Genomic DNA, 57,671 nt, shown 5'->3' with positions numbered 1-57,671 from the left:
ACCGTCGTGGCCACCCAGGCGATGCACGCGGCGGGGCGCTCTAGCCGCACGAGCCGAGACGTGATTGATCAGGCAGCTGCAGTGGAAATCTTGCAATCGTGGCTGGACGCGCGGAAGAACCGCCTCTGCCGCGAGGGCGAGGAGTAAAGAATCTGAGAGGCTCAAATAAGTTATGGCTCAACGTCCTCAAGCCCGGCGCGGTAGGCGCATGGAACCGGTGTATGTCAAAAGGCGCCAGCGCGGTGTGGCTATTTTGGTTGCCTCTCTGCTGCTTATCATCGGCTCCGTCATCTACATCGCCGTGATGCGCGCAAATCCACCGAGCCTCGCCGACTACTCCGGCGAGGGCAATGGCGAGATCGAGCTCGTGCAGATCAACGAGGGCGAGTCCGTCTCCGAGCTGGGAGGGGAGTTGGTCGAGCGCGGCATCGTGAAGTCCAATGGTGCCTTCCAGCGGGCGGCCGGTGCGAACCCCGATGCCGCCAGCATTCAGCCCGGCTTCTACCGTCTGCAGGGCGAGATGAGCGCCGAGGCGGCCGTGGCGGCGCTGGTGGATCCCGCCAATAAGGCCGAGGCGCTGCAGGTGCCCGGCGGCCAGACCCTGATGGATGTGCGCGCCGTCAGTGGCGAAATCCGGCCCGGTATTCTCTCCGAGATCTCCCGCATCAGCTGCGAGGACGCGGCAGGGGAGTGCATCCCGCTGCCCGAGCTGGAAAAGGCGGCCGCCAACGCGAACCTCGAAGAGCTCGGCGTGCCCGCATGGGCGCTCGAGCCGGTGCGCGCCCGCGGGGCGGATCCGAAGCGTCTCGAGGGGCTCATCGCCCCCGGTACCTATGTGATCGACCCCAAGGCCGATGCCACTGCCGTGTTGAAGGATCTGGTGGCCCGCTCCACCAAGATCTATAACGACACCGATATCGTCACTCGCGCCCAGGCCGTGGGGCTGAGCCCCTATGAGCTGCTCATCGCCGCATCCCTGGTCGAGCGAGAGGCGCCGGCCGGTGACTTCGACAAGGTAGCCCGAGTCATTCTCAACCGCCTCAATAAGCCGATGCGCCTCGAGTTCGACTCCACCGTGAACTACGGCCTGCCCGAGGTGGAGGTGGCCACCACCGATAAGGACCGCTCCCGCGTCACCCCGTGGAATACCTATGCCAAGGAGGGTCTGCCCGAGACTCCCATCGCGGCCCCCTCTGAGGAGGCGCTGCGCGCCATGGAGAACCCGGCCGAGGGCAACTGGCTGTTCTTCGTGACGGTGGATAAGGACGGCACCACCGTGTTCAACGACAACTTCGACCAGCACCAGGCCGATACTCAGCGCGCTATCCAAAACGGCGTGCTCGACAGCGCCCGGGAAGAACCCGAGCCCCCGGCAGCTCCGGAGCCGCCCGCGCCGGAGGCTCCCTAAGCCATAGGGTGCTGGGGCGCTAGCTCCGCTTCGGGGTGTACGCCCTAGGCACACACGACGCCCGCCTCCCATGTAGTGGGGGCGGGCGTTTGTGCATGTCTGCGTGTGCGTGGGCGCGCGCATGTCCGCGAAAAGGCGGGAGCGATGGGGCAGGAGGTGGGCTCAAGCGGCGGCGCGCATCCCCCGCGCCGCCCCCACCTCGCCGCGGTGTGTGGACAGCGCCCGAGTGAGGCGAGACAATGGCAGACATGCCACGCGCCGCAGTTTTAGGATCCCCGATCGCCCATTCCCTCTCCCCGGTCTTGCACAACGCCGGCTACCAAGCCGCCGGTCTGAGCCAGTGGAGCTATAGCCGCCGCGAGACCGTAGCCGAGGAGATGGCCACGGTCATGGCCGAGGCCGCCGCAGACCCAGAGATCGCCGGTTTTTCGGTGACGATGCCCTGCAAGTTCGAGGCCGCTGCTCACGCTGTGGAACGCAGCCCGCGCGCCCGGGCCATCGGCTCAGCCAATACGCTTGTGCGCTGCGAGAACGGCTGGCGCGCCGATAATACCGATGTGGAGGGTATCTACGGCGGGCTCGGGGTACTCGGCGTGGAGCTGGCCGCTCAGCCCGTGGTGGTTATCGGCGGTGGCGGTACCGCCCGTCCTGCCATCTACGCCGCAGGCCAGCTCGGTGCCGCGGAGATCACCGTGATTAACCGCAGCGATAAAACCGAGGAGCTGCGCTCGCTCTGCGAGGCGCCGCTGCGCTGGTTGTCCTGGGAGGACACGACGGCGATCGCCGAGGCCTGTCGCCGCAGTGCCGTGGTGATCTCCACGGTGCCCGCCGCCGTGGTCCAGGGCAAGGAAGAGCATATCGCCCACGCGCCGATCTTCGATGTCATCTACGATCCCTGGCCCACCCCGCTCGTCGCGGTGGGGAGACAACGCGGCCTGGCGTGCGTGGGCGGGCTGAGCATGCTCGCCTTTCAGGCCTTGAGCCAATTCGAACAATTCACCGGCGTCGCCGCACCCAAGGATTCCATGGTGGCCGCGCTCGCCGAAGCCACCGGGGTATCGGCCACCGAGATCGCCGGCGCCGGGTAAGTTTTTCCCTCCCCTGTGACAGCGCGGGGGAGCGGGCCGGATAGTTCAGCACATATCGAGGGGGAGTATGTGTTCACAATCGTCTACGCCGCGCTCGGCGGCAATCCGCAGCTGCTGCTGCTGAGTGCCATCTGCGTGCTGCTCATTCTTGCGGCCGGCTGGGATCGCGTTCACGCTCGCCTGCCCAATGCGCTCACCCTGCCGGCCATTCTCATGGCGCTCGTGCTCTTTCCCGCCGCGTGGTGGGGCGGTCTGCTCTGGGGCGCCAGCTACGCGCTCGCGTGGTGGCGGGGCTGGGGAATCGGCGGCGGAGACGTCAAACTCGCCGTCTCTCTAGGTATTATCGCCGCAGCTCAGGGGGCGCTCGTGCTGCCGTGGGTCATTGCCGGTGCGGCAGTACTCACGCTTATCGACGCCGCCCTCCAGCACCTGCAGCTTGTGCCCGCGGCAGCAGCGCGCGGCCGCGTCCCACACGGGCCGGGGATGGTCACGGCGACGCTCATGGCCGCGCTGCTGTGCGCCGCGGTTTAAGGGCGGCGAAATTAAACGGGGGTAGATGTGCGTGTATCCAGCCGCGGCGTGCAAGAATATGGGGCATGCTTCGATGGACTACAGCTGGGGAATCCCACGGTCAAGCCCTAATCGCCACCATGGAACACCTGCCTGCGGGCGTGCCGATCACCTTGGAGGAGATCTCGGCGCATCTCGCTCGGCGTCGCCTCGGTTATGGCCGCGGCGCCCGCATGAAGTTCGAAGCCGATGAGCTGTCCCTGCTCACTGGGGTGCGCCACGGCAGAACGATGGGTGCGCCGATCGCCATCATGATCGGCAATACCGAGTGGCCCAAGTGGACCACCATCATGTCCGCCTCGCCATTGGATGAAAACGACCCCGAGGTGCAGAAGGCGATGTCCTCCGGCCGCGGTGCCAAGCTCACCCGGCCCCGACCTGGGCATGCCGATTTTTCCGGCATGATCAAGTACGGATTCGACGAGGCCCGGCCGGTGCTGGAGCGTGCCTCCGCCCGCGAAACCGCGGCCCGGGTGGCGCTTGGCGTGCTAGCGCGTAATTTCCTGCGCGAGACCATCGGAGTGGAAGTGTTCTCCCATGTGATCTCGATTGGCGAATCCGAGCCCTATGACGGCCCCACCCCCAGCTTCGAGCAGCTTGAGGATATCGATGCCTCCCCGGTGCGCGCCGCCAATAAGGCCGCCGAGGAGTCCATGATCGCGCATATCGACAAGGCGAAAAAGTCCGGCGACACCCTCGGCGGCGTGGTGGAAGTCGTGGTCAATGGCCTGCCCATCGGTTTGGGCTCCTATACCTCCGGCGAGGATCGCCTCGACGCCCAATTGGCGGGGGCGATCATGGGCATCCAGGCCATCAAGGGCGTGGAGATCGGCGATGGCTTCCTCGAGGCCGTCCGCCCCGGCTCCCAGGCTCACGATGAAATGGTGCGCACCGCAGATGGTGTGGATCGACTGTCCAACCGGGCTGGTGGCCTAGAGGGCGGTATGACCAATGGCCAGCCGCTGATCGTGCGGGCCGCAATGAAGCCGATCTCCACGGTGCCGCGGGCCCTGCAGACGGTGGATATGGCTTCTGGCGATGCTGCCACCGCCATCCACCAGCGCTCCGATGTGTGTGCCGTCCCCGCCGCCGGAGTGGTGGCCGAAGCAATGGTTGCTCTCGTGCTCGCCCGCGCTGTGCTGGCGAAATTCGGCGGTGATTCGCTTGCCGAGACTAAGCGAAATGTCGATACTTATACCGAAAGCGTTGCTAAGCGATTGGAGTTCTAAAAACACATGGGAACCCCTCGAGTTGTTCTCGTTGGCCTGCCTGGTGCGGGGAAATCCACCATTGGTCGCCGCCTCTCGCGGGCGCTGAACATCCCCCTTGTGGATACTGATCAGATGATCGAGGAGCGCGAAGGCGAGCCCTGTGGCGAGGTATTCTCCCGCCTCGGTGAGCAGAAGTTCCGCGCCCTCGAGGCAGAAGTGGTGGCGGAAGCGCTCGATCAGGACGCCATTGTCTCCCTCGGCGGCGGGGCAGTGGTCACCGACTCCGTGCGCGCCGCACTCGATCATCACTCCGTGGTGTGGATCGATATCTCCGTCGAGGAGGGGCTGCGCCGCACCGCCCAGGATTCCTCGCGGCCCATCCTGCAGTCCGAGAATCCGCGCGAGCGCTATCAGCAGCTTTACGACGAGCGCATCGGCTATTACAAGGATGTCGCCACCTTCCGCGTTCGCTCCAATGAGCGCAGCCCACAGCGGGTGGTCGCCGACGTGCTCGCCTATCTCGAGACCGTCTGCGAACCCGAGCCCAGCGTCTAATACCCCGTAGCAAGGACAATCATGCGTTCCATCCCCGTCAACGGCGCCTCCCCCTATGAGGTCGTCATCGAACACGGTATCGCGCCGGCGCTGAGCGAGCTGGTGAGCAGCGCCGCAGACGCCCGCAAGGTGGCGATCATCCATCAGCATTCCGTGGAGCACATCGCGGCGCGGATCGGCGCCGCCCTCAGCTCCGCCGGCATGGAGGTGCATCCCCTGGAGCTGGCCGATGCGGAATCCGGCAAAACCCTCGCCGAGGCGGGGCGCATGTGGGACGAGCTGGGCAGGCTCGAATTTTCCCGCCGCGATGTGGTGGTCTCTGTGGGCGGTGGTGCCTGCACCGACGCCGCTGGTTTCATCGCCGCCTCCTGGATGCGTGGAATCAAGGTGATTCATTGCCCCACCACGCTGCTGGCGATGGTGGACGCCGCTGTCGGCGGCAAAACCGGCATCAATACCGCGGCCGGGAAAAACCTCGTGGGCGCCTTCCACGAGCCCTTCGGCGTCTTCATTGATCTCGACTGCCTCGCGACCCTGCCGCGGGAGGAGATCATCGCCGGGTCCGCAGAAATCATCAAAACTGGGTTCATCCGCGATCCGGAGATTCTCGCCCTCTACGAGTCCGACCCGGCCGCCTGCGTGGAGCCCACCGGACATCTGCCGGAGTTGATTGCTCGCTCCGTGGCGGTCAAAGCCGCGGTCGTCGCGGCCGATCTGAAGGAATCGAATCTGCGCGAAATCCTCAACTATGGCCACACCTTCGGCCACGCTGTGGAACTCAATGAGCAGTTCCGCTGGCGCCACGGCAATGCGGTGGCGGTGGGCATGATGTATGTTGCCGCGCTCTCGCAGATCCGCGGCGAGCTCTCCGCGGCCGAGGTGGAGCGCCACCGCGCGATCATCTCCAGCGTGGGCCTGCCCACCGGCTACAACGGCGCCAGCTTTGAGCAGCTGCTCGCCGGCATGCGCAAGGATAAAAAGAACCGCGGCGGCTCCATTCGCTTCGTTGGCCTCACCGGGGTGGGAGAGACCACCCGGTTAGAGGACACCACCGACGAGCAGCTGCGCCAGGCATATGAGCAGGTGGTGGCATGGACGTCCTAATTCTCAACGGCCCGAACCTCAACCGTCTCGGCAAGCGCCAGCCCGAGGTCTATGGCAGCACGACGCTTGACGACGTCGAGCAGCGGCTCGCCAACCGCGCCCAGCAGCTGGGCCTCGCGGTGGAGTGCCGCCAATCCAATCACGAGGGCCAGCTCATCGATTGGGTGCATGACGCCGCCGATCAGGGCGCCGCAGTCATCATCAACCCCGGCGGATTGACCCACACCTCGGTAGCGCTGCGCGATGCTCTCGCCGAGATCGCGGATGGCCAGGGCTTCGTCGAGGTGCACATCTCGAATGTGCACGCCCGCGAGCCTTTCCGCCACCATTCCTATCTCAGCCCTATCGCGCTCGGGGTGATCGCCGGCCTCGGGGTAAAAGGCTATGAACTCGCCCTCGAGTACCTCGCCGAGCGCATCACCTAGAGTTGAGCTAGATCCAGACCACACACGATTTGAGCCGAGAGGGGCCCTGAATAGATGTCTTTGAGCGATACCCGATTCCTCACCCGCCGCCGCGCGCTGTCTGCCGAGCTGAATAGCCAACGCGTCGATGTCATGCTGGTTACCCATCTCACCCACGTGCGCTATCTCTCCGGGTTCTCCGGATCCAATGCGGCACTGCTGGTGAATAAGGATCTCACCGCCAGCATCGCCACCGATGGCCGCTATACCACTCAGATCGCAGAAGAAGTCCCAGATATTGAGGCTGTGCTGGAGCGTCGCTGCGCCACCGGGCTGCTCAAGCGGGTCGAAGGGCATCGCCGCGTGGGCTATGAGGCCGACTATGTCACCGTCTCTGAGCTGGAGGCCCTCGAGAAGGCCTGCCCCGAGGATGTCACCCTGGTGCCGGTCAGCGGCATCATCGAGAAGCTGCGGCTGATTAAGGACGATGTGGAAAAGCAGCGGCTGCGCGACGTCGCGGCGCTGGCCTCCCAGGCCTATCTGGACATGCTCGCCGCCGGCGAGGTGGCCGCGGGCCGCACCGAGCGGCAGGTCGCCGCCGATCTGGAGTACCGGATGCGCATGCTCGGCTCCGAGCGGGTGTCCTTCGATACCATCGTGGCCTCCGGCCCGAACTCGGCGAAGCCGCACCACGGCGCCGGCGATAGGGTGCTCGAGCACGGCGATATCGTCACCATCGACTTCGGCGCCCACGACCGCGGCTTTAACTCGGATATGACCCGCACCATTATGATCGGCGAGGCCAGCGACTTCGCCCGCGAGATCTACGAGGTGGTGCTCAAGGCCCAGCTCGCCGGGGTGGAGGCCTCGCGACCTGGCGCGAAGCTGGTCGATATCGACCGCGCCTGCCGCGAGGTCATCGAGGAGGCCGGATATGGCGAGTACTTCGTGCACTCCACCGGCCACGGTGTTGGCCTCGACGTGCACGAGGCCCCCGCTGCCGCCCAGACCAGCACCCACGTGCTGGAGAAGGACATGACGCTGACCATCGAGCCGGGTATTTACGTTCCCGGCAAGGGTGGCGTGCGTATCGAGGACACCCTCATCATCACCGACGGCCAGCCCGAGATTATTACCAAGGTGAGCAAGCAGCTCACCGTGGTGTAGTCTGGTTTGGTCAAGTACACGCTTTCATATTGTTGAGTGCTCGCGCCGCGCGGCGGCGGGGAAACCTTTCCCGCAGCCGACGTCGTTGGGCGCGGGCCCGAAGGAGCTAAACACGTGGCAACTACCGCCGATTTCAAGAATGGTCTTGTGCTGAAGATTGATAACAAGCTGCAGCAGATTATCGAGTTCCAGCACGTCAAGCCGGGCAAGGGGCCCGCATTCGTGCGCACCAAGCTGAAGGACGTTGTCTCCGGCAAGACCGTAGACAAGACCTTCAACGCCGGCGTGAAGGTGGAGACCGCGCTGGTGGATCGCCGCGACATGACCTACCTGTACAACGACGGCACCGCCTACGTGTTCATGGACGATAAGACCTTCGAGCAGGTTGAGCTGGAGCCGCACCTGATCGGCGACTCCGCCCGCTTCCTGCTGGAGAACATGCCCGTGCAGGTCTCCTTCCACGAGGGCGAGGCCCTCTTCGCCGATCTGCCGGTGGCCGTGGAGCTGAAGGTGGAGCACACCGATCCGGGCCTGCAGGGCGACCGCTCCACCGGCGGCACCAAGCCCGCCACCCTCGAGACCGGCGCCGAGATCCAGGTGCCGCTGTTCCTCGAGACTGGCAACGTGGTGAAGGTCGATACCCGCACCGGCGAGTACCTGTCCCGCGTGAACAACTAAGCACCACACTGCACATGCACGTCTCGCGGACAAGTGCCGCGCGGCGTGCGCATTCTTTTTACTATCAGGAAGTTCTGAGGAGACTGTGACTGACTTCAAGCGGCGGGGAACTCGGTATAAGGCGCGTCGCCGCGCCGTCGATATCCTCTTCGAGGCAGAGGCCCGCGATATCGATCCCGTGGCCTTGGTGGATGAGCGCGCGACGCTCTCCCAGGACCAGAATGCCGGGGTGGCTCCCATCAAGCCCTATACCCGCGAGATCGTCGAGGGTGTGGCGGTCGAGCTCGACCGCATCGATGAGGTCATCGAGCGTTTCCTCGCCGCCGAGTGGGAACTCGATCGCCTGCCCGCCGTCGACCGCGCCATCCTGCGTGTCTCTGGCTGGGAGCTGCTCTTCAACCCGGATGTGCCGCGTCGCACCGCCGTGGTGGAGGGGGTAGAGCTCGGCAGCGAATACTCCACCCCCGTGGCCTCTCCCTATATCAATGCCGTGCTCGACGCAGTGGCGAAGAACCTCGAGGACATCAAGGCCGAGGAACTGCAGCCCGCGGAAGACGACGCAGACGAGGACACCCTCGACGAGGCTAACGAGACCCTCGAAGGCCCCGTGCCCGTTACGGTCGACGATGAGGATATTCCCGCCGACAGCGATGCTGCCGCAGTGGCGGAGCCGGAGCAGGAGCCCGAGCAGGATCAGGACCGCTAAGCACCCGCACTGGTCGCTGAGGTTCCTCCTCTTCCCACATACCGAATACCGCCGAGAACTCCGCTGCGTAGTAGCAGAGTTCCCGGCGGTTGTTGTCTGTGCTGGCCCGTTCTAGGCGCGTGTATCCGGCTCCGTCCACGGCCCGTTGAGAGTCAGGGGCAACCACTCGGGGTTGGGGGCAGGAACGATGGTGGGGGTATCGAGGGTGGTGCTCAGCCAGTGCAGCGCGTCGGCAATGTCGTAGCAGCAGCGTAGAACATGCCGCTCCAGGCGGGCGGTGGTGAGTGAGTCCACGAGGAAGGTCGATGCGGTGCCCATAGCAGTGAGCGCCTCGGACTGGCCGAACTGGGCTATCCCGAGCTTCGCGTGATGGCCTTCCTGGTGGTAGCCATTGGCGGCGAGGACGGCGTCGTGGCGCTGCTCGGCGGTATAGCACTCCCGCAAGGCTTCGCTCGCGGAAATGAACATCACCGCCGGGGCGCGCAGATGGGCGTGAAAAACCAAGGGATGATCGGGAAAGCAGAACCGTATTCCGCGGTGCCGATCGATGATGCGGGCGTGGGCGGAGATCGCCTCCACGAGATGGAGATAATGAACGCTCATCGGGGCGGGCTTTCGATAATCGGCATGGTGGGCAGCCGCAGCATGTAGGGGTGGTGATCCACGGTGGTACCACACACATCGGGCAAGAAGTGCTCCATTTCGATGAAGAAGATGTCCACCATCGCAAGGTAGTGATCCACGGCATCGCCCAATTCTTCCGCGCTGCACTGGGAGGCATCGGGAAGATGCACCACACAGCCCACGCCGAGGGAGGCGTCCTCGCCGGTGAGCATATAGCCGATGGGCTGGATGCGGTTGACGTTCCAAAAGTCCACGAAGTTCGTCAAGCGCTCGAGGGTATCGACGGTGGCCTCCTTGGGCCACATACCGTGCACCACCAGGGCATCGCGGTAGGGATCGTAGGTGATTTCCACCGCCGCGTGGTCGGTGGTGACGAGAAAGGACTCATGGCCGAACCTCACCGGCAGGCGCACACTACGCAACCAGGCATGAACAGCCTCGAAGATGCGTAGTGCTGCGGGATGGGAGCGGCGCGCCACGATAGTGAACTTACTTTTTCCCGAGATCCTGCAGGGCCTTCATGCCGGCAAGAACCAGGTCGATACGGATCTCCAGCGACTCCTGCAGCTGCGCATCGCTCATATAGGCAGAGACAGGAAACTCGGACTCGGTGCGCAGGCCGTGGGTATCGCCGGAGGTGGCGACTACCGCTTTGACCCCGTGCAGGCGGGCATTGAAGTGGTTGCAGGCGGCAAACCACGGGCCCTCGAGGGAATCGAGCGGATATTCGGCGCGCACGATCACGGACTGATTGTCCAGCACGGCGATGAAGGTATCGATGTTATTGAGGCGGGCATGGCCCACATCGGGGAAGTCGATGTCTTCCAGCTCCACATCGACACTGGCCAAGGCGTCCTTGACGCGGGCATAGGTGACTGCGTTGAGTTCAGGCACGGCGTGATCCTTTAAGCGTTGTCGTTCTCGGAGGTGGGGGCGGGCGCATCGGCCTCGGGGGCGGGCTCCGCCTCGGGGCGCTCCCAGGTGACCAGATCGGGGAAGGAATTGGCCAGATAGTCGCAGGCGGTAGCCGTGGCGGTGAAGAAGGACACCACGAACAGCCCCAGCTGATTATGGGTGTAGCCGCCGGCTTTATTCAGCGCCGGCAAGGCCCGCTGCAGGTGCACCTCCACGCCGTCCTCGCTGCCGGAGGCGGCCCCGACATACATGGTGGGTTTGATCTCCAGCACGTTCCATTCATGGGCGGCTTGGAGCAGATCATTGCCCTGATCGGGGCTCGGCTCGCCGCGCCAGCGGGCGTCGAGCAGCAGGGTGCCCTCGTGCACCACGATGCCGATGGCGGCGTCATAGAAGCCGGTGCGAATAGCGCCCTCGATGGCGTCGAACTCGAGGTCCTGTTCGCGTAGCACGGCGGCCACCCGCTCGATAGTGAGGGGCATAAGTAGCTGCTCGTCGGCAGCGGTGTCGGCTGAATCCACTGATTCACTCCTTAAAGCACAGATGACGGGGGGATAGGTTGAGATGCGGACAAGGGTTAGGAATCGTCGCCGGAGGTGGCGTCGAAAAGCGTCTCGCCGCCAAGCTCATGGGCGAAAGCCGCCGCGAGCGTGGCGTGGGTGAAACGGTGGCCCAGCTGCTCAAACTTGGTGGGCACCGCGTTCTGCGAGGTCATGAGCAGCTCCTCGGAGGCGATGGGGCCCATCATTAGCTTGGGGGCCACCGCCGGAATCGGCACCACGAACCTGCGGTGCATCGCGCCCTGGAGGGTCTCACCAAATTCCTCGGAACGCACCGGCTGCGGGCCGGTGGCATTGAAGGGACCGGACATCTGCGGATCAACGGCGGCGCGGTAATACATGGAGGTGAGATCATCGATACTCACCCAGGGCAGATAGCCGCCCTCGGTACCCACCTGCGGGGCCAGACCCGCGCCGAAGGCGGCGCGCAGCCCGGGCAACATGCCGCCGGCGGCGCCCATGACCAGCCCGGTACGGAGATTCACCACGCGCTTTCCGGCCTCGCGGGCGGGAGCGCAGGCCTCCTCCCATTCGGCGACCACATCGGCCAAAAAGCCGTCGCCGCGCTCGGCGGACTCATCCAAAAGCTCATCGCCACGGTCGGGGCCGTAGAAGCCCACCGCGGAGGCGACGATCATGGCCTGGCAGGTCTCAGACGCGGCCACCAATTCCGCGAGGCGGCGGGTGGGCGCGACGCGGGAGTGGCGGATCTTGTGGCGGTGGGATTCACTCATGCGGCCAGCGATGGACTCGCCAGCAAGGTGGATGAGCACATCCACACCATCGAGGAGGTCCTCATCGGGCAGGGTGGTGTGCCAGCGGCGCTGGCCGGGTTTCAGATCGGAGCCACGTTTGAGCTCGATCACGGTGTGCCCGGAGGTGCGCAGCTGCGCGGCGAGATGGGTGCCCACGAAGCCGCCGGCGCCGGTGAGCGCAATGGTGAGCGGCTCGGTGGGGGCACCGTCGAGGGCCTCGAACTCCGCTATACGGGTGAGATCCTCCAGCAGCTGGTGCTGCCGATAGGCGAAGGTGGCCTCGAGGAAACTACCGGGAAGTCGGGTATGCACGGTATCAGTGATACGGGTGCCAGCCGGGGCGTCGGTGAAGGCGTGTATGTGGCGCCACTGCGAGAGCGCTCGCATGGGGGCGTTGATACACACATCGGTAAATTGGCGTCCCTCGTGGTAGCCGGCAAGATCGTGCTTGGCCACCCATTTCAGGCCTGCTGGCAGGGAAAACTCGGTGGTTCCGGTGGCTAGCGAGCTAGCCTGCTTCACAGGGGTCATGGGTACGAAAGGCGGGGTCAGCCGCACTACCGCACCAGGGCGGGTGTGCCACTGCCAGACATCTGAGCGGGGGAAGGGAAGAATGTGCTCGGTTGAAATACCCACGTGGGTTGGTGACCTCCTCAAAGCGGCGGCAAGTGTATGAGTGTCGATTATACGGAGACAGCCGGACACTGCCATGAGATTCCGCTCTCGCCTGGTGTGGGACGCGGGGCAGGTGAGCGTCGATAAGCGATAGCCCCGCGGGTGGGGTGAGGGGTGGTGGTCATTTCCTAGTGGTGGGCGAAGGCGAGTGCTAAGCTAAGAAAACGATAAAGTTCATAGGATTCAGTGGCTGCATAGAGACTGCAGTCTCGGTGTCTGAGGGCATCCTTTAACGGACCGCACAGAGAGGCGGGGAAGGAGGTCACGATGGCAACGCAATTAATGAGCGCCGACGATGTCGGGCGCACAATTGCGCGCATCGCGCACCAGATTATTGAAAAAACAGCACTTGATGCTGAGAAGGAATCAGCGCACCCCGAGGTGTGTCTGATGGGTATTCCTTCGGGGGGAGTGCCGCTGGCCCAGCGCCTGGCGGCCAAGATTGAAGAATTCTCGGGTGTGGCTGTGAGCGTCGGCACCCTCGATATCACCTTGTACCGCGATGATTTGCGCCACCGTGCGCACCGCGCGCTCAAGCCCACCACCATTCCTGATACCGGCATCGATGACATCACGGTGGTGCTGGTCGATGATGTGCTCTATTCCGGTCGTACCATTCGCGCCGCCCTAGATGCGCTGCGCGATATCGGTCGCCCGCACTGCGTGCAGCTCGCGGTGCTGGTGGATCGCGGCCATCGTGAGCTGCCTATCCGCGCGGACTATGTGGGCAAAAACCTGCCCACGGCCGTCAGCGAGGGCGTGAGCGTATTGCTCGCAGAGATCGACGGCGAGGATGCCGTGGAGATCTCCCGTACGAATCATTCCGGCGAATCCGCCACCACCCGCGAGTAGCGCGCGCCAGCCGCGGCAGCTGCGAACGCCGCCACGGCCTGCACGTGCTGTCGAGAACCTAGTGAGCTAGAGGCTAATGAAACACCTGCTTTCCATCGAGGACCTCAGCAAAGACGAGATCCTGACCATCATGGATGAGGCGGATAAGTTCCTAGAACTGCTGTCTCACCGCGAGATCAAGAAGCTGCCGACACTCCGCGGCCGCACCATTTTCACCCTCTTTTACGAAAACTCCACCCGCACCCGCTCCTCCTTCGAGACCGCCGGCAAGTGGATGAGTGCGGACGTGATCAATATTTCCGCCTCCTCGTCCTCGGTGAAGAAGGGCGAATCGCTCAAGGACACCGGCTTGACCTTGAGCGCGGTGGGGGCGGATGCCATCATCATCCGGCACCCCGCCTCGGGCGCGGCCGAACAGCTGGCCCGCTGGGTGGCCCCGCAGGGGGAGGGGCCGAGCGTGATCAACGCCGGCGATGGCGCCCACCAGCACCCCACCCAAGCCCTGCTGGACGCGGTGACCATGCGCCAGCGCCTGGGCCGTATCGAAGGAAAAAAGATTGCGATTGTGGGCGACTGCCTGCACTCGCGGGTGGTGCGCTCCAATGTGGATCTGCTCACCACCTTGGGCGCCGAGGTCACCCTCGTCGCCCCGCCCACGCTGCTGCCCTTCGGCGTGGAGAACTGGCCGGTGACCGTCTCCTATGAGATGGACCCGGTGCTCGCCGACCAAGATGTGGTGATGATGCTGCGCGTGCAGCAAGAGCGTATGAACGGCGGATTCTTCCCCTCCCATCGCGAATACGCCACCCTGTACGGAATGAGCAAGGCCCGCCTGGCGCAGCTGAAGGACGAGGCCATCGTGATGCACCCCGGGCCGATGCTGCGTGGCATGGAAATTAACGACTATGTTGCCGACGCCCCGCAAACCGCTGTGCTGCAACAGGTATCCAATGGTGTGCACGTGCGCATGGCCGTGCTCTTTACCCTGCTCTGTGGCCAGGGCAGCCCGCGCGAGTAAGTCCCAAAGGAGAAAATAATGACGACTGAGACCACATATCCTGCCACTGGGGAACTCGCGCCTGTTGCCGAGGGCACCCTCCTCATTCTCAACGCCCGCCCCTATGGCGAGGGCGAGCCGCGTCACCTGCTGATCCGCGATGGCGTGATCGACAGCCTCGATGCCGCCGCCGATACTGCCGCCGATCGCACCATCGACGCCGCCGGGGCGGTGCTGCTGCCCGGGCTGGTGGATATTCACGTGCACCTGCGCGAGCCCGGCCGCGAGGATACGGAGACCATCGCCACCGGCTCCGCAGCGGCTGCCAAGGGCGGGTTTACCGCCGTATTCACCATGGCCAATACCCAGCCGGTGATGGATCAGCCGGTGATCGCCGAGTCCGTCTGGTTTAAAGGCCAGCAGGTGGGCCTCTGCGATGTTCACCCCGTGGGCTCCATTACCAAGGGGCTGAAGGGCGAGACGCTCACCGAGTTCGGCATGATGGCCAACTCCGCAGCCAAGGTGCGCATGTTCTCCGATGACGGCGTATGCGTGAATAATCCGCAGGTGATGCGCCGCGCCCTGGAATACGCCAAAGGCCAGAACGTGCTGCTCGCCCAGCACTGCGAGGATGCCCGCCTGACCGAAGGGGCAGTGGCCCACGAGGGCGAAATGGCTGCTCGGCTCGGCCTCCGCGGCTGGCCGCGCGTGGCGGAGGAGTCGATTGTGGCGCGTGATGCGATCATGACCCGCGATTATGGCGCCCGCATGCACATCTGCCACGCCTCCACCGCCGGCACGGTCACGCTCGTGCGCTGGGCCAAGGACTGCGGCATTCCGCTCACCGCCGAGGTCACACCCCACCATTTATTGCTTCACGACGCTCGCCTGCACAATTTCGATGGCCGCGACCGAGTGAATCCGCCGCTGCGCGAGAAGTCCGATACCGAGAAGCTGCGTGATGCGCTGCTCGACGGCACCATCGACTGCGTGGCCACCGACCACGCCCCGCACGGCTCCGAGGAGAAATGCTGCGAATTCTCTGAGGCCAAAAACGGCATGCTGGGCCTAGAGACCTCGCTGGCGATCGTGCACCAGATCTTCGTGGAATCCGGGCTCGCCGATTGGCGCTTCGTGGCCAAGGTGATGAGCGAAAAGCCCGCCGAGATCGTGCGCCTGCCCGGCCACGGCCGTCCCATTGCCGTCGGCGAGCCCGCCAATCTCACCGTGGTGGATCCGCACAGCCCGTGGACCGCCCGCGGCGAGGAGATGGACTCCAAGGCCGATAACACCCCCTATGAGGGTATGGACTTCAACGCCCAGGTCACCCACACCATCCTGCGCGGCACCGTGACCTATGAGCGTCGCTAAGCCACAGCACACCCCCACACCCCAGAAAAAACTTCATGGAAAGGCCCTCACACAGTGACTACTGAGACCACCCACTCGGCCACCACGCGGCCCGCAGTGCTCGTGCTCGCCGACGGCAACACCTACCGCGGGCTCGCTTTCGGCGCGGACGGCAACGCCTTCGGCGAGGCCGTCTTTACCACCGCCATGACCGGTTATCAGGAGACGATGACCGATCCCAGCTACCACAAGCAGATGGTGGTGATGACCGCCCCGCAGATCGGTAACACCGGCTGGAATGACGAAGATAATGAGTCCCGCGAGGACAAGATCTGGATCGCCGGTCTAATTATTCGCGATCTCTCCCACACCGTCTCTAATTGGCGGGCCCGCCGCAGCCTCGAGGAGGAAATGATCTCCCAAGGCCTGGTGGGCATTAAGCATGTAGATACCCGCGCCATCGTGCGCCACCTGCGCAACTACGGTTCCATCAAGGCGGGCGTGTTCACCGGCGAGGACGCCCTGCTCGATACCGAGGAGCTGGTGCGCCGCGTGCAGGCCCAAGAAGATATGGAAGGCGCGAATCTTTCGGCCGATGTCTCCATCACTGAGCCGCAGGTTCTCGAACCCGAGGGCGAGGTACGAGCCACCGTGGTGGCCTATGACATGGGCATTAAGTCCAATACCCCGCGCAACCTGCTTGCTCGCGGCATGCGCACCGTGCTGGTGCCGGCCAATTACCCCTGTGAGAAGGCCATGGAGTACCAGCCCGATGGCGTGTTCATCTCCAATGGCCCGGGCGATCCGGCCACCGCCGATGAGATGGTGAGCATCGTGCAGCAGTTCCTGGACAAGGATGTGCCGATCTTCGGCATCTGCTTCGGCAACCAGATCCTGGGCCGGGCCTTCGGCATGAACACCTACAAGCTCAAGTTCGGCCACCGCGGCGTGAATATCCCCGTGAAAAACCACGTGCAGGGCCACATCGAAATCACCGCCCAAAACCACGGCTTCGCCCTCGAAGGTGAACAAGGCCAGGAGTTTGCTACCCCCTATGGCCCCGCGCTGGTGACGCATACCTGTCTCAACGATGGCGTGGTCGAAGGCGTGGCGCTGAAGAATGGGCGGGCTTTCTCGGTGCAGTACCACCCCGAGGCTGCCGCCGGCCCGAATGATGCCAACCCGCTCTTCGATCAATTCGTGGAGCTGGTTCTCGCGGACATCGCGGCGAAAAAATCCGGCTCCGGCGACGGCCAGAACTAAGCACACCAGGAAGAGAAAGAGGAATACAGACAATGCCCAAGCGCACTGACATCAATCACGTCCTGGTTATTGGATCCGGCCCCATTGTGATCGGCCAGGCCTGCGAGTTCGACTACTCCGGCACCCAGGCGTGCCGCGTGCTCAAGCAGGAGGGGATGCGGGTGACCCTCATCAACTCCAACCCGGCGACGATCATGACCGATCCGGAGTTCGCCGATCACACCTATGTGGAGCCGATCCACCCCGATTACATCGAGAAGATCTTTGACAAAGAGATCGCCGAAGGCCATCCCATCGACGCCGTGCTGGCGACCCTCGGCGGCCAGACCGCCCTCAACGCCGCCATCGCTCTGGATCGACGCGGCAGCCTAGAGAAGTACAATGTGGAGCTCATCGGCGCCGATATTCCCGCCATTCAGCGCGGCGAGGATCGCCAGAAGTTCAAAGACATCGTGGCCAAGATCGGCGGCGAATCCGCGCGATCGCGCGTCTGCCACAACATGGACGAAGTCCACGAGACCGTCGCCGAGTTGGGGCTGCCCGTGGTGGTGCGCCCCTCCTTCACCATGGGTGGTCTCGGCTCCGGCTTGGCCTTCGATAACGATGACCTCGAACGCATCGCCGGCGGCGGTTTGGCCGCCTCGCCGGAGGCCAATGTGCTCATCGAGGAATCCATCCTCGGCTGGAAAGAATATGAGCTGGAGCTCATGCGCGATGGCGATGACAACGTGGTGGTCATTTGCTCCATCGAAAACGTCGACGCCCTCGGCGTGCACACCGGCGACTCCGTGACCGTGGCGCCGGCTCTGACGCTGACCGACCGCGAGTTCCAGAAGATGCGCGATCAGGGCATCGCCATTATCCGCGAGGTGGGCGTGGATACCGGCGGCTGTAATATCCAGTTCGCCATCAACCCCACCGATGGCCGCATCATCACCATCGAGATGAACCCGCGTGTGTCCCGCTCCTCGGCACTGGCCTCGAAGGCCACTGGCTTCCCAATCGCGAAGATCGCCGCCATGCTGGCCATCGGCTATACCTTGGACGAGATCACCAACGACATCACCGGTGAAACCCCGGCGGCCTTCGAGCCGACGCTGGACTATGTGGTGGTCAAGGCCCCGCGCTTTGCCTTTGAGAAGTTCCCCGGCGCCGATGACACGCTCACCACCACCATGAAGTCGGTGGGCGAGGCCATGAGCCTGGGCCGCAACTACGCCGCAGCCACCAATAAGGTGATGCGCTCGCTGGAGAATAAGGACACCGGTTTCTGGACCGCGCCCGATCGCTGCGCCGATGCCGACGCCGCCTTGGAGTCCCTCAAGCGCCCCGTGGCCGGCCGGATGTACGAGGTCGAGCAGGCCCTGCGCGGCGGCAAGACCATCGCTGAGGTCCACGAGGCCTCCGGCATCGATCCTTGGTTCCTCGCCGAGATCCAGCACCTAGTAGAGCTGCGCCAGCAGCTTATCGACGCCCCCGTGCTCACCGAGCAGCTGCTGCGCCTGGCGAAATACTATGGCCTTTCTGATAAGCAGATCGCGGCCCTGCGCCCAGAGTTCGCCGGCGAGACCGGCGTGCGCTCACTGCGCTGGTCGCTGGGTATCCGCCCGGTATTTAAGACCGTGGACACCTGTGCGGCCGAGTTCGAAGCCAAGACTCCGTATTACTACTCCTCCTATGAATTCGATGCTGGGGCGGAATCCGAGGTGAGCCCGCAGACCGAGAAGGAGAAGGTGATCATTCTCGGCTCGGGTCCGAACCGCATCGGCCAGGGCATCGAGTTCGACTACTCCTGCGTGCACGCCGCGCTGGAGCTCTCGCGGGTGGGCTACGAGACCATCATGGTCAACTGCAACCCCGAGACAGTCTCCACCGACTACGACACCGCCGATCGCCTCTACTTTGAGCCGCTGACCTTCGAAGACGTCATGGAGGTCTACCACGCCGAGTGCCAGTCCGGCACCGTGGCCGGGGTGATTGTGCAGCTCGGCGGCCAAACCCCGCTGGGCCTGGCCGAGCAGCTGCGCAACGCCGGGGTGCCCGTGGTGGGCACCACGCCCGAGGCCATCGATTTGGCGGAGGATCGCGGCGAGTTCGGTGAGGTGCTGGCCAAGGCCGGTTTGCCGGCGCCCGAGTTTGGTACCGCTACCTCCTTCGCCGAAGCCCGCGACGTCGCCGCCCGCATTGGCTACCCCGTGCTGGTGCGCCCCAGCTATGTGCTGGGCGGGCGCGGCATGGAGATCGTCTACGACGAGCAGACCCTCGAGGACTACATCAACCGCGCCACCGAGCTCTCCAATGAGCACCCGGTGCTGGTGGATCGCTTCTTGGACAACGCGATCGAGATCGATGTGGACGCCCTCTGCGATGGCGAGGAGGTCTACCTCGGCGGAGTGATGGAGCACATCGAGGAAGCCGGTATCCACTCCGGCGATAGCTCCTGCGCCTTGCCGCCGATGACGCTCGGCGCCGAGGACATCGAGAAGGTCCGCCAGTCCACCGTGGCTCTCGCCCACGGCATCGGAGTCAAGGGCCTGATGAACGTCCAGTACGCGCTGAAGGACGACACCCTCTACATCATCGAGGCCAATCCGCGTGCCTCGCGTACCGTGCCCTTCGTCTCGAAGGCCACCGGGGTGCCGCTGGCGAAGGCTGCCGCCCGCATCATGATGGGCGCCAGCATCGCCGAGCTGAAGGAAGAAAAGCTCATCCCGACCACCCACGACGGCGGCTCGCTGCCCATGGATGCACCTATCGCGGTGAAGGAAGCCGTGCTGCCGTTTACCCGCTTCCGCCGCCCCGACGGCTCCATGCTGGACTCGCTGCTTAGCCCAGAGATGAAGTCCACCGGTGAGGTGATGGGCCTGGCCGATAGCTTCGGCGCCGCCTATGCCAAGGCCGAGGATGCCGCCTTCGGCGCGCTGCCCACCTCCGGCACGGTGTTCGTCTCTGTCGCTAACCGCGATAAGCGCACCCTGAACTTCCCGATCCAGCAGCTGGCCAAGCTCGGCTTTAAGATGATGGCCACCAAGGGCACCGCCGATATGCTGCGCCGCAATGGCGTCGAATGCGAAGTGGTGGCCAAGGCCAGCCAGGTACGCGAAGGCAGCGAGGAGCTGTCCATCGTGGACAAGATCACCGCCGGCGAGGTGGATCTCATCCTCAACACCCCTGCCGGCTCCGCCGGTGCCCGCCACGATGGCTACGATATTCGCGCCGCCGCCGTGAGCGCCGGGGTGCCGCTGGTGACCACCGTGCAGGGCGTGACCGCCGCTGTGCAGGGCATCGAGGCGATGCGAGACAACGAGCTGAGCATCCTGCCCCTGCAGGAGCTCAATCATGAAAACATCGCAGCCAAGGCGGGGGAGTAAGTGAGCGACTTCGGATCCCAGCTCCACCAGGCCTCCCTCGAGCACGGCCGGCTCTGTGTGGGCATTGACCCCCACCCGGCGCTGCTCGACGCCTGGGGGCTGCCTCGCAGCATCGCCGGCCTGCGTGAATTTAGCGCCACCTGTGTGCGCGCCTTCGCGGGCTCTGTCGCCCTGGTAAAGCCGCAAGTGGCCTTCTTCGAAGCCTATGGTGCTGCCGGCTACACCGTGCTCGAGGAGACCATCAATTCGCTGCGGCAGGCCGGCACCCTCGTGGTAGCCGATGCCAAGCGCGGCGATATCGGCTCCACCATGGCCGCCTACGCGGATGCGTGGCTGCGCCCTGGCTCCCCGCTGGAGGTAGACGCCCTCACGGTCTCTCCCTACCTGGGCTTCGGTGCCCTCGCACCGGCCCTGGACTATGCGGAGCAGGGCAAAGGGCTATTCGTGCTCGCCGCCACCTCCAACCCGGAGGGGCAGAGCATCCAGCGGGCGGTGAAGCAGGGCGAGCTGACTGTCGCCCAGCACATCGTCGATGAGGCTGCCGCCTGCAATGCGGCGCGAGCAGCCGCTGGCAGCCCCGGCAACGTCGGCGTCGTCGTGGGGGCAACACTGCGCGACGCCCCCGCTCTCGCGGCGCTCAATGGCCCCATCCTGATGCCTGGGGTAGGCGCCCAAGGAGCCGGCGCGGAGGACGTCGATAAGCTCGCACAGGGAATGACACACATGGCATTTCCCAACGTCTCTCGTGGGGTATTGCAGGCCGGTGCAAGCGTGAAAGCCCTAGAAAAGGCCGTTTCGGACTTAGCCGGCCAATTTCCGGGAATCCCCAGCTAGAAGCGTTATCGAGAGAGAGCGCGCGACAAGCCCGCGGCCTGTCACCTTGGCTTTTGTCCAAGTAGTGCTAGACTGATGCGAGCTTCAAGGAATCCGCTCGGCGCACACGCTGTGTCGAGGCGGTTTCCACCAGATAGCCCAAGTAATTAATCGCCTACGAATCGGAGGAACCAACGTGGCCCTTCCCAAGTTGACTGACGAGCAGCGCAAGGAAGCCCTCGCGAAAGCTGCTGAGGCCCGCAAGGCCCGTGCTGAGCTGAAGGAAAAGCTGAAGCGCGGCGGCACCAACCTTAAGGAAGTTCTGGACCAGGCCCAGGACAACGAGATCATTGGCAAGACCAAGGTTTCCGCTCTCCTCGAGGCCATGCCGAAGGTGGGCAAGGTCAAGGCTAAGGAGATCATGGAGGACCTCGAGATTGCTCAGACCCGCCGTCTGCGCGGCTTGGGCGACCGTCAGCGTCGTGCTCTGCTCGAGCGCTTCGGTTTCTCTGAGGACTAATTCAGATGACCGGCGAGAACCCGACGCCCCGCCTCGTCGTCTTAGCTGGTCCCTCTGCGGTGGGTAAATCCACCGTGGTTCATCGTCTGCGCACAGACGTGCCCTCGCTGTATTTCAGCGTCTCCATGACCACCCGCGATCCTCGCCCCGGTGAGGTGGATGGTCAGGACTACTTCTTCGTGTCGATGGAGCAGTTCAACGACATGATTGAGGCAGGGGAGATGCTCGAATGGGCGGATATTCACGGCGGATTGCAGCGCTCTGGCACCCCCGCGCGACCGGTCACCGAAGCCCTTGCGGCTGGACGGCCCGTGCTCGTGGAGGTTGATCTACAGGGGGCGCGCAACATCGTGAAGTCCATGCCCGAGGCAACCACCGTGTTCCTCGCCCCGCCCTCCTGGGAGGTGCTGGTTGATCGCCTGACCGGTCGTGGTACCGAGTCTCAAGAGGTGATTGATCGTCGTCTCGCGACGGCGCGCAAGGAGCTCGATTCGCAAAGCGAATTCGACCACGTGGTGGTCAACGATGATGTGGACGCAGCAGTCGAGGCTATTCACCAGCTTCTCACCGGCCACTAGCCGTCGAGGGTGCCACTCGGGCCCGCGAGCGTAGTGGACCGCAGTGAGCAGTATGGTGCAGAGAGAACTTTTACAGATAGCAATCCAGAAAAAGGATGACAGTGAGTAACCAAACCACAGGCAATGAGTCTGTTTTCGATGATCCGGTAGGCATTACCGCACCGCCCATCGACAGCCTTATGAACCATGTGTCCTCCAAGTACGCTCTTGCCATTTTCGCGGCGAAGCGTGCCCGTCAGATCAACAGCTACTACCAGCAGGCGGACGAGGGCGTCTTTGAATTCATTGGCCCACTCGTTACCCCCGAAGCTGGCGAGAAGCCGCTGTCTATCGCCCTGCGCGAGATCGACGCTGGAATGCTGCACCACGAGGAAGGCTAATAGCCTTATCCCTTGATCGGCCTCCGTGTTCGCACGGTTACTACAAGGGGCCAGCTCGACGCTGCCCCGGTCGGCATCACCAACCCAGTACGCCCACACCAACGGTGCGTGCTGGGTTTTGTGCTGTGCGCATCCAGCGGCCGTAGGGGTATCGGCTACCCTTGACACTTATGAGCTCGAGCGAGAAACTCTCCATCGTCGTTGGTGTGACCGGCGGCATCGCCGCCTATAAGGCCTGCCATGTGATCCGTGCTTTCACCGAAGCGGGACACAGCGTGCGGGTGGTACCTACCCGCAATGCCCTCAAATTCGTCGGGGAAGCCACCTTCACCGCGCTATCCGGCAATCCGGTAGCCACCGATGTATTTGAGAACGTGGATAAGGTGCAGCACGTGATGGTGGGCCAGCAGGCCGATCTCGTGGTGGTGGTACCCGCGACCGCTGATTTCTTGGCCCGGCTGCGCTTGGGCATGGCGGATGATCAGCTCACCGCCACCTGTCTGGTGGCCACCTGCCCCGTGGTGGTGGCCCCGGCTATGCATACCGAGATGTGGAATAACCCCGCTACCCGGGAAAATGTCCAGGTGCTGCGGCAGCGCGGTATCGCGGTGATGGAGCCCGCCCATGGTCGGCTCACCGGCCACGATAGCGGGCCAGGCCGGCTGCCCGAACCGGAGCAGGTGGTGGACTATGCGCTCGGAGTACAGGAGGAGGGCCGCGCCCCGCAGCGCGATCTGGAGGGCGTGCAGGTCCTGATTTCTGCCGGCGGGACGCGCGAGGAGATTGACCCCGTGCGCTTTATTGGCAATCATTCCTCCGGCCGCCAAGGTTATGCCCTGGCCAATGCCGCCGCCCAGCGTGGTGCAGAGGTGGTGCTTGTTGTCGGGGCGGCGGACACGATGGTGGATCCCATCGGAGCGCGGATCATCCGCATTGATTCCGCCGCCGAGCTCCACGCAGCCATGGACCGCGAGGCGCCTGATGCCGATGTGGTGATTATGGCCGCCGCGGTGGCGGATTATCGCCCCGCCCACCGGGCGGAGTCCAAGATGAAAAAGGGCAAGGCTGAGGCGGATCTCTCGGTGATTGAGATGACCCAAAACCCCGATATTCTCGCCGGTTTGGTGCAGCAGCGCCGCGATGGCGTGGTGCCCGCGGAGACGATCATCGTCGGTTTCGCCGCCGAGACCGGCGATGAGCACACCAGCCCGCTGCAGCTCGGGCGAGAAAAGCTCCAGCGTAAAGGGGTAGATCTGCTCATGGTCAATCACGTCGGCGGTGGCCGCGTCTTCGGTCAAGACACCAACGAGGGCTGGCTGCTCGGCGCCGATAATACGGAGACAGCCGTGCCCGCGGGAACGAAGAACGCGGTGGCGCATCGGATTCTCGATGGGGTCAGCGCACTTCGGCGCTAGCGCGGCGCAGGAGCGCATATGGAAGCGCGTGCCCTGCATGTATTGCTAAATTAGACCGCTTAGTCTATGTTTGTTGTCTATGACCAGCGCAGCTAAAGATACTCGACTTTTCACCAGCGAGTCGGTGACGGAAGGTCACCCGGACAAGATCTGTGATGCTATCTCAGATACCATTCTCGACGCCATGCTCGAGGTGGACCCGCACTCTCGGGTGGCCGTGGAAACTGTGGTCACTACCGGTTTAGTGCACGTGGTGGGCGAGGTGCGCTGCGCCGGCTATGTGGAGATCCCGCAGCTGGTGCGCACCAAGCTGAAGGAGATCGGTTTCACCTCCTCCGAGGTGGGCTTCGATGGCACCACCTGTGGAGTAACCGTGGCCATTGGCGAGCAGAGTGCTGAGATCGGCTCGGGCGTGGACACCTCCCAGGAGGTGCGTAGCGGTACCTCCCAGCACGATGATGATCACGCGGGCGCGGGCGATCAGGGCCTGATGTTTGGCTATGCCACCAACGAGACGGATGAGTACATGCCGCTGCCGATTGCGTTGGCACATCGTCTTTCTCGGCGTCTCACCCAGGTGCGCAAGGAGGGCATCGTGCCCCATCTGCGCCCGGACGGCAAAACCCAGGTGACCTTCGCCTATGACGAGGCGGATAATCCCAGCCATATCGACACCATCGTGATCTCCACCCAGCACGATCCGGATATCACCCAGCAGTGGCTGGAGGAGCAGCTGCGGGAGCACGTGATTAACTGGGTGATCGCCGATGCCGGGCTGGAGAGCTTCCTCAGTGAGGATCTCACCGTGCTCATTAACCCCTCCGGCTCCTTCGTACTTGGCGGGCCGATGGGCGATGCTGGGCTGACCGGCCGCAAGATCATTGTGGACACCTATGGCGGCATGGCCCGCCACGGCGGTGGCGCCTTCTCTGGCAAGGATCCCTCGAAGGTGGATCGCTCCGGCGCCTACGCTATGCGCTGGGTGGCGAAAAACATCGTGGCCGCCGGCTTGGCCGATAAGGCCGAGGTGCAGGTGGCTTATGCCATTGGCCGCGCCGCTCCGGTGGGGCTGTATGTAGAAACCTTCGGCACCGCCAAGCATGGTCTGAGCGATGAGCAGATCCAGCACGCTGTGGCTGAGGTCTTTAATCTGCGCCCGGCGGCGATTATCCGCGAGCTGGATCTCTTGCGCCCGATTTACGCGGACACCTCCGCCTATGGCCACTTTGGCCGCACCGATGTGGACTTCCCGTGGGAGCACACCAACCGTGTGGAGGAGTTGCGCGCCGCAGCGGGGATCTAGACTAGAATCTCCCGCATGGCTACCCACCCGCGCACCCCAGCAGAATCCCTGCCGGTGGCGCGGGTATTGCCTTTGCTGGGGCTGATTCACCTCGACCGCTACTTCGACTACCGCCTCAGCGAGGCCGATTCTGCAAGCGCCCAACCTGGGGTGAAGGTGCGGGTGCGCTTCGGCGGGCGGCTGGTGGATGCCATCCTGATCTCCCGGCACGAGACCTCCGAACACCAGGGCTCCCTGCGCTATATCGAGCGGGTCATCTCGCCCGAGGTGGTCTATCCACCCAGCACCCAGGCGCTCGTGGAGAAACTAGCCGAACGCTATGCCGGCTGCCGTTCGGATATGATCCGCGCCGCGGTGCCGAATCGCCATGCCGCCGCCGAGAAAACAGACTTCACCACCTCCTGGGAGACGCTTGGCGACGCCGCCGAGCCGGACATGAGCGCCTGGGATAACTATGTGCGCGGCCAGGCGTTTCTTAAGGCCGTGGAGGAGGGCAAACCCGCCCGCATTGCCTGGCAGATCAACCCCGACGGCGACTGGGCCGCCGAGCTCGCCGCCGCCTTGGTGCACACCGTGCGAGCCGGCCATGGGGCTTTAGCGGTGGTGCCGCATCAACGCGCCTTGGATCGTCTCGAGGCCGCTCTGCGCGAGCTGGTGTCGGCGAAACAGATCACCACGCTCAGCGCCACGCTGGGCCCGCAGGCGCGCTACCGGCGTTTTTTGTCGATCCTGCATGGTCAGTCACGGCTGGTGATTGGCACCCGTTCTGCGGCCTTCGCCCCCGTGCAGGATCTGCGCCTAGCTGCGATCATGTTCGATGGCGATGATAATCTCGTCGATCCGCGCGCCCCCTATTGGCACGCCCGCGAGGTGTTGAGCACCCGTTCCGCGCAGGAAAAATGCGCGCTCATCATGGGCGGCTATGCCCGCACCGCCGAGGTGCAGCTCATGGTGGAGCGTGGCTGGGCTTTCGACTGCGCCGGCGAGCGCGGACACATCCGCCAAGCCGCGCCCTTGACCATGGCCACCGGCGCATCCGCCTATGGCGGCGGCGATCCGCTGGCGAAGAGCAGGCGCATTCCCAGCAGGGCCTATCAGGCGGTGCGCGCCGCCGTGGAGGCCGAGCGGCCGGTGCTGGTGCAGGTTCCCCGCAAGGGCTATGCGCCTACTCTTGCGTGTCGACGCTGTCGCGCTGCCGCCCGTTGCCGCCACTGCAATGGCCCCCTTGAGCTTCCTGCCTCCGGCGATCCCCACGTGCCGGTTTCTCCGCAGTGCCGGTGGTGTGGGCGTATCGACGCCCACCACGAGTGTCTTGAATGCGGCTCCACAGAGATTCGCGCCGTGGTGATCGGATCCGATCGCACCGCCGAGGAACTGGGCCGCGCCTTCAGCGGGGTACGGGTGGTGACCTCGAGTGGGGAGAAGATCGTCTCCGAGATCGACCCCGGCCCCACCATCGTGGTGGCGACCTCGGGCGCGGAGCCCCGCGTCGTCGGGGGTCGGTACGGTGCTGCGATTCTGCTCGATACCTGGGGGCTGCTGAGTAAGCAGGATCTCCGCGCCGGCGAGGAGGCGTTAGCGAGCTGGCTGCGTGTTGGCTCCTTGGTGGACTCTCGGGATAATGATGGCCAGTTGATCGTGGTGGCCGATCAGGATGTGCCCGTGGTGCAGGCGCTCCTGCGCTGGGATCCCATTGGCGCTGCCCACAGGGAGCTGGCCGAGCGCGCCGAGGTGGAGCTGCCACCGACGACCACCATGGCCGTGGTGGATGGCGGCCGCGCCAGCTTGGATCGTTTCGTGGAACTGCTCGAGCTACCCGAGCAGGTAGAGGTGTTGGGGCCAGTGGATCTTCCCCCAGGAGTGCATTTGCCAGGGGAGTGGGATGAGCGCGCCTTTGGCCCGCCCGAGCGGATGATTATTCGCGGTAGCCTCCCCGCCCAACAGTTGGGGCGGATCTTGAAGGCCGGACAGATCAAACGCGAGGTCCGCTCGGAGGACCCGCCCTTGCGCGTCCAGGTGGGACCGCTGCGTATCGGCTAGCGGATACGTGGAGTCGCGAGAGCAGGGTAAGTTATATCGAAGCGGCGGCAGCTGAGAAAGCACACCCTAGTTTATGATCTGGAGGACTAATAAGCGGCGTATTGTCAGTGATGGAAAGGCGATGCTGCTAGCTGGCTTGGCTTTAGCGGAAGGCTAATTATTCTCCAGCCGAATAGACGGGAAGGGTGTGTGTATTCAAAAGGGTCATGCTTTTCCAGCCTTTTTAAGATTCCGCGAATGCTCCATATTGAAGAGCTATTTCTATCAAGGACTCTAAAAAAGTCTGCTATCTGTGTTTCATCTCGCTGCTTTCCGCGTAAACGGTTCAATTTCGGATCGCCGAAAAATACCGGCTTGTATGTGAGCGATAAGCTTTCGCCGAGGCGGATTTTGCAAGAAACGACTATGCCATCCCCGGGGGAGCAGCGCATTTCACTAATATGTCCTCTAAATCCATCGTTTGGGCCGATTATTTCAGTTCCCTGCTCGAATGCGTAAGCCTCTCCAAATATTACCGTCCGTAGGCAATTGTTGACGAGAAAAGCTCGTTTGTTATCGATCATGAACAGCTCAAGAGGGGGTTTCGATTTCCGGGAGATGATCGCAAGGGTTGTAGATACCACCAAACCAGCAGCTACGCCCCCGACGGTTGCATTCTCCGAGAGGGTGAGTAGGTCTACCATGGAAAACCTCCCACGACTATCGATGTGTTTATCGAATGTGAGTTTACTGTAATCGTGGAAGCTAGGCTGAGTACCTGTGTCCAATCTTTAAGGAGTTATAGCAGAAGCGGTGGTTGAGCGGGCCCGCGCCACTATGGCACCGGACCCGCCGTGCAACCGTGGGATCCCCCTCGACTAGCTCGGGTATCTATCCCAGCGGGTTGGGGGTGAGATGACCGAAGCGGTGGGTGGTAATAGACACCGCCTGCTCCAGTAGCAGCGGCAGCAGCTCGCGGCGGCCATCGGAGAGTACCGGCGCCTCGAGGAGGGTGGCGCCCAAGCGCACGGCGTGCTCGCGCATCGCGTCACTCGGTTCACCAAGCACGCGGACCCGCAGCTGCGCTACCTGCTCGCTTTCTTGGGCGCTCAGCCCTGCGGCGCGGGCCACAGCTGTCGCCTCGGCATCGCCGGTGACGACCACAGTGGTGCCGGTGCGTAGTGCGCCGAGGTGAATACGCAGCAGATCCCGTAGCCTCCAGCCAGCGCCGAGGTGCACCTGCAGCGGCTCGAGTAGCGGCCGGTAGCGGAAGATATTGCTCTCGGATTGCAGCCCCGTGCGATCGTGGGTGCGACCAAACTCCCGCTCCCACCAGTACTGATCCGAGTGGGCGGCACGACGCAGCCACTCCAGATCGGCGGCGTTAAGATCCAGGCGTCCATCGTGGGCGCGTTCTGCGATATCGCGCAGTGCCCGGTTGATGCTCGGTTCGAGGGATACCGGCGGCACCTCCACTGCTTCGGTCTCGCTCCACACGCCCTGCTGGGCCACGTAGTTCGGGCCGCCGGCCTTGGCTCCGGCGCCGAGGGCGGATTTCTTCCACCCGCCGAAGGATTGGCGTTGCACGATCGCGCCGGTGATACCGCGATTGACATAGGCGTTGCCGACTTCCACATGCTCCACCCAGTGCCGGATTTCCTCCTCGTCGAGGGAGTGGAGCCCGCCGGTCAGGCCATAGCCGGTGGAGTTTTGCCACTCGATGGCCTCGTCGAGATCGCGGGCCCGCATGATGCCGAGCACCGGACCGAAGCATTCGTGGGTGTGATACCAGGAGCCGGGTTGGACGTTATCGCGGATACCGGGGCTCCACAGCGTGCCCTCCTCGTTGAGCTTGCGTGGCTTAATTAGCCAGCGCTCGCCCGGTTCGAGGGTGGTCAGCCCGCGCAGAAGTTTCTCATTGGGTGCTTCGATGAGCCCGTTCATGGTGGTGGAGATATTGGTGCCCACACCCACCTTGAGGGTAGAGACGGCATCAACTAGCTGGTTGATGATGCGCTCGGACTTGCCCGCGCTGCCCACCAGAATGGCAAGGGAGGCGGCGGAGCATTTCTGCCCGGCGTGGCCGAAGGCGGAGTGATAGAGATCCGATACTGCTAGATCAGGATCGGCGGCGGGGGTGATGATCAGCGCGTTCTTTCCTGAGGTCTCGGCGTTGATCACCATCTCCGGCTTCCACGAGCGGAAGAGCTCTGCGGTATCGGAGGCGCCGGTGAGAATCACCGACTCCACATCCTCGTGCGCGATCAGCCGCTTGCCGGCCTCGTCCTCATCGGCATTGACCAGTTGCAGAATGTCCTCGCCGATGCCGGCCTCGCGCAGGGCCTCGACCGCCACCTCAGCACAGCGCAAGGCCTGCGGCGCGGGCTTGATGATCACCGCGGAGCCTGCCGCCAGCGCGGCGAAGACCCCGCCCATGGGAATGGCGATGGGGAAGTTCCACGGTGGGGTCACCACTACTACTGAGTAGGGCGTGAACTGTGCACCGGAGTGCTCGTCGATCGCCCGGGCAGATTCTGCGTAGTAGCGGGCGAAGTCGATGGCCTCGGAGATCTCCGGATCGGCTTGGTCGACAGTTTTGCCGGCCTCGTGCGCTGCCACAGAAATCAGCTGTCCGCGGTAGCGTCCCAGAGCGTCAGCGGCGCGGTCGAGCACCTCGGCGCGCTCCGCCCCGGAACGCCCAGCCCATGCCTCATGCGCCTGTTGGGCACGGGCGACAGCCTGATCAATCACCGCAGGATCGGTGATCAATTCAGACACCGGCGCACCTGGATCCTGAGCGAGCGCCTCCAGGGCCCAGGCGCGGTTGGCCGCGAGGGCGGGATCTGTGTCGGGCTCGTTGTGGAAATGCCCGTCATGACCCAGCTGGGCTTCGGTGTTCTTGGCGCGGTTTTGGGTGCGCCGCGCGCTATCGCGCACCTCCCAGCGCTCCCGCACCGCGTCGAGATAGCGCTGCTCTTGCTGCTCTAACGGTGTGTGCTGGTCGGGTCCTTCGACATCGGGGGCGAACATCGCATAGATAAAGTTCTGCGGCTCGCCGTTTTCCTCCAACCGGCGCACCAGATAAGAGATGGCCACATCGAAGTCTTCCTTGTGCACCACCGGGGTGTAGAGGATGATGCGCCCAGCGTCGCGCTGCACCACGCGGCTTTGGGCCGGGGCCATGCCTTGGAGCATTTCGATATCGAGCTGCCGGCTCACCCCGCGCTTATCCGCTAGCTCGATGGCGGTGGCGAGGGTGTAGAGGTTGTGGCTGGCCACACCGATGCGAATGGCATCGGCGTTGTCCTCAGTCAGCACATAGTCCAGCAGGCGAAGATAGTTGGCGTCCACCTCGGCCTTGCTCATATACGGCGCCTGCGGCCAGTCGTGCAGCTCGGCCTCCACGCGTTCCATGGAGAGGTTTGCGCCCTTGACGATGCGCACCTTAATCGGCGCGCCGCCGTTGGCCACGCGCTCGCGGGCGAAGGTGACCAGTTGTTCCAGCGCGCCCACCGAGTCCGGCAGATAGGCCTGAATCACGATGCCGGTTTCGAGATCGTGGAACTCCTCTTCGGCCATGAGCTCGGTAAAGAGCCGCAGCGTGAGCTCGAGGTCCTTATATTCCTCCATGTCGAGGTTGATAAAGGGCCGATCGGCGCGTTCTTGCGCGGCGCGATAGAGCGGCCGGATTTTGTCTTTGAGCGCCTCGACCGAGCCCTCAAAGTCCCAGTGATTCAGCTGCGAGACCACCGCGGAGGCCTTAATGGAGACGTAGGTGACCTTCGGATTCTGCAGCAGCTCAAGGGTGCGCTCTAGGCGTCGATCCGCTTCCTTTTCACCCAGCACGGCCTCGCCAAGCAGGTTCACATTCAGCTGAAAGCCCTGCTCTGCGGCGCGATCGAGCAGCTTATCCAGCTTCGATCCTTGGGCATCAAATACCAGGTGGCCCACCATCTGGCGTAGCTTGGCGCGCGCGATCGGCATAGCAACATGCGGCATTGCCGGGGCGAGAAGAGAACCGGCGGTGATCAGCGACTTATTCACCACGCCCATAAAGTCCGGAATCGCGCTCTGCGTGCGCCGCTGCGCATCAAGCGGGCTCGCGAGCCGGTTGAGCTCCCGCGCCGACACCGCATTATCTTCCGGCCGTGCCACCCGGTCCACAAACCCCATGGTGAAGTCAATGCCGCCCTCAGAGCGCACCATCTCGGATAAAAGCTCGGTGTTTTTCGCTTCCTTGCTGCTCACCGACGCGCTCTCTGCTTCGCGCATCCACCGTTGCGCCCGCGCAATAGCGCTGTCGGTGATCTGCTCAAGGTCATCATTCAGGCGGATTGGCATGGTGTGCCCCACGTCCTCTCTGTGTGTCGGGTACAAAACACTTGACCGGCATTGGGTGGGCCGCGTCACGCGAGTGGATAGTGGGCCCCAGCGTAGCAGTACGCCCCGCTGTTCTGGGAGGGTTTTTTCGGCTTCGCTTATCGACGCCATCTAGCCGCCCACCAGCGCGTAGCCGAGCTGCAGCCGCGCTGCAGGTGGACACAGCTTTTGCTAAAAAGGTTTCCAAGGAGAAAGCGCCACAGGCCCACCCCTGTGGCGGATTCCCCGATATCACCGAATACATGTGAATGAGGAAGCGATAGGAATGATCTAAAAAAGAGCCTTTCTATCTGGCAGCTCATCGCCCTGATGCGCTTCGGCACCATCTGCGCGTTGAGAGAGGCGGGCCATCCCACTCTCACCATGGGCGGCTACACTGTCGGCATTCTCGGACTACCCACCGGCTTTCTTGGGCTGTTTGTTGTCACCTTCCGCATCCTGCTAGCCATGGGCCACGCTCAACTTTTGCCCAGTGCGCTCGCGCACGTCCACCCCGTACACAAAACCCCCACCAGCTTAGTCACCGCCCTACCGGGCGTTTCCCGCGCGCCGCGAGATCCTGCAGCAGGCATGCCTTGAAGGCTGCGAAACTAACCGCGTGGAGGAGATGTGCTGGATGAGTCCCAGCGAGGTGTACCGGACGCTCAACGCTCAGCCGGATGCTGGACTGAGCCGGCCGCTCAGTCCCACAGGCGAGGTATTGGCCTAACCCTGCGCAAGACCGACGGTCTAGGATCAGTGCACTAGCTAGTACACGGCTATGGTGTCTTCGAACGAAAACGACCTAGTGAAGTCAGAGGTGGCTACTACATATTCCTGTCGATCAATCCCTACCCGACGAAGTCTGAGGCATAGTAGACGAACTACGTAGCTAGTTACGCTTCAGCGTGGAACGTTCAATTAAGGAAGGGTTAATCAGAGACCAGACTCAAGGGCCTAACCTTCACGGTGCTGATCGTGACTTGGATGGACTACGTTTGTTTCGGTAAACGGCTGCCCCACAGCGAGCCACTAGGCTGCGACGTGACTGCAGACGAATACCAGCGGAGCTTCGAGGAGCTGCTCCGAGTATCGAATGGCGTGCGGCTCCGACAGTGGCTGTACCCAAGTGCGCTCGGACTCGCCGGGATTGGGTTTAAAGCATTCAAATCCCTGACCCGCTAAGCGGGTGCTCAGTGAATAGTCGGCACCGAATGCTTATACGCCTCGGCAAATCTCCGAGATCCCAGTGCTTCAACAGCAGCGGCTTGGACTCTGCCTATTAAATGTTGCCGTTGACCAAACATCAGCCGTCACTGACCAGAGAGCAGAATGGTCGAGAGTTGCCGAGGCGAGAACGTCGTCGAAGCCGGCCCCTAGCGTCTTCTTGGCGATGGCATATCTGTTCATTGGGCGCATGATGTCGTCGTACACCCGATCTCCTAGTGTGGGCGTGACTAACACTTACGAGGTGAAAGTATCTTGCCCCTATCGCGCGATTGCTGACAGACGTTGCTGAAAAGACAAATAATAGGACTCGGTCCTCATGGAGGATGGAAGACTTGTAATCTCGCATATTTTGGTCTTACGTGTACCTCAAAGCGCCGCCAGCCTGAGTCTATGAAGATGAAATAGGCTTCATCTCTTCCTCTATCAGCACAATGATGTTTACAAGTTCTTGTCGTGGTATGCGCAGCTCTAGCTGTGCTTTTAATCCTCTCGAGAGGAAAGTGTGCTAAGGAGTATAGATCTGTTTGACCTGCTGTTTCGTTGGATGTTGTTACTGAGACTATTGAGATCTCCAAGTCGACGACCACGAACAGCGAACCGTTTTATCTTGGAAGAAGTATGGTTAGACCATGTACCGTGAGCAGAAGCCGAGACTCGGCAGCCAGATCTTTACCTCCGAACCACAGCTCACCCGTGCAGTAGCAGCCGAAATACGCCATGCACCCGAAGCCGTCGAGCGTTTCATCGGCGCAGTACTGAAGAAAGATATCGGACGCTTAATCGAGGTGGGATGCGAGAAGGAAGAGCGCATCGATATTCTGCTCTCCTTCTCTGGGGAGACTCGAATTCGTAAGGTCGCTATTGAAGCGAAGGTTGATCATGTCGTTAGTTCCGAGCAAATCGAACGCCAAAGCACAGTTTGTGACGACGTAATTTTGCTTGTACTTGAAGCCGAAGATGCGGCCGCCTACCGGGATGAAGTGGCCGGAGTCGTGACGTGGAATGAACTCCTCAGCATATTTGATCAACCCCGTTTGCGGCTCGATGACGTTGAATCCCTCCCCGCACAGAAGGTTCAGGTAGAGCGGCTACTTCGGGATGCTCTTGCGCGGTATGTAGTGCCCGAGGGCTGGTCGCTGTATGTTGATCGTGGGGACTCAGCCATGCCGGGTATCACCATTATCAGTCCATCACATCCAATCAACGGGCAGCTTTGTGGGCAAATCCAGGTGACCGGACGAAAAATGCCTGATCGTCTGAACGACGTCATGATCGAGTTCTATGCAGGAACTCACGTCGAGGAGACAGAGGAGTGCTTCCCCTCACCGGAAACCACACCGCCGCCTCAATGGGTGAACAACGCTCGTATCCTCTACTCCGAAGTGCTCCGCGGAAATCCCGCGGCCTTCAACCTGAAGACCCGAGCACCAGGCATGTCTCGCAGGCCCCTAGGTAAACACCGTAAAGAACTCACCAAAAAATACCTCAGTGATTACCCATGGTTAGCGCAGGGATACATCGACTGGTCCATAGGAGTGCGCGCTTACGCTCAACCTCTCGGCTCGATTGATGGTGTGCTTGACACCGCGATGCGCCTATTTACTTCTTGGTTTGATGCTCTAGGTAACGAATAGTCCCAACCGCACGTAGATCGGTATAGCCGCCCTGATCTTGCAGTCACGGATGATGTGCTTGTAAGCGGCGATAGTGGCAACCACTGCGTCCAGCTTTTCTCGGATTTGAGCGCCGGTGGAGTGCTGCTGTCCCCTTGGGTGGTGTTACATGCATAAGTCGGCCACTCACGCCACTGCCGAGTGTCTGGTGTGGAAAAGTCACTAACTTCACCAGTTATTCGGATGGTTGCGGGATACCATTGACGCCCTGAACGTATGGAAATACGATGAAATCTGCGCTGCAGTAGGGGAGCGCGGTGCCCACTTCTTGGTCCATCCCAGTTTGTTTCCTAGATATTCAGGGGTATCCACCGCGCACAGTGCTTAGCCTGTCCATTAACCTCCAGATACCGGAAAGCATGCGCCCTCTCGAGCTTCTGGCTTCCGAAATTGTGCCTGGGCTAGCAATAGAAGAGAATGTTTACATCGTTTAACGCGCAAGACGGAGACAAGCACCCTTGATATCGATTCCGTCTGTATGGAAAAGTTTACTTCGTGGTGGCTGCGTTGTCCGGCCATCCTCGAACTATAACCGTGTGGCCTTGTGAAATAATTATTAATCCGGAGTAGGGTCAGAAAAACTTAGGTTTGACGTTAGTGAAAACTTTCTTTATTCAGCAATGTTACTTTCTACAATTAATTTCTATTGCCAACTATCGTTGGGGATAGGAGTCTATCGTTGTGTTCGTATTGAGAGCTGTGCGGGGAGTGGCGACCTATAAGGGCGGCGTGCTTCCTACGCGTAGTTGTAGGACATAAAGGCGGTGTTACTCTTTGGTGAATGGGTCCCAGCATGTAGGGCGTTGGGATAATGCTGGGAATGGTGTCCGTATTGTTGGAATTTTCCTAATAGTTATTATCATTGCATGTGGTTAGCTGTGGCGCGTTTCCACTCTCTTTGGTTTTGGTCGGAATTTCTTTGGTGGAATTTCTTGCTATGCTATGATTATCCCAACTCTGTTCTTGTGCTCCTTTGACGCCAAAGCACTGCCTCTTTGAATCCAATAGCCGCTTGTGTCGGAGTGTTCCATGAAAGCTTTCTTAGCCGAACGAGATCCTCAGTCTCCAGGCATACTTCAACGTCCAGCGACTGTGGCGGCCACTACCGTTCTTGCGCTATCGCTTACAGCATGTGGAAGTGGTTCGCCTGCCAATGACATCGCGGACACCTCGGCCGCTGCTGCTAAGTCCACGCGCACCACCACGGTGACGTCAACGACGAACGCCGCACCGACCCCAGAGTCCACCGCTGCAGCTCCGAGCCAGAACTTCACCCCAGAAGGGCAGCCACCTCCAGCAAAGGAACGCCAACCTCTGCCTGAGGGCAAAGTGCGATACCACAACAGTGCGGATTGGCAGTGGCTTTCTGATTCCACCACCGTGGTACCGGGAGTAAAGGTGTACAACAAAGCCGCGGGCACCGAGTGTTCCGCGGGCTTTTTCGGGCGTGCTGAAGGCAGAGACTTCATGATCACCGCGGGGCACTGTGGCGATCAAGGAGACGACATCTACGCGCGCAACGAATATGGCGAGAAGGCGTTTCTCGGCCGGGTGGTGGAGTCTGAATTCACTCTTAACAAGAAAGACTGGGCTCTGGTGGACGTGTCCCGATCCGAGGCCGTCTGGCGTTCCACCCCGCCGTTTACAGCCTCCTTGGTGGGATATCTGACGGTCGATCAGATGGACGAGTTCCGCCCCCAGATCTGCCGCCTGGGGTGGCGTACTGGCCTTAGCTGCGGGGACTACCGCAAGGGGTTCAGTGAGCTTATGTTTGAAGCCCATGCGCCGGCCGACCATGGTGACTCTGGTGGCCCAGCCTTCGCGATCATTGAGGACAAGCTATATGCAGCCGGGTTTGTATCCTCGGGTAGCGATTATGAGCCCGATCGTGAGACCTTTGCATCGATCGCGCCTGTTCTTGAACACTTCGACATCACCCTCTACAGCTAGTATCACGGTGACTGATCCATGAATCGCGTTCTTCGTTGAACCTGTGGCGGGGGTGTTGGTCTACGACCACCTCTGCGTTATGGATGAGCCTGAGGTTTCCACGCGAGCAGCGCTGGATGATGAATGGTCATCCTATGGGGTGTGTGGCCCTCGATCTAAGGCGTTCCGTTAGCGAAATTCGCGAGGCGGCACTTGACGCTGTTACGGTATTTCTCTAACGATCTTCTCTGCTACTATTCTCTTTATTTTTCCTGTGTAAGTAGAATATAACAGCAATCCAGAGCGCTAAGCTCGCACCTGCCTGCAAGCCGAAAATAGTCATATCTCCAGATTCATTATTAGGAAGGGGGATAAACTCGAAAGCGGGAATGACGCCAACGAGAAGTGCAACGAGGCCGAAGACTTTTTGCATGGTACGTTCGGCTTCATCCTTCCTCTCCTGTTCCTTGCGGAGAGCTTTCTCGTCTCTTTCGCGGATGCGCAACATTTCACGGTCATACCGTGACTGCAAAATAGATTTGCGTAAGTCCATCTCCTTATCGAATTCCGCAGAAAGCTCGCTTACGCCCAGACGATCTTGCAGTAGATGCAGCAAAGCGGTGGCAAAGGGCCGCTTGGGTATGGTCCGCTGCCAGATTTTATTGCGGAACCGAAGATAGTCGAGATTGAGCAAGTCAAAATGGTCGGTTGCCTCGCTCAGTGAGTCGGCATCAACGGCCATACTCGAGAGGCCAGTGTCACTTGTGCGGACAGAACGGAAGTCGTAGATACCGTTTTCCATCCGGTTGTGGAAGCGAACTAAGCCAAGGTACTGCCGCATAGCAAGTAGGCAGATATCAACGAAGCGGGTCTGGCTGAGCCCGGCGAAGAACAAGTCGTGATCGAGATCGGACTGTCGCTTAATCCCCACCAAGCATGTGGAGCTGGAGCGGAAGCACCAGTTAGCGAAAGAATTGACCTCGTGGTGCTGCTCCGCCGAAGAGTCCAAGGTGTTCAGCTCGTCGCTGAAGCGGTCTTGGGAATTGATGATGGATTCCGCCCATGCCTCGCACCAGACTTCTGGGTATGTGTAGCCTTCAGGAATGGAAATATTCTTATCTTCGATGCAGTATTCGGAGTATGCAGTCTCTTCTGCTACGCAATCATTGGGGATAAGTGAAATAATCCTGAAAGGCATGATGCTCTCATAGAATCGTACCTTCGATGTTGTGCCGGTGGAGCTTGTGGACTGAATATATCCGCCGGAGGATAATGAGACGGGAAGCCTTTGTTCTGCTTCACCGTTTATAGCTGGGAAATAGCAGTCCATGGTCGATGTGGCAATTGAGAATAGATCGCGTAAGAAACCATGGGCATGGCCCTCTTTTGTCTCACCTGAAACAGGATCGATGTACTGGCGTGTGGTATCTCTCTTGCTCACATAGGGGCCGATAATCACACCAGGCTCGTCGTCGTTTCTGATGGTAATGCCGTCACGAGGACGGGTAAGCATCTTAGAGACCAATGCGAGCCCGGTATGAGTAAGGTTTGTGCACTGTAGATGGCAGACGAGAAAGGCTCGAGGGACACTCTCCGGCCCATCGTCATCTCTCGAGGGGCTCGAGTCTTTCAACTTGTTGAAGTGGAGAAACTCCAGTGCGCGCAGCTCGATGTAGCCGTGAGGGTCGTCTGTCAGTTCTAGGGCCTTTTTTCTCTCTCCAGGGTTAGTGGCCTCCCGGAGAGTCCACGATGTTGAGGGCGAGCCGTGATCGAAGGTGCGAACGTAGTTGAGTACCTCAGGTGTGTGATCTACCCCTTGGCCTACATGCGGAAATCGTGCATTGCGCAGTTCCTCTTGCAGCTCCACGAGCTCCTCACCATCGAGCTCATCTGCGCTTAGTGGAGAGGAATCTAGGAAGGGGAAGGCATCGGCCGTCATGTGGGAAGCGTCGGGTTCTGCTCCAAACATGGACGCCAGTGAGCCGAAGTACTGTTTGATGCCAGAACCCAAGTGCTTGTGATTTGATGCCTTTTCCCCGCGGATGCTGCCGAAAACACTGGTGCCGCGGTACCGTCCCCAATGCCAACCGCTACCCGGTACCTGGCTACGACAAGGGTCCTCGTCATTTTTCTGCGCAGGCAGCGCGCTGACGGGGAAGGGGAAGATGAGACTGATGAAGCCCGCTTTCCACGGATAGTCCGAGTTTGTCTCGTCGAGACAGATGATATCGCCCAGCTCATAGTTCGCGGGCTTAGTTCTTTTGTCGAGCTTGTTATAGAGAGCATTGGGCACGCCATTGGTGTACTGCCACCTAGGGGCTGCCAAATTGACCCATCGTGTGAAGCTCTCGACGTCGGGAAGACTAGGGGTGAGTTCGCTATGAGCAGCGAGACGAGACTCCACGAGGGACATTCGCTTCTGGGAATACGTGGTGACGGCGGCGAGATCCATGAGGAACTTCCTATGCGGTGGAGTGTTTTTACGCACTGAAGTATATCGCGTCTCCGGTCGCGTGTGAGCAGTATTTACTCTTTTAAAGAGAGCACGACAGTAGCGTTAGCAGAGAAATCGTTGCCTCGTCTGTACGTGCCGCCCGCTGCGACATTCTCCACAGATAAACAGCTAGGGTGTGGTCAGCTATGACGTGTGCAGTGGATAGCGGCCGGCAGTGATAGCAGCGTCCACTCGCGCATTGTGCCTACTCAAAGCTGGGAAAAGGAAATACACGACGCGTCACCACGTCTGCATTGGTAGCTGAAGTGGTGTTATAAAGCACTGCGAGCGCGGTGAAAGTGGCCCGTCTTTTCCTGTAGAGACAACCCCCCAGTGAGCCACAGCAGCCCCCAGGCGGCGGGCGAGGTGCGAGGTGTGGGGTGGTCGCCATTCTTTATGGCTGCTCCACGACACTGCCACGAGGCTCTCAGTCCCTAGTTCTGTCTCGGCCCAGCGTGAGCGGGCTGCACTGTGCTGGTCCTCGGGGTGGGAAGGGGCGTCGATAAGCGCGAAACAGGAAGGTAAAAACTCGTGTGGTGATTTTCCCGGGCAGACCGGTGCGGAGATATTAGAATCAATCTCTGCATTATTATCGTGACCTGAAAGATTTGTGCATGTCGATTATGATGACCGCCGAGTTTCATTATGCGCTCGACGCGATCCGCGCGGGGAAAAATGTACTCATTAGCGGAAAACCCGGAAGCGGTAAATCCACGCTGCTCAGCCTCTATCTCGAGCACCTCGATCCTTCCACCAATGCGGGAGCAGACTTCGTTCCCACGGTGATGGTGACTGCGCCGACGAACGTGGCCGCCCACAGGGTGCATGGCTACACCATCCATAAGGTCTTTGGGTTCCGGCCGAATATGGGGCCCGAGGATGTTGCTTCTGGTGGGGCATGGAACCCCTCGCAAGCGGTACAGGACACGCTGCGCGCCATCGACGTGTTGGTCGTGGATGAGATCTCCATGGTGCGGGCCGATCACTTTGACATGATGGACCGAGCGCTGCGCCTGGTGCGGGAGAACAAGCAACCCTTTGGTGGCGTGCAGTTGGTGCTCGTGGGGGATGAGCTGCAGCTGCCGCCTGTTGTCCGAGCCAGTGAACGGGAGCGTTTTCTTGAGCGCTGGGCCACCCCGTATTTCTTCTCTGCAGTGGTGTATCCGGCGCTGCAACTGGAGCGGATCACCCTGAGCAAAGTCTGGCGCCACACCGACGCAACTTTTGTGGAGATCCTCAACCAGATGCGCGAAGGATCTGCGGGCCCACGGGTGCTGGCCGCGCTGAACACCCTCGTGGATCATGACGCGGGGGATACGGGGGAGTGGGTGACGCTGAGCTCCTATAGCCGCCGAGTAAACAAGATCAATAAACAGCAGCTTAAGAAGCTAGAGGGGCCGCTTCTCGTCTCCCGCGCGCACTACGAGGGCAACGCCAGAGAAAACTCGTTCAATGGCGTAGAAGAACTACGCTATGGCCGTGGCATGCGGGTCCGGGTGCTCATCGACGATCCGGAGGGGCGTTTTTACAACGGTAGTTTCGGCACCGTCACCCATGCCACGCAGACAACGATTACGGTGCGTCTTGATCACTCGGAAGAGACCGTGGAGTTTCAGCGCCATCGCTGGGAGGTGACGCGACCGGCGGTGAAGGATGGCCGACTGTGCGCGGAATCGACGGGCAGTGTCACGCAATTCCCGCTCGTGGCGGGCTGGGCAATGACCGTGTATCAAGCACAGGGAACAACTATTCCTCGTTGCGTCATAGACGTCCACGAGAATATGGGCGCCAACGGGCAGTTGTATGCGGCGCTGTCGCGGGCAGTGGACATGGAGCATCTGCGCTTTAGCAGCCCAGTGACTCCACAGCACCTGCAGGCCAGCAACGCGGTGATGCGGCGAGTGCGACGAGACATCAGCCCCCGCATTAATCCCGAACGCCTTGTGTTCATCGCCTTCGACGGAGTGAGCCTGGGTATTACCGATCGCATCGCCCGCATGCACGTGGTGATCGCGAAAAAGGGCAAGATCGTGGCGGACTTCGGGAGCTGGATCAACCCCAACTGCGATCTCGGGGAGTTCGGCAGCCGCATGAACGTGCCGCCACGCGGGCTCGCCCTAGCCCCCGATCTCAGCGACTTCTGGCCGCTGCTGCTACGCCAAGCCGCAGGTGGGTTAGCGGTCGGAGACCGCCTAGCCGTACTCGAGCGGGTCATACGCCATCAAGAGCGCGGTCTCGCCGTCAACCTCGGCGTGGGCTACGACTGCGCCGACTTGGGTATCACGCTCGAAAAAACCAGCCTGCGCGATCGCTGCCTAGAGATGTACGAGCACCACAAGCGCAAGGGCATGGCCATCGAACGCGGTGTGCTTGTACCTCCAGCCAACCCGCACACCGAAGGCGCGGTGTACCAGCCGGTCTGGGCCGAGCAGCAGCCGATGAAACTCGACCAGGACCACGCCACCGATTCCGATAACGCCTGGGCCAGCTGCTTCGGCGGCACCACCAAAGCGAAGGATGCCAAAGAGGTGGTAGAAACCGCCGAGCTGCTTTCTGCATGGGCGATCTCGCGCGGGGTGTGGGACTATGCCCTTCGCCGAGAAGTCCTCGATCGAACCCGCCCGAATACCCGCGCGAAGATCGAGCTGCCCGAGGTAGATCCACGCACCGTCGACCTCGACAGCGTGCTCGTGCCCGGCACCCGGGTGGCGTTTAGCGGCTGCGGCTACAACAGCGAGGATGAGCGCACCGACAGCGACTTCGAGAAACTCTGCACAGCCCATGATCTCGAGCACCGCTGGGGCGTATCCCGCAAAAAGTGCGACGTTCTCATCGTCGGCGACCCTAGCTCCACCTCCCGCAAAGCCAAGCGCGCCCGCGAGTTTGGTCTCCCGATCATTGATCTCGCGGCTTTCGATAGCTGGTGCGACAACACTACTCAAGCGCCCAGTGAGGCGACTGGGGCTGACGTTCCCACGCAGAAAGAAGCCGAGAACGAGACCAGTGCGCACGAGCCTGCCTGGGATGGCGACTGGGACGAGGAAGAGAGTAACTGGGGCGAGGAGTGGGACGCTGCTCCGCTCAGCGAGATGGCCGCGGCGGAGACAGAGCCAGCCACCAGTGCCGCCGATGCGAATACGGACGATGATCCCGCCACCCGTAGCGAGAACGCAGGAAAAGCAGCCACCCCAGACACGCCGCGGCAGCGGGTCCTCAGCCCGCAGGAAGCCGCCGAGCTGCTTGATAGCGGGGCACGTGTGGCGTTTCGCGGCTCCACCTACGTTCATGGAGAACTCCGGCCGCACGGGGCTGTGCTCGATGAGCTGTGCCTGCTGCTCGGTTTGGAATATAAACAAGCCGTGTCCAAAACCCGCTGCGACGCTCTCGTGAGCGATGACCTCGATTCGGACGACGGCAAAAACTCCCTCGCCCTGCGCTATGGCACACCGCTCATCCTCGCCCGAGACTTCACCGCATGGGCGGAGAAGAAACTCGATGATGAGCCAGAGCTGATCGATAACGTCGAGGATCTCGACGACGACACATTCCTGGACGCCCTTGCCCGCGGCGAGCTCGTTCACTCGTGGGAGGACAGCGCCCCAGAGTTCACCTACGCCACCGCAGCGTGGGACTTCGCCCCGGCATGGGACGCACTCTCGGAGGCAGAAGACGCATTCGAGGAGGAGACCACCCACGCTCAGGGCACACACTTCCGGGCCGAACCCGAGACGCCGTGGGGAAGCGAGGAAGCACTCCGCGAGGACCCAGCTAGCGCGGACTGGACAGCTGAGAATGCGATGTCTGAGGGGTCGATGTCTGAGCGCATGGACCTTGGCGGCGTCGTACCTAGTGGCGACGCCTCTAGCTCCTCGATGCGCAGCAGCTTCAACAGCGCCACGTCGTTGAGCGGCGAGCAGACCAGCGACACCGATAAGGATGACGCCATGGTTGGCAGCCACGGCGGCGCCGACACCCCCGAGGGCAAAGAACCCTTCGCTGCGATGCTCGCCAGACTCCAAGCGGAGAACAACCCTAGCGACACCACGCCTCGATCGCGATCGCGCCGGGCTGTCTCCGATCAAGAGGACGAGACGCATCAGCCGGCCGAGGCGGAGGGAGACGATAGTCAGTGGACCGCGGAACCCTTCGCTGACACGCTGCGAATGCAGCCCGATACGCACCTGGCCGAGGACAATGATGATGAGGACTCGGACTGGGATGAGTGGGAAGATGACGCCGCCACCCCTGATACCGAGGACAACGGGGAAGCCCGAGACGCCGACGCCGACGAGGATGCGGACAGGAACGAGTGGAACGCCGGCGGATTCGACAAGGAAGACGATAAAGACGATAGCGACGACGCCGTCGTGGAGGGGAAAGAGAAAAAGAAAGAAGCGCTCGAGAAGGACGGTGACGACGAGCCGTACGAGAAGAAGCAAGCCCAGGCCCACGCCGCAGCTATCCCTGAAGAGCAGCAGCGCGCAGCGGAACCCAACGAAACTACGCTCCAACGGCGACAGCGCAAACACAAGTCTGCGTTGAAGCGGATGTGGGCGACGCTAAAGTGGGGGATCGCCATAATGATCATTGGAGTGACTGCCGCTGCGTTTGAGTGGACTCGAGTGCAGGATATCGCCGCTGGCATCTTGATGCTGCTGATTCTGCTCTTCGCTCTGTTCACCCTCCAATGGATCATCCGTTTGTGCGCGTTGGGGGCCGCGAAACTCAGCGCCGATGACTCCGCAGAGGAGGCGACATCCCCGCCCGCAGAGAAAGACAACTCCCAAGGACAGTGGTCGAGCGGCGGCGCCTAAGCGCAGCGCCAGGCAGGGGTGAACCCCGCCGTTGCGGCGCTGGGAGGACGGGTCTTATACTCGGAGCTAACAGCAGAGCACGTACCACCGCCCTGCTGGAACTAAAAAACACCCCCACGGTGTTGCAGCACTGTGAGGGTGCCGGGTACATGACCCTAGGTGAAGATCGCTACGGCGAGCTTCACGATAGCGGTCAAGAAGCGTAGAACCTCGGTAGCCAGCGTCAGTTTCTTAGACCGGCTGGCACCGGGGTTTTCTTCGTCTCGACCGGGCGTGCGTTCCGGCGTTGAAGCCAATAGCACCTCCTTTCTCTCGCTGTGATCCTCTCGCCAAGCAGTGCTGCGCGAGGTACTCACGATCGCGCGCGGGTACACCGCGCAGCGACGAAAGAAGCCGTCCCCGTGAGAGGACGGAGCCGAGTGCGATTCTAGCGCGGTCACCACTACGTGCGCCCCAGCCGGCTCGGCGCCTGCTCGCTCACGACATCGAGGGGCTCATGCCAGAATGGCGTACATGGTCACGCAGAACAGCACCGCGCTTCAGGCGCTGCGCGGGCGTATTCCGGTGGGGGAGTATGCCTTTCCCGGCCCTCTGAGAGATCAGTTGGTGGCGGCCATTATGGATGGCCGGAAAACGACCACCACGGGCCTTGTGGTGGAGTACGAGCGCGAGGGCATAGATCCGCTGCAGTTGCTCGGCGGCTATGAGCTGGTAGTTGATAGCGCGGATCAGCCGGTGTGTGTCACCCGTACCACCTCGGTGCGGATAGTGCCGCTGCACCAGGTGGATCTGCAGCACTGCCGCGATGAAGGGGAGGGCTATGACAGTGTGGCTGAGTGGGAGCACGCCCACCGCGAGTTCTGGGAATCGGAGGAATTCCGCGCGGAGCTGGGGGCTGCGGGCTTATCGCTTGACGCGCACACCCCGGTAGTGCTGCTGCGTTTCGAGGTGATCGACCCAGAGGACGTTCTCATCTAGCGGCGCATAACGGGGGTGATCTCGCTTAGCCGACGCTCGTCGGGCACACTGGCAGCTATGTGGTTTGATTCGTGGTTTCCCATTATCCGGGCACTCGCCGTGGGCACGGCCAGCTATGTCACCTTGCTGTTTTTCCTGCGCATAGCAGGGGCACGCTCGCTGGCGAAGCTCAACGCCTTTGACTTCCTTGTGACCGTGGCCATCGGCTCGATCCTCTCGACCGCGATGGTGACGAAGGATCTCAGCTACGCCACCGGCATTGTGGCTATCGCCATTTTGCTTACGCTGCAATACGTCGTGGCCAAAGTCATCCGTCACTCCAGGACGCTGCGCGAGATCGTCACCGCCGATGCGATCGTGGTGGTGCGCGACGGGGTGATGCTCGATGCGGGCATGAAGAAGGCGCGTGTGGGTACGGCCGATATCTACCAGGCGGCGCGCTCGGCGGGCCGCGGTGATCTCAGCCAGATCGCGGCGATGATTGTGGAAACCGATGGCACGATCTCTGTGATCACCACCGATGCTGTGGGCTCTGGTGAGGCACTCACCGCCATGGATGCGTGGAAATAGCAGCGCGTCACGGCGTTCCGCGGCACCCACCGGCGCCTTTAAAGGCCGCTAGGCGCAGCTTGGCGCTACTAAGCGTCGCTAAGCGACTTAGGCGCCGAGCTTGCGCACGGAGTTGATCATGGGGATCTGGGCGGGCACGCGGGCGAAGGCGAGTGCTTTGAGCAGCGGCTTTTTATTCCGCCAATCCCAGGCCATCTTCATATTCGCCGGCCACACCGCCGCCAAGAAGACAGCAGCGGCCGGAGCCACCAGCTTGTTCTGATAGGGGCGCAGGCTGGGTGCGAGAGTGGTGGCGGCAATAGCGCCGGCGAGTGCCAACTCGGCGACGCCGCTGGCGTAGGTCCACTGGCGCTTGGTGCCGGGCACAGCTTCAGGCACGATGGCATCGAAGTTGTGCGGGTGCACAAAGTGCAGGGTTCCGGCGAGACCAAACACGCTCGCCCACACGCCAGAACGCAGCGGCGAGTTCGGCATGGAGTCGGAGGAACAGCGGCACGGGAGATTCTTAAAACAGCTCACGTCTACCTAGTCTAGGCCGTGCATGTCCGCGTTCAGCGACATGATGCCGCCCGCGAGCCGCCGCGAGCCACCACACCACCACCTAGGTGGTGCTGGTGGACCAGGTGTGCACCGGCTCCCCGGATTTCTGGTTGCGGAGATAGGCCTTGAGCATCTGGGTGATGGCCGCGCGCCGCACCGGTGAATCCGGGGTGTTGAGGGAGTCGCTATGCGTCTCGACGGCGGTGCGCGAGCGTGTGCCCTCGGCCATGATGGTCGCGGCTGCATCGTCGAGGGCGGCCAGCTGCCACGTGGCACCATTCTGGCGGGTGCGGGCGCGCCCTTCGATAATGCCGAGGTAGCGGTCGATCAGTGCGGGGTCTACGTGCAGGTTCTTCAGACCCTGTTCGGCCTGGGGGAGCAGATGCTCGGTGACTAGCTCGGAGACGTGGATGGTGCCGAGGGTGGGCCAGGTCATGTTGGCGTGGAGGCCATTGCGGGCGCCGGCGAAGAAGTTGCGTTCGGCATCCTCGAAGGTCAGGCGCGACCACACGGGGCGGGTCTGATCGGCGAGGAACTTCACCATGCCGTAGTAGAAGGCGGCATCGGCCACGATATCGGCCACCGTGGGCCCGGCCGGCAAGAGGCGGTTTTCCACGCGGATGTGTGCCAGCTCGGTATTGGGATCGTAGATGGGCCTGTTCCAGCGCCAAATGGTGCCATTTTGCATGCTCAGGTAGTGCAGCCCGGGTTTGCCATCGGTCACCACGGGGGTGCCGGCCTCGAGGCGGTCCTCGGGCAGCAATGGCGAAAAGTAGCGCACATTCTCCTCGAAGAGGTCGAAGGCGCTGGTAATCCAGCGTTCGCCAAACCAGACACGCGGGCGCACACCCTGATGAATCAGCTCCGGGGTGCGAGTGTCGATGGACTGCTCAAACACGGGGATACGGGATTCGTGCCAGAGCTTATGGCCTGCGAAAAGCGGGGAGTTGGCGCTGAGTGCGGTCTGCACCCCGGCAATGGCTTGGGAGGCATTCCACGCATCGGCGAAGCGATCCGGCGCCACCTGCAGATGCAGCTGGATGGAGGTGCAGGTGGATTCGGGGGCGATATCCTCGAATTCCTCGTTATAGGATTCTTGGCGCTCCAGCTCAATGCGGACGAGCTCGCCGCGGGATTCGACGATGCTATTGGATAGCGCCTTATAGCGATTCTCGGGGGTCATCCAGGAAGGCCCGCGCAGAAAATCGGTGCTCACGCTCGGCAGGGTGCCGACCATCGCCACCTCTGCGCCGGCTGTGGCCGCGGCCTTGCGCACGGTTTCGAGGCGCTCAGTGAGCCCATCGGCCAGCTGCTGCAGCCCCGTGCCCGCGATGGACAGCGGCGGATGATTCAGCTCAACGTTATAGGCCCCGATCTCGGACTGGTACTCATCGGAGAGCTCGGCGAGCACCGCGTCATTGCACAGCGTCGGCTGCATCTTCTCATCGACGAGGTTGAGCTCAAGCTCCAGCCCGATGGTGCCTTCGTTGATGAACTCCGCGTCTTGGAGGTGGCGGTCAAACACCTCCAGATCATCCATGAGGCGTTGGCGATAGCGCGTGCGCTGTCGCGGCGTGTAGGTCTCATTACTTACTGCATCACCCATGCTGCCCCATCATAGTTATAGTTTTTTGAATCTATCGGCCAGCTGCGCTGCCGCCGCTTATCGACGCTTCTCTGGCCCCACCAGCCCCACAGCCCTAGGGCACCTCTCGGTGGAGCGATTAGCAGGTTCACTCAGAAAATGTGGCGTTTCCCCCACAATGTGGGTACTGGTTAGCTCTGTCACCTGTAAAGGGTACGGGGGTGACGATATATCGGGCTCTACGCTGCGGATTCTTCTGTGACCTGCGGCGATGATCGTGCTACCCCACGCTATGTACGTATCTGCATAAAGCTGTAAAGAACGCCTATTCAGCGCTCATTGTGGTCAATACTCTCAGGTCTAAGACACCGCTCCCACGCTTGACGTGCGAAGATGCGCCGATAGTTGATGGGCGTCTTCGGTTCTCAACACGGGATAGGGTCGGCCCGCCGGCTACCCGCATTGTGAGGGGGAGTGTGTCGAAAAAACAACGGTGCATACACCTGCTGATCTCCTCAGGCGGTGGGTATCGCGCCGTATCACCGTCCACTGCGAGTTGTAGAGGCGAGACATACATCATGAAAACTAGGCGAATCACACCCCCGCTCTACGGCCGGAAGCGCCGTGTTGCCATCCGCTCTGCCATTGTGCTGGTGCTTGTTGCACCGCTTCTGGTGGCAGCCGCATGGATGTGGTCCATGTGGGATCCCTCGCACTTCCTCGATGACGTGCAGATCGCCCTAGTCAATGAGGACGAAGGCACCACCCAGGATGGGCAGCAGGTGAACTTTGGCGACGACATTGAAAAGGGGCTGGTGGAGACCAGCTACCTCAATGTGGACTCGATCTCGGCAGAGGCGGCCAGCACGGGGATGAAAGAAAGCGTCTATGTGGCCACCATCTCCATTCCCCGTGATTTCTCGAAACAGGTGGCCACGGTGATTGATGATCAACCCCACCAGGCCGAGGTGGTGATCTCCTATAACGACCACTACGGCACCAATACGCCGCTGCTGACCGCGGGGCTGATCCCCGGCATCCAAGCCGGTATCCAGGCCGGCATCACCGAGGGCTATTCCAGCGAGATCCTCACGGGCATGAACCAGCTCGGCGATGGCCTCAATGAGGCCGCCGATGGCGCGGTGCAGCTCGATGATGGTGCCGCCATGCTCAAAGATGGCACCGAGCAGGGGATCGACGGCGCCCACCAGCTCAAGGACGGCACCGCCCAAGTGCGCGATGGCGCCGCCCAACTCGATGATGGCATGGCCCAGCTGCTCGATGGCACTGGCCAGCTCGGCGCTGGTGCGGCCCAGATTGATGCCGGCGTGGGCCAGCTGACCGATAAGCTCATCCCGCTGGCACGCCAGGCCGGTGCGGCCGCCGAGCAGCTACGGCCCATGATCTCGGTACTGCATACTGTGCAGCTGCACAAGGAGGCCGCGAAGCTCGAGGAGATCGTCTCCGGGCTCGACAATAACAACCCCGAGGGGCTCGCCAATCAGCTGCAGTTGCTGAAAAACGGCACGGCGGAGATGAGCTATAACCTGAATAATCCCCAGGCCCCGTATCTTTCCGGTGTGCTGCAACTCAAGGACGGCACGGGGCAGCTGCGTTCCGGCTCGGTGGAGCTCGACGATGGCATGGGGCAGATGCTCGATGGCACCTATCAGCTTGACGACGGCGTCCGCCAGCTCAAAGACGGCACCGGCCAGCTGCGCACCGGCCTGGTCGATGGCGCCGCACAGGCACCTACGATCAGCAATATCGCGGCCTCCTCGCAGCAGATGGCGGTGCCCGTGGTGTACTCCCAGGACTACCGCAACCCCGTCCAGGAGCTGCAGGATCTTAATGATCCCACCTCCAAGCAGCTCTCCGGTGGCGTGACCTTCATCCTCATCTTGGTCTTCGGCATCCTCATGATGGTGCTGGTGAGTATGCTCGCCCCGCATATTCTGGGTCGTCATTCGGAGCGCCGCCCGCTCTGGCAGGTGCTCAGTGGCTTCGGACTCGTCGCTGCTGCGAATACTGCGTTGCTCTTCCTCCTCACCTGGTTGGGCACCCTGCTCGGCTTTAGCGTGCAGCACCGCGCCGCCTTCGCCCTCGGCCTGGTGATCCTCGCTGTCAATGGCACCGCATTCTTCCAGCTGCTGCGCATCGCCTTCGGCCGGCTCATCGGCGGCACCCTGGCGCTGGGATTCTTCGCCTACGGCGTCTTCAGCTTCGGTGGCGTCTGGCCCATCCAGCTCACGCCGAAGCCGCTGCGCCTGCTGCACGATATTCACCCCATGACCTATGCGCGCAACCTCTTCATCGGTGGCGTGGAAGGCGATACCGGGGCGATGTATCTCAGCGCCGCGTTCCTGCTGCTGGTCATGACGGTGCTGTGCCTTATCATCTCCGTTCTCATCCTCCGCTACCGGCAGCGCCCGGCCGTGATGGAGGCCGAGGAGGATACAGAGCCCGAGCTTGTCGACGCCCGCTAAAGCGGCACCCAGACGCCCCGTAGCATCGACTACGGGGCGGATGCGTCTTCGCTATAGCAGCAGGGGTGTGTGGCCTGCGAGAAGGCGTCGATAAGCGTAAAAAACACCCCTCCCTGTGCAACCACGGGGAGGGGTGAATCGGGGTTTAAGGGGTGGGGATGAGGTAGAAGCCGGCGTTGCGGGCAACCGAGTAGGTGATGGGCAATAGATCGAAGCGGTCCCCATCGGCGTAGACGGGCATATTCGGCATCTCGATGCGGATCTCCTCCGCACGATACTGGTGCACACCCTCGACGCTGCGGATATTGCCGGTGTAGATGCGCGGGAACTTCTTCGCCACGTTGTAGCGGTTCATCCTTCCCAATACCGTGAGATCCAGCAGGCCATCGCTGTGGAGAGCATCGGGGCAGATCTTCATGCCGCCGCCATAGGAGCGGGTATTGCCCACGGCGGCAAGAGTGATCGGCTCGTCGATCTCCAGCGTGCCGTCGAGGTAGATCTTCGACGGAATGGAATGGAAGTGGAGGAATTCGAGCAGAATCGCCACCACATAGCGGGCCGAGCCCTTGGGCCAGGAGATGGTATTGGTGCGCTCGGTGACGATCGAGTCGAAGCCTTGGGTCACGCAGGTGCCAAAGAAGCGCTCGCGGCCGCTATCGGTGCGCATCACGCCGAGATCGGTGCGCAGGCACACCCCGCGGGCGATGAGCTCGGCGGCTTTCTCCGGATCCAGCGGCAGCCCGTATTCGCGGGCGTGATCATTACCCGTGCCCGCCGGAATGATACCCAGCGGCACATCGGTGGTGGCCTGGGCCTGCAGGGCGAGATTGATCAGCCCATCGCCGCCGCAGACCACCAGCGCATCCACCCCGGAGGCCACGGCCTCCTGGGCCAGCTCGGCGGAGGCGGCGGGAGTAGCGCCCGAGATGCTCACCACATCGATACCGAGCTCGTTGAAGCGACGCTCCGCGATGGCACTTTTCGCCTTTGCCACGCCCTTGCCGGCGGCAGGATTGGTTAGGAGCGCTACCCGGGAAATCTCTCGTTGGTAGATCGCGATCTCATTCATGGCAGCAGCTTTCCTGGGTTTAAGATGCCGGCCGGATCGAGGTGGCTCTTGATCGCGCGCAGCACGCCAAGGCCCATCTCGCCGACTTCCTTGTCCATGAAGCCCGCGTGATCCTTGCCCACCGCATGGTGGTGGGTGATGGTGCCGCCATGATCGGTGATGGCCTGCAGGATTGCGCGCTTGGCGGTGCCCCACTGTTGGAGTGGCTGATCGTTCTGTGCACCAAGGATGGTGAAATACAGCGAGCAGCCATTGGCGTAGACGTGGGAGACGTGGCAGAGCACAAGCGCCACTGAATCGCCATCGCCGAGGGAGGCGGTGACAGCGGCCGTGACGGCCTTCTTCAGCGCCGGCACGTTGCTCCACGTGGTGGCCGTTTCGAAGGTTTCGCAGAGCACACCGGCATCGAGCAGTGCATCACGCAGCACAGGCGCGCCAAAGCGGCCCTTTTCCCACTTGCGCACGGGGGCTTCTCCGACGGAGGTGGCGCCCATCGATAGCAAGAGGTTGCGGGTTTCCTCATGGCGGGAGGCCACATGCTCCCGGGTGCCCTCGTACATGGTCAGGCACAGGCAGCCGTGCGGGGCGGCGGCATCGGACTCGCCGATCGCGTCGGTGGAGGTGAGGTTGGTGGCGGATTCGATCTCATCGGAGAGGCGAATCACGGTGGGGCCGGTGCCCTGTTGTTCCACCGCCCGTACCCCGGCGACGCCGTGGGCGAAGTCCTCGAAGACGAAGGCCTCGTACGCCTTGGCCTCGGGGATGGGGTGCACCTTCAGCCGTACCTTGGTGATCACGCCGAAGGCGCCCTCGGAGCCGAGGAAGATCTCCTTGATGTCCGGGCCGGCGGCCGAGGCCGGGGCGGCGTCGCCAACGGTGGTGATGCCGGTGGGGGTGACGACCTCCATCGAGGCCACCATCTCATCGAAGCGGCCATAGCCGGCAGAGTTTTGCCCCGAGGAGCGGGTGGCGGCGAAACCGCCAATGGTGGCGTAGGGGAAGGACTGCGGGAAGTGTCCGAGCTGCAGGCCATGCTCGGCTAGGGCGATCTCGGCGTGGGGGCCGGACATGCCCGCGCCCAGGGTGGCCTCGCCGCTGATGGGATCCACATCCTCGATGGCGTCGAAGCGCGCCAGATCGAGGCTGAGCACGGCGTCGAAGTCACCGCGCAGCGGGGAGACGCCGCCGACCACGGAGGTGCCGCCGCCGAAGGGAACCACGGCCACGCGCTCGTTCGTGCACCACTGCAGGATCGCCAGCACCTCGTCGTTGCTGGCCGGGGCGATCACGGCATCGGGGACATCGATCACGGCATCCTCGCGCCAATCGAGGAGGTCAAAGTAGGACTTGCCGCGGGCCCGCGGGATGCGCTGCTCGCGATCTTGGGTGACATAGCCGGCGCCGACGATCGCGGCGAGCTGCTCGATCTGGGCCTCGCTCAGCGCGGACTCGGTGATCTTCACATCCGGCTGGGCGGGGGCTGGTCGGGGAGTGGTGGAACCGACAACCTTGCTCACCAGCGACTGCAGGTTCGCGCTGAGAGGCTTGGCTTCCTGTTCAGTACCCCAGATGGAAAAGGACATGGGGGGAGTGGGCAGAGTGTTCATATCGCTCACGCTACAAGCGCGTTCGGGGGCCCGAAAGAGGGTGTAGCAGCCAAAAGGCGTCGTAGAGCGGGGTGTGTAAAGTTCACCCCTGCATGCAGGGATGCTGCCTGAACTGCGGCGATGGGCTGGCCGGAGGTGAGCGGCTAAAAGATGTAAAGCGGGAGTTGTTGACACCCCCGTAGCTGCGTCGGCGAGAATGAAGCCATGGGGATCGATATTGACCAAGCGATTATGCAGGCCGCCCGCGAGCTCGTGCTCGAGGCGGGCATTCGCGGTACCACCATGTCCGCAGTGGCCCGCGGGGCCAAGATTTCGCGCCCCACGCTCTATGCGCGCTTCTCCGGCAAGGACGCCGTGATCAGCAAGCTGCTCACCCACGAATTGATCGAGGTCACGATGTCGCTGCAGCGGCAGCCCGCCACCGGCCCGCAGCTGGTAGAGGCTCTGCTGGATGCGGCCCGGATGGTGGCCGTGCACCCCGTGATCACCACCATCGTGGAGGAGCAGCCCGAGCTGCTGGGAACCTATTTCTTCCGGCGGCTCGGCGAGTCGCAGATCAGGATCATCGCCATCCTCGAGCAGGTGATCGAGCGCGTGCAGCAGCAGGCGCCCGAGACCATCTGCCAGCGCAATGCGCACGCCCTGGCCACCATGTGCTGCTCGATTCTGCAGCACTCCGCATTAAGCTCCCGCATCTTCGCGCCGATTCTTCGCGCGCACCAGCCCAGCAGCACCTGGGACCAAGAATTGAGAATCATCCTAGAAGGGTACGTACTGCCATGAACACTGCCTTAAACGCAGCTCGTCGTGCGGAGGATATTGCCTATCTCAAAGACAACCCCGCAGATATTGATCTCGTGGTTATCGGCGGTGGCATCACCGGCGCCGGTATCGCGCTCGACGCCGCCACCCGCGGCCTGAAAACCGTGCTGCTCGAGCGGCGCGACCTCGGTTTCGGCACCTCCCGCTGGTCCTCCAAGCTGGCCCACGGGGGCCTGCGCTATCTCGCCAAGTTCGAGATCGGCATTGCGCTGCACTCCGCCAAGGAGCGCGGCCTGCTCATGGAGCACAACGCCCCGCACCTGGTGCGGGCACTGCCGCAGGTGGCCCTGCTGGGCGCAGACACCAATCTGGTACAAAAGGCGGCCATGCGCCTGGGCTTTATCGCCGGCGATATGCTGCGCATTGCAGCCGGCACCAGCTCCGCGGTGCTGCCGCGCTCCCGCTACGCCTCCAAGAAAGAAACCCTCAAGCTGTGTCCCACCGCATCGCAGGAGAAACTCCGCGGCTCCTGGGTGAACTATGACGGGCAGATGATCGATGATGCCCGCATCGTTACTGCCGTGGCGCGCACCGCCGCCGGCGAAGGCGCGCGCATTATCACCCAGGCCGAAGTGGTGCAGGCCCACGGCACCGGGGTGACCGTGCGCGATGTGCTCGATGGCTCCGAGTTCAGCATCTCCGCCCGCGCGGTGGTCAATGCCACCGGTGTGTGGGCTGGGGCAGTGGATCCGGAGATCACCATCCGCCCCTCCCGCGGCACCCACATCGTGGTGGACGCTGCCACCCTCGGCAATCCCACTGGCGCGCTCACCGTGCCGCTGCCTGGGTCTATCTCCCGCTATGTGTTCTTGCTGCCGCAACAATTCGGCCGCGTCTACATTGGCCTGACCGACGAGGACACCCCCGGTCCGATTCCGGATGTGCCGCCCACCCCGGAGGAGGATATCGAGTTCATTCTCCACGCCATCAACCGCGGCCTGGGCACCGCGCTCACCCGCGAGGACGTCATCGGCGCATTCACGGGGCTGCGCCCGCTCATCGACGCCGGCGGGGATGGCAACACCGCGGATCTCTCCCGCCGCCACAGCACCATCGAGGCCCCCACCGGGCTCATCTCGATCGTCGGCGGCAAATACACCGAGTTCCGCCTCATGGCCGAGGAAGCCATCGATGAGATCCTGCGCCGCAAGGGGCTGCGCGCCGGCCCCTGCCGCACCCACACCCTGCCCTATGTGGGCGCTCCCACCCATCCCGATATGCTGCGAGTGACCGCAGCCGAGCTGGAGGGCCTGCCCGCCTCGCTGGTGGAGCGCTATGGCTATGAGGCCCCCACGGTGGTGGCGGCGGCCCCGATCGAGCGCCCGCTGGACCGGGTGGCCGGGCTGGATATCACCCGCGCCGAGATCGCCTTCGCCCTCACCCACGAAGGGGCGCTAACGGTGGAGGATATCCTCGACCGCCGCACCCGCATCGGCCTCGTGGAACGTGACCGCGAGGCAGCCTATGAAGAAGTGAGCAGCATTGTTGAGGCAGTGCATGCAGGACAAGAAAAGGACTAAACCATGACCCTGTCTCAACGCGTGACCCGCCTGAGCACCCACGGCATCGCCCGCTTGCTCTCCTGGGCCCAGGTGAATAAGCCCGGGCTGGTGGCCAAGGCCATCCAGCTGGCGATTGCCCGCTCCCACTCTACGAAGAAGGCGGCGGCGCATCAGCCCACCCCGCGCTCTGCGGGCCTTGCGGCCGCAGCCCAGGCGGCGGGGGTGCCCGAGCCGGTGCACTTCGAGCGCACCAGCGGCATCGCGGCCGCCTCCGCCATCGCCGCCATCACACCCGCCCAGGGCGAACAGCTCGCGCACAGCTGCTAGCCGCACCTTATATATACGGTCGAGACACCACGGCCCGTCCCGCTCTCCCTGCGAGAAAGCTGGGGCGGGCCGCGTGGCGTTGTCGGCGGCAGCGGCGTCTGCGCCCGGCGCGGCGGATGGCTGCTGGCACCAGGGCGGCGTCGATAAGCGTGCGAGCCCCGCGCACTATGCCCGCTGCGAGTGGCGCGGTGCTTATAGTGGGGGAGTTAATTCTGATCGATCCCAGTGAACGTCCAAGGAGACTCTGCCACCATGACCATTCGAGAGGTTCGTTTATTCGGCGATCCCGTGCTGCGCAGCCGCGCCGATGAGATCACCACCTTCGATAGCGCGCTGCGTACCCTGGCCGAGGACATGCTCGAGACTATGGAGGAACACCACGGGGTGGGCTTGGCGGCGAATCAGGTGGGGATTCTGCAGCGCATCTTTGTCTACGATTGCTCCCACGAGACGGAGGGCGCCCGCGGGGTCGTCATTAATCCGCAGTGGGAGGCCCTCGATGAGGACACCGAATTAGGTAATGAAGGCTGCCTCTCCATTCCGGGGGTGCATAAGGATGTCGAGCGCGCCGCCCGTATCCGCTGCACCGGGCAGGATCTTGAGGGTAAGGAGATCAGCTTCGAGGCCACGGGGCTGCTCGCCCGCTGTGTGCAGCACGAAACCGATCACCTCGACGGCGTGCTCTTCCTCTCCCGCCTCAGCCCCGCGCTGCGCAAGGAGGCCATGGCCGAGATCCGCGCCTCCGAGTGGTTCTAGCAGCGGCATCGTTTCCCGCTGCACTATGCTTATCGACGCATCACTGCCCATCTTCGCGAGCTTGTCAAAGGACATCCCCTCACCCCATGCGCCTAGTATTTGCCGGCACCCCCGAACCCGCCGTCGTGGCCCTCAGCAGGCTGCTTGACTCCGACCACGAGGTCGTTGCCGTGATCACCCAGCCGGACGCCCAGCGCGGTCGCGGCAAGAAACTCAGCCCCTCGCCCGTTGCAGCCCTCGCCGAAAAACGCGGCATCGAGGTGCTTAAACCCGCCACGTTGAAGTCCGATAGTGAGGATGGTGCGGCTGTGCGCCAGCGCCTCGCGGAGCTGGCGCCGGATTGTATTCCGGTGGTGGCCTATGGCCAGCTCATCCCCGGCGATATGCTCGAGTCGGCCCCGCACGGCTGGGTGAATCTGCACTTTTCGGTGCTGCCGGCCTGGCGTGGCGCGGCCCCTGTGCAATCCGCGATTCTGCACGGCGACGACATCACCGGCGCCTCCACTTTCCGCATTGAAGAAGGCTTGGATACCGGCCCGGTGCTCGGCACCCTCACTCAGCGCATTGGCCCGCGCGATAATGCCGATGATCTGCTCACCACCCTCGCCTATGCCGGGGCGGAGCTGCTCGTCGCCACCATGGATGGCCTGGAAGCCGGCGCTATCGAGGCCCGGGCCCAGCAGGGCGAGCCCAGCTATGCGCCGAAGATCAGCACCCAGGATGCCAAGCTGGATCTCAGCCAGCCGGCTATCGCCGTCGACCGCGCCATTCGCGCCTTCACCCCGGCGCCGGGTGCTTGGGTGCTCGATGCGGCCGAGAAGCGAGTCAAGATTGGTGCTGCCCGTATCGCCGAGGAGGCGGATGCTGCGCCCACGCTGGCGCCGGGGGCGGTAGAGCTGAGCAAAAAAGCTGTATTCCTCGGCACCGGCACCACGCCGCTAGTGGTGGAGAAAGTGCAACTACCGGGCAAGAAAATGATGGAGGCCACCGCGTGGGCGCGCGGGGTGCAGGCAGCAGACGCAGAAGGGATGCAGTGGCGATGAGTAGCAGTGGTGGATTCCGTTCCCGTGCGAAGAAAGGGTCGCGTTCGACGAAGCGGGGTGCTGACCGCGGCGAGCAGCGTGGCGGTCGGGGCGAGCGCCGTGATCGCGGGTCGGTGGTCTCGCACTCCCGTGATGCTGGGCGCGGGCGTGAGCACCAGCGCCGCCGCGGCGGCCAGCAGACATCAGGCGGGCTTAGTCCCCGCCAGCAGGTGAAGAACCTGCGGGCCAATGAGGTGGATCTGGCGCGCATCGTGGCGCTGCAGACACTCATGGCGGTGCGCCGCGATCAGGCCTATGCCAATCTGCTGCTGCCGAATCTGCTGCGCGAGCAGAAGCTCTCCGGCCGTGACGCCGCCTTTGCCACCGAGTTGGCCTATGGCAGCCTCCGGGCCCGCGGTGTGCTGGACGCGATCGTCTCCCGCGCCGCTGCACGGCCGCTCAAAGACATCACCCCCGAGTTGCTCGCCGTCCTGGAATTGGGCACCTATCAGCTGCTTTATACCCGCGTGGAACCGCACGCGGCGATCGATACCTCGGTGCGCATGGCCCGCGGCTTGGGCCATGAGCGCGCCACCGGTTTCATCAACGGCACCCTGCGCACCATCA

47 protein-coding genes (2 of these 47 running past the window's edge) are annotated in these 57,671 nt (G+C 62.5%); 35 read left to right on the top strand and 12 right to left on the bottom strand.

From position 1 onward, the window contains the following. The 11 genes from ruvX to nusB all read left to right on the top strand — a co-directional run. Positions 1-147 carry the 3' end of a Holliday junction resolvase RuvX gene (gene ruvX / locus KRX12_RS08725; RefSeq protein WP_218366373.1) on the top strand. 372 nt of this gene lie to the left of the window's left edge, so 147 of the gene's 519 nt are visible here — the last part of the coding sequence; the start codon falls outside the window, past its left edge; the stop codon is at positions 145-147. A gap of 61 nt (positions 148-208) precedes the next feature. Beyond that, positions 209-1,408 (top strand): endolytic transglycosylase MltG, encoded by a 1,200-nt coding sequence (gene mltG / locus KRX12_RS08720; protein WP_255549045.1) that lies wholly within the window; start codon positions 209-211, stop codon positions 1,406-1,408. 239 nt (positions 1,409-1,647) lie between these two features. Next, on the top strand, positions 1,648-2,496 hold the full coding sequence (locus KRX12_RS08715) for a shikimate dehydrogenase (protein WP_218366372.1): 849 nt from the start codon (positions 1,648-1,650) through the stop codon (positions 2,494-2,496). 69 nt (positions 2,497-2,565) lie between these two features. Beyond that, positions 2,566-3,027, top strand: coding sequence for a prepilin peptidase (locus tag KRX12_RS08710; RefSeq protein ID WP_218366371.1), 462 nt, complete (start codon positions 2,566-2,568; stop codon positions 3,025-3,027). Positions 3,028-3,092: 65 nt separating this feature from the next. Next, a complete protein-coding gene (gene aroC, locus KRX12_RS08705) occupies positions 3,093-4,295 on the top strand; it encodes a chorismate synthase (protein ID WP_151528673.1) in 1,203 nt (400 codons plus the stop codon). 6 nt (positions 4,296-4,301) lie between these two features. Beyond that, complete coding sequence (locus KRX12_RS08700; protein ID WP_218363338.1) at positions 4,302-4,832, top strand: shikimate kinase; 531 nt, start codon at positions 4,302-4,304, stop codon at positions 4,830-4,832. 21 nt (positions 4,833-4,853) lie between these two features. Continuing rightward, a complete protein-coding gene (aroB, locus tag KRX12_RS08695; protein ID WP_218366370.1) occupies positions 4,854-5,936 on the top strand; it encodes a 3-dehydroquinate synthase in 1,083 nt (360 codons plus the stop codon). After that, complete coding sequence (aroQ, locus tag KRX12_RS08690; protein ID WP_218366369.1) at positions 5,924-6,361, top strand: type II 3-dehydroquinate dehydratase; 438 nt, start codon at positions 5,924-5,926, stop codon at positions 6,359-6,361. Before aroB ends, aroQ begins: the two co-directional genes overlap by 13 nt. A gap of 54 nt (positions 6,362-6,415) precedes the next feature. After that, positions 6,416-7,507 carry an aminopeptidase P family protein gene (locus tag KRX12_RS08685; protein ID WP_218363335.1) on the top strand — a complete coding sequence of 364 codons (1,092 nt, stop codon included), beginning with the start codon at positions 6,416-6,418 and terminating at the stop codon, positions 7,505-7,507. A 114-nt stretch (positions 7,508-7,621) separates the two neighbouring features. Next, a complete protein-coding gene (gene efp, locus KRX12_RS08680) occupies positions 7,622-8,185 on the top strand; it encodes an elongation factor P (protein ID WP_151528678.1) in 564 nt (187 codons plus the stop codon). Between the two features lie 85 nt (positions 8,186-8,270). Beyond that, positions 8,271-8,891: a transcription antitermination factor NusB gene (nusB, locus tag KRX12_RS08675; RefSeq protein ID WP_218366368.1), complete on the top strand. Its 621-nt coding sequence runs from the start codon at positions 8,271-8,273 to the stop codon at positions 8,889-8,891. A gap of 111 nt (positions 8,892-9,002) precedes the next feature. Here nusB and KRX12_RS08670 read toward each other — a convergent pair whose 3' ends face one another. The 5 genes from KRX12_RS08670 to KRX12_RS08650 are packed head-to-tail and all read right to left on the bottom strand — an operon-like array spanning position 9,003 to position 12,381. Next, positions 9,003-9,494 (bottom strand): hypothetical protein, encoded by a 492-nt coding sequence (locus KRX12_RS08670; protein WP_218366367.1) that lies wholly within the window; start codon positions 9,492-9,494, stop codon positions 9,003-9,005. Then, on the bottom strand, positions 9,491-9,994 hold the full coding sequence (locus KRX12_RS08665) for a hypothetical protein (protein WP_151548658.1): 504 nt from the start codon (positions 9,992-9,994) through the stop codon (positions 9,491-9,493). Before KRX12_RS08665 ends, KRX12_RS08670 begins: the two co-directional genes overlap by 4 nt. Positions 9,995-10,004: 10 nt before the next feature. Next, complete coding sequence (locus KRX12_RS08660; protein ID WP_218366366.1) at positions 10,005-10,409, bottom strand: YbjN domain-containing protein; 405 nt, start codon at positions 10,407-10,409, stop codon at positions 10,005-10,007. Positions 10,410-10,420: 11 nt separating this feature from the next. Then, positions 10,421-10,951 carry a YbjN domain-containing protein gene (locus KRX12_RS08655; protein WP_218366365.1) on the bottom strand — a complete coding sequence of 177 codons (531 nt, stop codon included), beginning with the start codon at positions 10,949-10,951 and terminating at the stop codon, positions 10,421-10,423. Between the two features lie 56 nt (positions 10,952-11,007). Beyond that, positions 11,008-12,381 (bottom strand): TIGR01777 family oxidoreductase, encoded by a 1,374-nt coding sequence (locus KRX12_RS08650; RefSeq protein WP_218366364.1) that lies wholly within the window; start codon positions 12,379-12,381, stop codon positions 11,008-11,010. A 306-nt stretch (positions 12,382-12,687) separates the two neighbouring features. On the opposite strand from KRX12_RS08650, the gene pyrR reads away from it, so the two are divergent. The 12 genes from pyrR to KRX12_RS08590 all read left to right on the top strand — a co-directional run bounded on the left by pyrR (position 12,688) and on the right by KRX12_RS08590 (position 27,302). Next, positions 12,688-13,272, top strand: coding sequence for a bifunctional pyr operon transcriptional regulator/uracil phosphoribosyltransferase PyrR (gene pyrR / locus KRX12_RS08645; RefSeq protein ID WP_218363330.1), 585 nt, complete (start codon positions 12,688-12,690; stop codon positions 13,270-13,272). Positions 13,273-13,348: 76 nt separating this feature from the next. Continuing rightward, complete coding sequence (locus KRX12_RS08640) at positions 13,349-14,290, top strand: aspartate carbamoyltransferase catalytic subunit (protein ID WP_151528686.1); 942 nt, start codon at positions 13,349-13,351, stop codon at positions 14,288-14,290. 18 nt (positions 14,291-14,308) lie between these two features. After that, a complete protein-coding gene (locus tag KRX12_RS08635; RefSeq protein ID WP_218366363.1) occupies positions 14,309-15,640 on the top strand; it encodes a dihydroorotase in 1,332 nt (443 codons plus the stop codon). Positions 15,641-15,694: 54 nt separating this feature from the next. Further along, positions 15,695-16,882, top strand: a complete 1,188-nt coding sequence (gene carA / locus KRX12_RS08630; RefSeq protein WP_218366362.1) for a glutamine-hydrolyzing carbamoyl-phosphate synthase small subunit — start codon at positions 15,695-15,697, stop codon at positions 16,880-16,882. 32 nt (positions 16,883-16,914) lie between these two features. Then, positions 16,915-20,253, top strand: a complete 3,339-nt coding sequence (gene carB, locus KRX12_RS08625; RefSeq protein WP_218366361.1) for a carbamoyl-phosphate synthase large subunit — start codon at positions 16,915-16,917, stop codon at positions 20,251-20,253. Continuing rightward, positions 20,254-21,087 carry an orotidine-5'-phosphate decarboxylase gene (gene pyrF, locus KRX12_RS08620; RefSeq protein WP_218363326.1) on the top strand — a complete coding sequence of 278 codons (834 nt, stop codon included), beginning with the start codon at positions 20,254-20,256 and terminating at the stop codon, positions 21,085-21,087. A 175-nt stretch (positions 21,088-21,262) separates the two neighbouring features. Next, on the top strand, positions 21,263-21,586 hold the full coding sequence (gene mihF / locus KRX12_RS08615; protein ID WP_018019814.1) for an integration host factor, actinobacterial type: 324 nt from the start codon (positions 21,263-21,265) through the stop codon (positions 21,584-21,586). Positions 21,587-21,591: 5 nt separating this feature from the next. After that, on the top strand, positions 21,592-22,164 hold the full coding sequence (gmk, locus tag KRX12_RS08610; protein ID WP_218363325.1) for a guanylate kinase: 573 nt from the start codon (positions 21,592-21,594) through the stop codon (positions 22,162-22,164). A gap of 95 nt (positions 22,165-22,259) precedes the next feature. Continuing rightward, positions 22,260-22,544, top strand: coding sequence for a DNA-directed RNA polymerase subunit omega (gene rpoZ / locus KRX12_RS08605; protein WP_151548649.1), 285 nt, complete (start codon positions 22,260-22,262; stop codon positions 22,542-22,544). A 170-nt stretch (positions 22,545-22,714) separates the two neighbouring features. Beyond that, positions 22,715-23,959 (top strand): bifunctional phosphopantothenoylcysteine decarboxylase/phosphopantothenate--cysteine ligase CoaBC, encoded by a 1,245-nt coding sequence (coaBC, locus tag KRX12_RS08600; RefSeq protein WP_218366360.1) that lies wholly within the window; start codon positions 22,715-22,717, stop codon positions 23,957-23,959. A 79-nt stretch (positions 23,960-24,038) separates the two neighbouring features. After that, positions 24,039-25,262 (top strand): methionine adenosyltransferase, encoded by a 1,224-nt coding sequence (gene metK / locus KRX12_RS08595; RefSeq protein ID WP_218366359.1) that lies wholly within the window; start codon positions 24,039-24,041, stop codon positions 25,260-25,262. A gap of 15 nt (positions 25,263-25,277) precedes the next feature. Next, complete coding sequence (locus KRX12_RS08590) at positions 25,278-27,302, top strand: primosomal protein N' (protein ID WP_218366358.1); 2,025 nt, start codon at positions 25,278-25,280, stop codon at positions 27,300-27,302. Between the two features lie 104 nt (positions 27,303-27,406). Here the strand turns inward: KRX12_RS08590 and KRX12_RS08585 are convergent, their stop codons facing one another. Together KRX12_RS08585 and KRX12_RS08580 are read right to left on the bottom strand one after the other, a co-directional pair. Then, positions 27,407-27,985: a hypothetical protein gene (locus KRX12_RS08585; RefSeq protein ID WP_218366357.1), complete on the bottom strand. Its 579-nt coding sequence runs from the start codon at positions 27,983-27,985 to the stop codon at positions 27,407-27,409. 187 nt (positions 27,986-28,172) lie between these two features. Further along, positions 28,173-31,622 (bottom strand): proline dehydrogenase family protein, encoded by a 3,450-nt coding sequence (locus tag KRX12_RS08580; protein WP_218366356.1) that lies wholly within the window; start codon positions 31,620-31,622, stop codon positions 28,173-28,175. 1,877 nt (positions 31,623-33,499) lie between these two features. Between KRX12_RS08580 and KRX12_RS08575 the strand changes: the two genes are divergently transcribed. Both KRX12_RS08575 and KRX12_RS08570 read left to right on the top strand, forming a co-directional pair. Continuing rightward, entirely contained in the window at positions 33,500-34,504 is a 1,005-nt protein-coding gene (locus tag KRX12_RS08575) for a hypothetical protein (RefSeq protein ID WP_218366355.1), read from the top strand. 1,368 nt (positions 34,505-35,872) lie between these two features. After that, complete coding sequence (locus KRX12_RS08570; RefSeq protein ID WP_218366354.1) at positions 35,873-36,493, top strand: S1 family peptidase; 621 nt, start codon at positions 35,873-35,875, stop codon at positions 36,491-36,493. Positions 36,494-36,707: 214 nt separating this feature from the next. Here the strand turns inward: KRX12_RS08570 and KRX12_RS08565 are convergent, their stop codons facing one another. Beyond that, positions 36,708-38,924 (bottom strand): hypothetical protein, encoded by a 2,217-nt coding sequence (locus KRX12_RS08565; RefSeq protein ID WP_218366353.1) that lies wholly within the window; start codon positions 38,922-38,924, stop codon positions 36,708-36,710. A 656-nt stretch (positions 38,925-39,580) separates the two neighbouring features. On the opposite strand from KRX12_RS08565, the gene KRX12_RS08560 reads away from it, so the two are divergent. The 3 genes from KRX12_RS08560 to KRX12_RS08550 all read left to right on the top strand — a co-directional run bounded on the left by KRX12_RS08560 (position 39,581) and on the right by KRX12_RS08550 (position 45,328). After that, entirely contained in the window at positions 39,581-43,780 is a 4,200-nt protein-coding gene (locus tag KRX12_RS08560; RefSeq protein WP_218366352.1) for an AAA family ATPase, read from the top strand. Between the two features lie 513 nt (positions 43,781-44,293). Next, complete coding sequence (locus KRX12_RS08555; protein WP_255550176.1) at positions 44,294-44,758, top strand: ASCH domain-containing protein; 465 nt, start codon at positions 44,294-44,296, stop codon at positions 44,756-44,758. Positions 44,759-44,815: 57 nt separating this feature from the next. Next, positions 44,816-45,328 carry a DUF421 domain-containing protein gene (locus KRX12_RS08550; protein WP_218366350.1) on the top strand — a complete coding sequence of 171 codons (513 nt, stop codon included), beginning with the start codon at positions 44,816-44,818 and terminating at the stop codon, positions 45,326-45,328. An 87-nt stretch (positions 45,329-45,415) separates the two neighbouring features. Here the strand turns inward: KRX12_RS08550 and KRX12_RS08545 are convergent, their stop codons facing one another. Together KRX12_RS08545 and KRX12_RS08540 are read right to left on the bottom strand one after the other, a co-directional pair. Further along, positions 45,416-45,847 (bottom strand): hypothetical protein, encoded by a 432-nt coding sequence (locus KRX12_RS08545; protein ID WP_370625115.1) that lies wholly within the window; start codon positions 45,845-45,847, stop codon positions 45,416-45,418. A gap of 82 nt (positions 45,848-45,929) precedes the next feature. Next, positions 45,930-47,474 (bottom strand): glutamate-cysteine ligase family protein, encoded by a 1,545-nt coding sequence (locus KRX12_RS08540; protein WP_218366349.1) that lies wholly within the window; start codon positions 47,472-47,474, stop codon positions 45,930-45,932. Positions 47,475-48,031: 557 nt separating this feature from the next. Between KRX12_RS08540 and KRX12_RS08535 the strand changes: the two genes are divergently transcribed. Then, positions 48,032-49,939 (top strand): YhgE/Pip family protein, encoded by a 1,908-nt coding sequence (locus KRX12_RS08535; protein ID WP_218366348.1) that lies wholly within the window; start codon positions 48,032-48,034, stop codon positions 49,937-49,939. A gap of 145 nt (positions 49,940-50,084) precedes the next feature. On the opposite strand, the gene KRX12_RS08530 is transcribed toward KRX12_RS08535, so the two are convergent. Both KRX12_RS08530 and KRX12_RS08525 read right to left on the bottom strand, forming a co-directional pair. After that, entirely contained in the window at positions 50,085-51,008 is a 924-nt protein-coding gene (locus tag KRX12_RS08530; RefSeq protein WP_218363307.1) for a diacylglycerol kinase, read from the bottom strand. Beyond that, positions 51,005-52,591, bottom strand: a complete 1,587-nt coding sequence (locus KRX12_RS08525) for an FAD-binding oxidoreductase (protein ID WP_218366398.1) — start codon at positions 52,589-52,591, stop codon at positions 51,005-51,007. Before KRX12_RS08525 ends, KRX12_RS08530 begins: the two co-directional genes overlap by 4 nt. A gap of 228 nt (positions 52,592-52,819) precedes the next feature. Between KRX12_RS08525 and KRX12_RS08520 the strand changes: the two genes are divergently transcribed. The 6 genes from KRX12_RS08520 to KRX12_RS08495 form a co-directional block, all read left to right on the top strand. Beyond that, positions 52,820-53,398: a TetR/AcrR family transcriptional regulator gene (locus KRX12_RS08520; RefSeq protein WP_218366347.1), complete on the top strand. Its 579-nt coding sequence runs from the start codon at positions 52,820-52,822 to the stop codon at positions 53,396-53,398. Continuing rightward, a complete protein-coding gene (locus tag KRX12_RS08515; protein WP_218366346.1) occupies positions 53,395-54,957 on the top strand; it encodes a glycerol-3-phosphate dehydrogenase/oxidase in 1,563 nt (520 codons plus the stop codon). Before KRX12_RS08520 ends, KRX12_RS08515 begins: the two co-directional genes overlap by 4 nt. Before the next feature lie 3 nt (positions 54,958-54,960). Further along, positions 54,961-55,266 carry a hypothetical protein gene (locus KRX12_RS08510; protein ID WP_218363304.1) on the top strand — a complete coding sequence of 102 codons (306 nt, stop codon included), beginning with the start codon at positions 54,961-54,963 and terminating at the stop codon, positions 55,264-55,266. A gap of 252 nt (positions 55,267-55,518) precedes the next feature. Next, complete coding sequence (gene def, locus KRX12_RS08505; protein ID WP_218363303.1) at positions 55,519-56,022, top strand: peptide deformylase; 504 nt, start codon at positions 55,519-55,521, stop codon at positions 56,020-56,022. Between the two features lie 86 nt (positions 56,023-56,108). After that, positions 56,109-57,065, top strand: a complete 957-nt coding sequence (gene fmt, locus KRX12_RS08500) for a methionyl-tRNA formyltransferase (RefSeq protein WP_218366345.1) — start codon at positions 56,109-56,111, stop codon at positions 57,063-57,065. Next, positions 57,062-57,671, top strand: partial view of an RsmB/NOP family class I SAM-dependent RNA methyltransferase gene (locus tag KRX12_RS08495; protein ID WP_218366344.1) — the 5' portion only. Its footprint extends 977 nt past the window's final position; the window shows 610 of its 1,587 coding nt (coding positions 1-610); its start codon is at positions 57,062-57,064; its stop codon lies beyond the right edge, outside the window. The genes fmt and KRX12_RS08495 overlap by 4 nt, the downstream gene beginning before the upstream one ends.

The organism is Corynebacterium sp. TAE3-ERU2 (assembly GCF_019209955.1).
Lineage (GTDB): Bacteria > Actinomycetota > Actinomycetes > Mycobacteriales > Mycobacteriaceae > Corynebacterium > Corynebacterium megadyptis.
Note: the sequence above shows the minus strand (reverse complement) of the source record. Positions and strands in the feature narration are given on the sequence as shown.

Coding starts and splice junctions, on each gene's coding strand:
- mltG (WP_255549045.1), top strand. CDS start 209: ATGGAACCGGTGTATGTCAAAAGGCGCCAGCGCGGTGTGGCTATTTTG.
- KRX12_RS08715 (WP_218366372.1), top strand. CDS start 1,648: ATGGCAGACATGCCACGCGCCGCAGTTTTAGGATCCCCGATCGCCCAT.
- aroC (WP_151528673.1), top strand. CDS start 3,093: ATGCTTCGATGGACTACAGCTGGGGAATCCCACGGTCAAGCCCTAATC.
- KRX12_RS08700 (WP_218363338.1), top strand. CDS start 4,302: ATGGGAACCCCTCGAGTTGTTCTCGTTGGCCTGCCTGGTGCGGGGAAA.
- aroB (WP_218366370.1), top strand. CDS start 4,854: ATGCGTTCCATCCCCGTCAACGGCGCCTCCCCCTATGAGGTCGTCATC.
- aroQ (WP_218366369.1), top strand. CDS start 5,924: ATGGACGTCCTAATTCTCAACGGCCCGAACCTCAACCGTCTCGGCAAG.
- KRX12_RS08685 (WP_218363335.1), top strand. CDS start 6,416: ATGTCTTTGAGCGATACCCGATTCCTCACCCGCCGCCGCGCGCTGTCT.
- KRX12_RS08670 (WP_218366367.1), bottom strand. CDS start 9,494: ATGAGCGTTCATTATCTCCATCTCGTGGAGGCGATCTCCGCCCACGCC.
- pyrR (WP_218363330.1), top strand. CDS start 12,688: ATGGCAACGCAATTAATGAGCGCCGACGATGTCGGGCGCACAATTGCG.
- KRX12_RS08640 (WP_151528686.1), top strand. CDS start 13,349: ATGAAACACCTGCTTTCCATCGAGGACCTCAGCAAAGACGAGATCCTG.
- KRX12_RS08635 (WP_218366363.1), top strand. CDS start 14,309: ATGACGACTGAGACCACATATCCTGCCACTGGGGAACTCGCGCCTGTT.
- carB (WP_218366361.1), top strand. CDS start 16,915: ATGCCCAAGCGCACTGACATCAATCACGTCCTGGTTATTGGATCCGGC.
- gmk (WP_218363325.1), top strand. CDS start 21,592: ATGACCGGCGAGAACCCGACGCCCCGCCTCGTCGTCTTAGCTGGTCCC.
- rpoZ (WP_151548649.1), top strand. CDS start 22,260: ATGACAGTGAGTAACCAAACCACAGGCAATGAGTCTGTTTTCGATGAT.
- coaBC (WP_218366360.1), top strand. CDS start 22,715: ATGAGCTCGAGCGAGAAACTCTCCATCGTCGTTGGTGTGACCGGCGGC.
- metK (WP_218366359.1), top strand. CDS start 24,039: ATGACCAGCGCAGCTAAAGATACTCGACTTTTCACCAGCGAGTCGGTG.
- KRX12_RS08590 (WP_218366358.1), top strand. CDS start 25,278: ATGGCTACCCACCCGCGCACCCCAGCAGAATCCCTGCCGGTGGCGCGG.
- KRX12_RS08585 (WP_218366357.1), bottom strand. CDS start 27,985: ATGGTAGACCTACTCACCCTCTCGGAGAATGCAACCGTCGGGGGCGTA.
- KRX12_RS08580 (WP_218366356.1), bottom strand. CDS start 31,622: ATGCCAATCCGCCTGAATGATGACCTTGAGCAGATCACCGACAGCGCT.
- KRX12_RS08575 (WP_218366355.1), top strand. CDS start 33,500: ATGTACCGTGAGCAGAAGCCGAGACTCGGCAGCCAGATCTTTACCTCC.
- KRX12_RS08565 (WP_218366353.1), bottom strand. CDS start 38,924: ATGGATCTCGCCGCCGTCACCACGTATTCCCAGAAGCGAATGTCCCTC.
- KRX12_RS08560 (WP_218366352.1), top strand. CDS start 39,581: ATGTCGATTATGATGACCGCCGAGTTTCATTATGCGCTCGACGCGATC.
- KRX12_RS08555 (WP_255550176.1), top strand. CDS start 44,294: ATGGTCACGCAGAACAGCACCGCGCTTCAGGCGCTGCGCGGGCGTATT.
- KRX12_RS08550 (WP_218366350.1), top strand. CDS start 44,816: ATGTGGTTTGATTCGTGGTTTCCCATTATCCGGGCACTCGCCGTGGGC.
- KRX12_RS08540 (WP_218366349.1), bottom strand. CDS start 47,474: ATGGGTGATGCAGTAAGTAATGAGACCTACACGCCGCGACAGCGCACG.
- KRX12_RS08535 (WP_218366348.1), top strand. CDS start 48,032: ATGAAAACTAGGCGAATCACACCCCCGCTCTACGGCCGGAAGCGCCGT.
- KRX12_RS08530 (WP_218363307.1), bottom strand. CDS start 51,008: ATGAATGAGATCGCGATCTACCAACGAGAGATTTCCCGGGTAGCGCTC.
- KRX12_RS08525 (WP_218366398.1), bottom strand. CDS start 52,591: ATGTCCTTTTCCATCTGGGGTACTGAACAGGAAGCCAAGCCTCTCAGC.
- KRX12_RS08520 (WP_218366347.1), top strand. CDS start 52,820: ATGGGGATCGATATTGACCAAGCGATTATGCAGGCCGCCCGCGAGCTC.
- KRX12_RS08515 (WP_218366346.1), top strand. CDS start 53,395: ATGAACACTGCCTTAAACGCAGCTCGTCGTGCGGAGGATATTGCCTAT.
- KRX12_RS08510 (WP_218363304.1), top strand. CDS start 54,961: ATGACCCTGTCTCAACGCGTGACCCGCCTGAGCACCCACGGCATCGCC.
- def (WP_218363303.1), top strand. CDS start 55,519: ATGACCATTCGAGAGGTTCGTTTATTCGGCGATCCCGTGCTGCGCAGC.
- fmt (WP_218366345.1), top strand. CDS start 56,109: ATGCGCCTAGTATTTGCCGGCACCCCCGAACCCGCCGTCGTGGCCCTC.